Origin of the sequence: Nocardioides sp. GCM10023255, assembly GCF_042653125.1 — a bacterium.
GTDB lineage: Bacteria > Actinomycetota > Actinomycetes > Propionibacteriales > Nocardioidaceae > Nocardioides.
Genome location: NZ_JBHSHU010000013.1, coordinates 163,529 through 217,935, shown reverse-complemented (window position 1 = coordinate 217,935; position 54,407 = coordinate 163,529). Strand labels below are relative to the sequence as shown.

At 72.8% G+C, this 54,407-nt stretch carries 58 protein-coding genes, 1 tRNA gene and 1 riboswitch (2 of these 60 running past the window's edge); of the genes, 35 read left to right on the top strand and 24 right to left on the bottom strand.

Annotation, left to right across the window (positions count from 1 at the left end):
* The 4 genes in view from nirD to ACFO9I_RS22010 are tightly spaced (at most 38 nt apart) and all read left to right on the top strand, a layout consistent with a single transcriptional unit that may run on beyond the window.
* On the top strand, positions 1-158 hold the 3' portion of the coding sequence (nirD, locus tag ACFO9I_RS22025; protein WP_379184852.1) for a nitrite reductase small subunit NirD. It extends 217 nt beyond the left edge of the window; 158 of the gene's 375 nt are visible here — the last part of the coding sequence; its start codon lies off the left edge, out of view; it ends in the stop codon at positions 156-158.
* Positions 155-1,264 (top strand): uroporphyrinogen-III synthase, encoded by a 1,110-nt coding sequence (locus tag ACFO9I_RS22020; protein ID WP_379184850.1) that lies wholly within the window; start codon positions 155-157, stop codon positions 1,262-1,264. Before nirD ends, ACFO9I_RS22020 begins: the two co-directional genes overlap by 4 nt.
* Positions 1,265-1,302: 38 nt before the next feature.
* Positions 1,303-1,974, top strand: coding sequence for a sirohydrochlorin chelatase (locus ACFO9I_RS22015; protein WP_379184848.1), 672 nt, complete (start codon positions 1,303-1,305; stop codon positions 1,972-1,974).
* Positions 1,975-2,008: 34 nt separating this feature from the next.
* Entirely contained in the window at positions 2,009-2,800 is a 792-nt protein-coding gene (locus ACFO9I_RS22010; RefSeq protein WP_379184847.1) for a hypothetical protein, read from the top strand.
* A gap of 109 nt (positions 2,801-2,909) precedes the next feature.
* Here ACFO9I_RS22010 and ispF read toward each other — a convergent pair whose 3' ends face one another.
* On the bottom strand, positions 2,910-3,398 hold the full coding sequence (gene ispF / locus ACFO9I_RS22005) for a 2-C-methyl-D-erythritol 2,4-cyclodiphosphate synthase (protein ID WP_379184845.1): 489 nt from the start codon (positions 3,396-3,398) through the stop codon (positions 2,910-2,912).
* 41 nt (positions 3,399-3,439) lie between these two features.
* Here ispF and ACFO9I_RS22000 point away from each other — a divergent pair, with 41 nt between their 5' ends.
* Together ACFO9I_RS22000 and ACFO9I_RS21995 are read left to right on the top strand one after the other, a co-directional pair.
* On the top strand, positions 3,440-4,969 hold the full coding sequence (locus ACFO9I_RS22000) for a molybdopterin-dependent oxidoreductase (protein ID WP_379185084.1): 1,530 nt from the start codon (positions 3,440-3,442) through the stop codon (positions 4,967-4,969).
* Positions 4,966-5,736, top strand: coding sequence for an SDR family NAD(P)-dependent oxidoreductase (locus tag ACFO9I_RS21995; RefSeq protein ID WP_379184843.1), 771 nt, complete (start codon positions 4,966-4,968; stop codon positions 5,734-5,736). Before ACFO9I_RS22000 ends, ACFO9I_RS21995 begins: the two co-directional genes overlap by 4 nt.
* A 177-nt stretch (positions 5,737-5,913) precedes the next feature.
* Here ACFO9I_RS21995 and ACFO9I_RS21990 read toward each other — a convergent pair whose 3' ends face one another.
* Positions 5,914-7,194, bottom strand: a complete 1,281-nt coding sequence (locus ACFO9I_RS21990; RefSeq protein ID WP_379184841.1) for a peptidase C39 family protein — start codon at positions 7,192-7,194, stop codon at positions 5,914-5,916.
* A gap of 94 nt (positions 7,195-7,288) precedes the next feature.
* On the opposite strand from ACFO9I_RS21990, the gene cysS reads away from it, so the two are divergent.
* The 3 genes from cysS to ACFO9I_RS21975 are packed head-to-tail and all read left to right on the top strand — an operon-like array spanning position 7,289 to position 11,283.
* Positions 7,289-8,713 (top strand): cysteine--tRNA ligase, encoded by a 1,425-nt coding sequence (gene cysS / locus ACFO9I_RS21985; RefSeq protein WP_379184839.1) that lies wholly within the window; start codon positions 7,289-7,291, stop codon positions 8,711-8,713.
* Positions 8,714-8,716: 3 nt separating this feature from the next.
* On the top strand, positions 8,717-9,667 hold the full coding sequence (rlmB, locus tag ACFO9I_RS21980; RefSeq protein WP_379184837.1) for a 23S rRNA (guanosine(2251)-2'-O)-methyltransferase RlmB: 951 nt from the start codon (positions 8,717-8,719) through the stop codon (positions 9,665-9,667).
* 38 nt (positions 9,668-9,705) lie between these two features.
* Positions 9,706-11,283 carry a metallophosphoesterase family protein gene (locus ACFO9I_RS21975; RefSeq protein ID WP_379184835.1) on the top strand — a complete coding sequence of 526 codons (1,578 nt, stop codon included), beginning with the start codon at positions 9,706-9,708 and terminating at the stop codon, positions 11,281-11,283.
* A gap of 32 nt (positions 11,284-11,315) precedes the next feature.
* Here the strand turns inward: ACFO9I_RS21975 and ACFO9I_RS21970 are convergent, their stop codons facing one another.
* From ACFO9I_RS21970 to ACFO9I_RS21955, 4 genes are all read right to left on the bottom strand, one after another.
* A complete protein-coding gene (locus ACFO9I_RS21970) occupies positions 11,316-12,797 on the bottom strand; it encodes an NAD-dependent succinate-semialdehyde dehydrogenase (protein ID WP_379184833.1) in 1,482 nt (493 codons plus the stop codon).
* A gap of 61 nt (positions 12,798-12,858) precedes the next feature.
* Positions 12,859-13,515 carry a GntR family transcriptional regulator gene (locus tag ACFO9I_RS21965; RefSeq protein ID WP_379184831.1) on the bottom strand — a complete coding sequence of 219 codons (657 nt, stop codon included), beginning with the start codon at positions 13,513-13,515 and terminating at the stop codon, positions 12,859-12,861.
* A gap of 44 nt (positions 13,516-13,559) precedes the next feature.
* Positions 13,560-14,063: a flavin reductase family protein gene (locus ACFO9I_RS21960; protein WP_379184829.1), complete on the bottom strand. Its 504-nt coding sequence runs from the start codon at positions 14,061-14,063 to the stop codon at positions 13,560-13,562.
* A 44-nt stretch (positions 14,064-14,107) separates the two neighbouring features.
* A complete protein-coding gene (locus tag ACFO9I_RS21955) occupies positions 14,108-14,536 on the bottom strand; it encodes an ester cyclase (RefSeq protein WP_379184827.1) in 429 nt (142 codons plus the stop codon).
* A gap of 252 nt (positions 14,537-14,788) precedes the next feature.
* Between ACFO9I_RS21955 and ACFO9I_RS21950 the strand changes: the two genes are divergently transcribed.
* The 9 genes from ACFO9I_RS21950 (at position 14,789) to ACFO9I_RS21910 (ending at position 23,315) form a co-directional block, all read left to right on the top strand.
* The gene (locus tag ACFO9I_RS21950; RefSeq protein WP_379184825.1) at positions 14,789-15,409 is read left to right on the top strand and encodes an amino acid synthesis family protein; all 621 of its coding nucleotides are present in this window, start codon (positions 14,789-14,791) and stop codon (positions 15,407-15,409) included.
* Complete coding sequence (locus tag ACFO9I_RS21945) at positions 15,406-15,957, top strand: amino acid synthesis family protein (protein WP_379184823.1); 552 nt, start codon at positions 15,406-15,408, stop codon at positions 15,955-15,957. Before ACFO9I_RS21950 ends, ACFO9I_RS21945 begins: the two co-directional genes overlap by 4 nt.
* A 40-nt stretch (positions 15,958-15,997) precedes the next feature.
* Entirely contained in the window at positions 15,998-16,729 is a 732-nt protein-coding gene (locus ACFO9I_RS21940) for an alpha/beta fold hydrolase (protein WP_379184821.1), read from the top strand.
* Positions 16,722-18,209 carry an aldehyde dehydrogenase gene (locus ACFO9I_RS21935; RefSeq protein WP_379184819.1) on the top strand — a complete coding sequence of 496 codons (1,488 nt, stop codon included), beginning with the start codon at positions 16,722-16,724 and terminating at the stop codon, positions 18,207-18,209. The genes ACFO9I_RS21940 and ACFO9I_RS21935 overlap by 8 nt, the downstream gene beginning before the upstream one ends.
* A 1-nt stretch (position 18,210) precedes the next feature.
* The gene (locus tag ACFO9I_RS21930; RefSeq protein ID WP_379184817.1) at positions 18,211-18,432 is read left to right on the top strand and encodes a tautomerase family protein; all 222 of its coding nucleotides are present in this window, start codon (positions 18,211-18,213) and stop codon (positions 18,430-18,432) included.
* A gap of 2 nt (positions 18,433-18,434) precedes the next feature.
* Positions 18,435-19,478, top strand: coding sequence for an LLM class flavin-dependent oxidoreductase (locus ACFO9I_RS21925; protein ID WP_379184815.1), 1,044 nt, complete (start codon positions 18,435-18,437; stop codon positions 19,476-19,478).
* Between the two features lie 446 nt (positions 19,479-19,924).
* On the top strand, positions 19,925-21,415 hold the full coding sequence (locus ACFO9I_RS21920; protein WP_379184813.1) for a purine-cytosine permease family protein: 1,491 nt from the start codon (positions 19,925-19,927) through the stop codon (positions 21,413-21,415).
* A 91-nt stretch (positions 21,416-21,506) separates the two neighbouring features.
* The gene (locus ACFO9I_RS21915) at positions 21,507-22,112 is read left to right on the top strand and encodes a cysteine hydrolase family protein (RefSeq protein WP_379184811.1); all 606 of its coding nucleotides are present in this window, start codon (positions 21,507-21,509) and stop codon (positions 22,110-22,112) included.
* 54 nt (positions 22,113-22,166) lie between these two features.
* Complete coding sequence (locus ACFO9I_RS21910) at positions 22,167-23,315, top strand: acyl-CoA dehydrogenase family protein (protein ID WP_379184809.1); 1,149 nt, start codon at positions 22,167-22,169, stop codon at positions 23,313-23,315.
* Between the two features lie 34 nt (positions 23,316-23,349).
* On the opposite strand, the gene ACFO9I_RS21905 is transcribed toward ACFO9I_RS21910, so the two are convergent.
* Positions 23,350-23,946 (bottom strand): TIGR03086 family metal-binding protein, encoded by a 597-nt coding sequence (locus ACFO9I_RS21905; RefSeq protein WP_379184807.1) that lies wholly within the window; start codon positions 23,944-23,946, stop codon positions 23,350-23,352.
* Between the two features lie 66 nt (positions 23,947-24,012).
* Between ACFO9I_RS21905 and ACFO9I_RS21900 the strand changes: the two genes are divergently transcribed.
* Both ACFO9I_RS21900 and ACFO9I_RS21895 read left to right on the top strand, forming a co-directional pair.
* The gene (locus ACFO9I_RS21900; protein ID WP_379184805.1) at positions 24,013-24,639 is read left to right on the top strand and encodes a TetR/AcrR family transcriptional regulator; all 627 of its coding nucleotides are present in this window, start codon (positions 24,013-24,015) and stop codon (positions 24,637-24,639) included.
* 34 nt (positions 24,640-24,673) lie between these two features.
* A complete protein-coding gene (locus ACFO9I_RS21895; RefSeq protein WP_379184803.1) occupies positions 24,674-25,189 on the top strand; it encodes a GNAT family N-acetyltransferase in 516 nt (171 codons plus the stop codon).
* 123 nt (positions 25,190-25,312) lie between these two features.
* Here ACFO9I_RS21895 and ACFO9I_RS21890 read toward each other — a convergent pair whose 3' ends face one another.
* A complete protein-coding gene (locus ACFO9I_RS21890; RefSeq protein ID WP_379184801.1) occupies positions 25,313-26,518 on the bottom strand; it encodes a DUF4032 domain-containing protein in 1,206 nt (401 codons plus the stop codon).
* A gap of 9 nt (positions 26,519-26,527) precedes the next feature.
* Positions 26,528-26,968, bottom strand: a complete 441-nt coding sequence (soxR, locus tag ACFO9I_RS21885; protein ID WP_379184799.1) for a redox-sensitive transcriptional activator SoxR — start codon at positions 26,966-26,968, stop codon at positions 26,528-26,530.
* Positions 26,969-27,020: 52 nt separating this feature from the next.
* Here soxR and ACFO9I_RS21880 point away from each other — a divergent pair, with 52 nt between their 5' ends.
* From ACFO9I_RS21880 to ACFO9I_RS21870, 3 genes are all read left to right on the top strand, one after another.
* Entirely contained in the window at positions 27,021-27,686 is a 666-nt protein-coding gene (locus ACFO9I_RS21880) for a thiamine pyrophosphate-dependent enzyme (protein ID WP_379184798.1), read from the top strand.
* Positions 27,683-28,597, top strand: coding sequence for a transketolase family protein (locus ACFO9I_RS21875; RefSeq protein WP_379184796.1), 915 nt, complete (start codon positions 27,683-27,685; stop codon positions 28,595-28,597). Before ACFO9I_RS21880 ends, ACFO9I_RS21875 begins: the two co-directional genes overlap by 4 nt.
* A gap of 94 nt (positions 28,598-28,691) precedes the next feature.
* A tRNA-Thr gene (locus ACFO9I_RS21870) sits at positions 28,692-28,764 on the top strand.
* A 490-nt stretch (positions 28,765-29,254) separates the two neighbouring features.
* Here the strand turns inward: ACFO9I_RS21870 and ACFO9I_RS21865 are convergent.
* The 4 genes from ACFO9I_RS21865 to pdxY all read right to left on the bottom strand — a co-directional run bounded on the left by ACFO9I_RS21865 (position 29,255) and on the right by pdxY (position 32,635).
* Entirely contained in the window at positions 29,255-30,208 is a 954-nt protein-coding gene (locus ACFO9I_RS21865; RefSeq protein ID WP_379184794.1) for an MEDS domain-containing protein, read from the bottom strand.
* Entirely contained in the window at positions 30,205-31,020 is an 816-nt protein-coding gene (locus ACFO9I_RS21860) for an MEDS domain-containing protein (RefSeq protein ID WP_379184792.1), read from the bottom strand. The genes ACFO9I_RS21865 and ACFO9I_RS21860 overlap by 4 nt, the downstream gene beginning before the upstream one ends.
* A gap of 76 nt (positions 31,021-31,096) precedes the next feature.
* Positions 31,097-31,702: a DUF305 domain-containing protein gene (locus ACFO9I_RS21855; protein WP_379184790.1), complete on the bottom strand. Its 606-nt coding sequence runs from the start codon at positions 31,700-31,702 to the stop codon at positions 31,097-31,099.
* Positions 31,703-31,774: 72 nt separating this feature from the next.
* A complete protein-coding gene (gene pdxY, locus ACFO9I_RS21850; protein ID WP_417608181.1) occupies positions 31,775-32,635 on the bottom strand; it encodes a pyridoxal kinase PdxY in 861 nt (286 codons plus the stop codon).
* A 110-nt stretch (positions 32,636-32,745) separates the two neighbouring features.
* Between pdxY and ACFO9I_RS21845 the strand changes: the two genes are divergently transcribed.
* Positions 32,746-33,717 carry an aldo/keto reductase gene (locus ACFO9I_RS21845; protein ID WP_379184787.1) on the top strand — a complete coding sequence of 324 codons (972 nt, stop codon included), beginning with the start codon at positions 32,746-32,748 and terminating at the stop codon, positions 33,715-33,717.
* Here the strand turns inward: ACFO9I_RS21845 and ACFO9I_RS21840 are convergent.
* The 6 genes from ACFO9I_RS21840 to ACFO9I_RS21815 form a co-directional block, all read right to left on the bottom strand.
* The gene (locus tag ACFO9I_RS21840) at positions 33,711-34,724 is read right to left on the bottom strand and encodes a hypothetical protein (RefSeq protein WP_379184785.1); all 1,014 of its coding nucleotides are present in this window, start codon (positions 34,722-34,724) and stop codon (positions 33,711-33,713) included. The two genes, ACFO9I_RS21845 and ACFO9I_RS21840, sit on opposite strands and share 7 nt — an antisense overlap.
* 78 nt (positions 34,725-34,802) lie before the next feature.
* On the bottom strand, positions 34,803-35,564 hold the full coding sequence (locus tag ACFO9I_RS21835) for a dioxygenase (RefSeq protein WP_379184784.1): 762 nt from the start codon (positions 35,562-35,564) through the stop codon (positions 34,803-34,805).
* 76 nt (positions 35,565-35,640) lie between these two features.
* The gene (locus tag ACFO9I_RS21830; protein WP_379184782.1) at positions 35,641-36,633 is read right to left on the bottom strand and encodes a potassium channel family protein; all 993 of its coding nucleotides are present in this window, start codon (positions 36,631-36,633) and stop codon (positions 35,641-35,643) included.
* A 28-nt stretch (positions 36,634-36,661) separates the two neighbouring features.
* A complete protein-coding gene (locus ACFO9I_RS21825) occupies positions 36,662-37,351 on the bottom strand; it encodes a uracil-DNA glycosylase (protein ID WP_379184780.1) in 690 nt (229 codons plus the stop codon).
* 160 nt (positions 37,352-37,511) lie between these two features.
* Positions 37,512-38,804 carry an alpha/beta fold hydrolase gene (locus ACFO9I_RS21820; RefSeq protein WP_379184778.1) on the bottom strand — a complete coding sequence of 431 codons (1,293 nt, stop codon included), beginning with the start codon at positions 38,802-38,804 and terminating at the stop codon, positions 37,512-37,514.
* Positions 38,805-38,943: 139 nt separating this feature from the next.
* Positions 38,944-40,392, bottom strand: coding sequence for an alpha,alpha-trehalose-phosphate synthase (UDP-forming) (locus ACFO9I_RS21815; RefSeq protein WP_379184776.1), 1,449 nt, complete (start codon positions 40,390-40,392; stop codon positions 38,944-38,946).
* Positions 40,393-40,534: 142 nt separating this feature from the next.
* Between ACFO9I_RS21815 and ACFO9I_RS21810 the strand changes: the two genes are divergently transcribed.
* Together ACFO9I_RS21810 and ACFO9I_RS21805 are read left to right on the top strand one after the other, a co-directional pair.
* A complete protein-coding gene (locus ACFO9I_RS21810) occupies positions 40,535-41,866 on the top strand; it encodes a sensor histidine kinase (protein ID WP_379184774.1) in 1,332 nt (443 codons plus the stop codon).
* On the top strand, positions 41,857-42,492 hold the full coding sequence (locus ACFO9I_RS21805; RefSeq protein ID WP_379184772.1) for a LuxR C-terminal-related transcriptional regulator: 636 nt from the start codon (positions 41,857-41,859) through the stop codon (positions 42,490-42,492). The genes ACFO9I_RS21810 and ACFO9I_RS21805 overlap by 10 nt, the downstream gene beginning before the upstream one ends.
* An 8-nt stretch (positions 42,493-42,500) precedes the next feature.
* Here ACFO9I_RS21805 and ACFO9I_RS21800 read toward each other — a convergent pair whose 3' ends face one another.
* Complete coding sequence (locus ACFO9I_RS21800; RefSeq protein ID WP_379184770.1) at positions 42,501-43,550, bottom strand: Gfo/Idh/MocA family protein; 1,050 nt, start codon at positions 43,548-43,550, stop codon at positions 42,501-42,503.
* Between the two features lie 143 nt (positions 43,551-43,693).
* Between ACFO9I_RS21800 and ACFO9I_RS21795 the strand changes: the two genes are divergently transcribed.
* The 5 genes from ACFO9I_RS21795 to ACFO9I_RS21775 all read left to right on the top strand — a co-directional run bounded on the left by ACFO9I_RS21795 (position 43,694) and on the right by ACFO9I_RS21775 (position 47,227).
* On the top strand, positions 43,694-43,990 hold the full coding sequence (locus ACFO9I_RS21795) for a DUF3263 domain-containing protein (protein WP_379184768.1): 297 nt from the start codon (positions 43,694-43,696) through the stop codon (positions 43,988-43,990).
* Position 43,991: 1 nt separating this feature from the next.
* Positions 43,992-44,498, top strand: coding sequence for a LytR C-terminal domain-containing protein (locus ACFO9I_RS21790; protein ID WP_379184766.1), 507 nt, complete (start codon positions 43,992-43,994; stop codon positions 44,496-44,498).
* Positions 44,499-44,556: 58 nt separating this feature from the next.
* Positions 44,557-45,402 carry a trehalose-phosphatase gene (gene otsB, locus ACFO9I_RS21785; RefSeq protein ID WP_379184764.1) on the top strand — a complete coding sequence of 282 codons (846 nt, stop codon included), beginning with the start codon at positions 44,557-44,559 and terminating at the stop codon, positions 45,400-45,402.
* Positions 45,403-45,485: 83 nt separating this feature from the next.
* Positions 45,486-45,629, top strand: a riboswitch (SAM riboswitch).
* A 10-nt stretch (positions 45,630-45,639) separates the two neighbouring features.
* A complete protein-coding gene (gene thrC, locus ACFO9I_RS21780) occupies positions 45,640-46,920 on the top strand; it encodes a threonine synthase (RefSeq protein ID WP_379184762.1) in 1,281 nt (426 codons plus the stop codon).
* A 31-nt stretch (positions 46,921-46,951) separates the two neighbouring features.
* Positions 46,952-47,227: a MoaD/ThiS family protein gene (locus ACFO9I_RS21775; RefSeq protein WP_379184760.1), complete on the top strand. Its 276-nt coding sequence runs from the start codon at positions 46,952-46,954 to the stop codon at positions 47,225-47,227.
* A 12-nt stretch (positions 47,228-47,239) separates the two neighbouring features.
* On the opposite strand, the gene ACFO9I_RS21770 is transcribed toward ACFO9I_RS21775, so the two are convergent.
* Positions 47,240-48,049, bottom strand: coding sequence for a CPBP family intramembrane glutamic endopeptidase (locus tag ACFO9I_RS21770; protein WP_379184758.1), 810 nt, complete (start codon positions 48,047-48,049; stop codon positions 47,240-47,242).
* A gap of 159 nt (positions 48,050-48,208) precedes the next feature.
* Here ACFO9I_RS21770 and ACFO9I_RS21765 point away from each other — a divergent pair, with 159 nt between their 5' ends.
* A complete protein-coding gene (locus ACFO9I_RS21765) occupies positions 48,209-49,699 on the top strand; it encodes an APC family permease (protein ID WP_379184756.1) in 1,491 nt (496 codons plus the stop codon).
* A gap of 78 nt (positions 49,700-49,777) precedes the next feature.
* Here the strand turns inward: ACFO9I_RS21765 and ACFO9I_RS21760 are convergent, their stop codons facing one another.
* A complete protein-coding gene (locus ACFO9I_RS21760; protein ID WP_379184754.1) occupies positions 49,778-51,004 on the bottom strand; it encodes an RNA polymerase sigma factor in 1,227 nt (408 codons plus the stop codon).
* Positions 51,001-51,360, bottom strand: a complete 360-nt coding sequence (locus tag ACFO9I_RS21755) for a YciI family protein (RefSeq protein ID WP_379184752.1) — start codon at positions 51,358-51,360, stop codon at positions 51,001-51,003. The genes ACFO9I_RS21760 and ACFO9I_RS21755 overlap by 4 nt, the downstream gene beginning before the upstream one ends.
* Before the next feature lie 124 nt (positions 51,361-51,484).
* Between ACFO9I_RS21755 and ACFO9I_RS21750 the strand changes: the two genes are divergently transcribed.
* Complete coding sequence (locus tag ACFO9I_RS21750; RefSeq protein WP_379184750.1) at positions 51,485-52,339, top strand: ATP-grasp domain-containing protein; 855 nt, start codon at positions 51,485-51,487, stop codon at positions 52,337-52,339.
* Here ACFO9I_RS21750 and ACFO9I_RS21745 read toward each other — a convergent pair.
* A complete protein-coding gene (locus ACFO9I_RS21745) occupies positions 52,331-53,248 on the bottom strand; it encodes an NAD(P)H-dependent flavin oxidoreductase (protein WP_379184748.1) in 918 nt (305 codons plus the stop codon). The genes ACFO9I_RS21750 and ACFO9I_RS21745 overlap by 9 nt on opposite strands.
* A gap of 93 nt (positions 53,249-53,341) precedes the next feature.
* Between ACFO9I_RS21745 and ACFO9I_RS21740 the strand changes: the two genes are divergently transcribed.
* Together ACFO9I_RS21740 and ACFO9I_RS21735 are read left to right on the top strand one after the other, a co-directional pair.
* The gene (locus tag ACFO9I_RS21740) at positions 53,342-53,851 is read left to right on the top strand and encodes a SigE family RNA polymerase sigma factor (protein ID WP_379184746.1); all 510 of its coding nucleotides are present in this window, start codon (positions 53,342-53,344) and stop codon (positions 53,849-53,851) included.
* A protein-coding gene (locus tag ACFO9I_RS21735) for a hypothetical protein (protein ID WP_379184744.1) crosses the window boundary here: on the top strand, positions 53,848-54,407 show its beginning. It continues 649 nt past the right edge of the window; 560 of the gene's 1,209 nt are visible here — the first part of the coding sequence; the start codon lies at positions 53,848-53,850; its stop codon lies off the right edge, out of view. The genes ACFO9I_RS21740 and ACFO9I_RS21735 overlap by 4 nt, the downstream gene beginning before the upstream one ends.

The following is a 54,407-nucleotide window of genomic DNA, read 5'->3' as shown; positions in this document are numbered from 1 at the left end:
GCGACGTCCCGTTCGTGGCCTCCCCGATGCACAAGCACGCCTTCGACCTGCGCAGCGGCAGGTGCCTCGACGACGAGCACGTCTCGGTGCCGGCGTACGACGTGTGCGTCGTGGAGGGCGTGGTCCTGGTCGGCCACCGGAAGCTGGACGGCGCATGACCGGCGGCCCCCTCGACGGGTTCACGGTGGGGGTGACCGCGTCCCGCAAGGTCGAGGAGCAGGTGGCGCTGCTCGAGCGGCGCGGGGCGCGGGTCGAGTGGGCGCCGGCGCTGTCCCAGGACCCCAACCACGTCGACGACGCCGAGCTGCGCGCGGCGACCCGCGAGGTGCTGGACCGGCCGGTCGACATGTTCCTGGCCACCACCGGGATCGGGATGAAGGCGTGGTTCGACGCGGCCGAGCGCTGGGGGATGCTCGGGGAGCTGTTGGCCGCGATCGGCGCGGCCGAGATCCTCGCCCGGGGGCCCAAGAGCGTGGGGGCGCTGCGCCGCCAGGGGCTGCGCGAGCTGTGGTCCCCCGAATCGGAGTGCTTCGAGGACGTGCTCGCCCACCTGCGCGGCCGCGACCTCACCGGCCGGCGGATCGTCGTGCAGGAGCACGGCCAGTCGCTGTCCATGGTGGCGCACGCCCTGCGCCGCCAGGGTGCGGACGTCACCGTGGTGACGGTCTACCGGGTCGAGGGCGCCGAGGACCCGGCACCGATGTTCCGGATGGTCGACCTGGTGGCCGAGCGCAAGCTCGACGCCGTCACGTTCACCTCCGCGCCGGCCGTGGCGGCCCTGATGTCCGCCGCCGGCGTGACCGGGCGCCGCGACGAGGTGGCCGCCGCGTTCCAGGCCGACGTGGTCGCCACCTGCGTGGGCCCGGTGACCGCGGCCGCGTTCGAGCTGTGGGGCGTGCCCTCGATCCGCCCCGAGCGCTCGCGGCTGGCCGCGATGGTCAAGCTGATGGAGACCGAGCTGCCCGCCCGACGCTGCGGCACCGCCCTCGACGTCGCCGGCCACCAGCTGCTCCTGCACGGCGAGCGGATCCTCCTCGACGGGGTCGACGTGCGGCTCTCCGCGGCACCCCTCGCGGTGCTGCAGGCGCTCGCGGTCAACCCCGGGCACGTCGTCTCCCGGCCCGAGCTGCTCGCGGCGCTGCCCAGCGGCCAGGCCGGCTCCGAGCACGCGGTGGAGATGGCCGTCGCCCGGCTCCGGGCCGCGATCGGCACCCGCCTCGTCCAGACCGTCGTCAAGCGCGGCTACCGCCTGGTGGTCGCGTGACGCCCGACGCCGTCCCCCTCGTCCCGCGGAGGTCACCCATGCCGACCCTGGTCACCGTCGCCCACGGCACCCGCCACGCCCCCGGCAACAAGGTGGCGCGGGCCCTCACCCAGCGCTGCGCCCGGGGGCTCGACGTGCCCGGCGTGGCGTCGTACGTCGAGCTGTGCGCGCCGTCGTTCGCCTCGGTCATCGCCGCGGCCACGGGCCCGACGGTCGTGGTCCCGCTGCTGCTCTCGACCGGCCACCACGTGCGCCACGACCTGCCCGCGGCCCTCGCCGGCGCCCGGCACCCGGTGAGCCTGGCCCCGCCGCTCGGGCCGGACCCGGTGCTGGCCGTCGCACAGGCCACCCGGCTCGTCGAGGCGGGCGCCCGGCCCGGCCAGCCGGTGGTGCTGGTCGCCGCGGGCTCCACCGACCCGGCCGCCGACGCGGACCTCGAGGAGGCCCGGCGGCTGCTGGGCGAGATGTGGGCGGGGCCGGTCGAGGTGGCCACCCTGTCCGGTCGGGGGCGGCGCCCGGCCGACGTCGTGCGGCCGGGCGTCGCGGTCTCGCCGTACCTGCTGTCGCCCGGGTTCTTCGCCCGCAGGGCCCGCGCGGAGGGCCTCGCGGCGGGGGCGGACACGGTGGCCGAGGTCATCGGCGTGCAGGAGTGTGTCGCCGACCTCGTGGCAGAGCGGTTCCTCGGTCGTGTCCGCAGAGTGGCTGCCTGACGCGAGGCACCGCCGCGGGTCGACAATGAGTGGCATGGCCACCGAACTCGGGTGTGTGGGCATGGCCGTCGCCGACCTCGACGAGCTGCTGGACCTGCTCGCCCGGATCGCGGACGACGCGGTCCTGCGCGGCTGCGCCGACGACCTCGAGACCTTCACCTGGACCGACATGTCGGGTGCCAGGCTCACGGTGTCGGGCAGCGACCAGCGAGGGATCGTCGACGTCACCGCGTCGTGCGCCGGCGAGACCGGCGCCCGGCTCGCCGGCGTCACCGCGCTGACCGGCGCCGTCGTGGCGGCCGACCTCGTCGACGAGGACGGCTCGCTGGCCACGCGCGCGGCGTGCGAGCTGCTGCAGGCGAGGTTCCTGACACCGGGCCACGCGTCCGGGCGGGCCGCGATCACCGCGCTCGGGACCGACGTGACCGTGCACGAGGACGCCTGCGCGTTCGCGCGGGCCCCACAGAGCCTGCTGCTGCCGCCCGACGGTGCGGGGCCGGCAGGGGAGTCGACGGCGCGCGTGGGCGCGGAGTCCTTCTTCTCCTACGGCCTGTTCGCCGACGACGCCGGCACGACGGGTCACGGCCGGCTGGCGGGGACGGTCCTGCACTCCGGCACCCGCACCAACACCCTGACCGGGCAGTCCTTCCACGTGGTGCGGGTGCGCTCGGTGGGCATGACGGCGGACCTCTGCCTCGACCTGGCCACCCACCCGCGGTGCCCGCAGCCCGGCAACGTCGTCAGCGGCGTGGTGCTGCTCGTCGCCAGCATGGACCAGCTGTGGCCGGCAGCCACCCGTGGCCGGCGTTGGTGGCGACGACGCTGAGTCGCCGCCACCGCCGCCGAGCGGTCGGGCACGGGGAGCCGCTTGCTCGACCCCGCGCGGACGCCCGACGCGATGATGCCGTGCTCGCGGGCCCGGCGGGGCAGATTGCTCAGACCCGCGCCACCAGCGCGGTCGCGACCGCGGCGACGCCCTCGCCGCGGCCGGTGAGCCCGAGGCCGTCGGAGGTCGTCGCGGACAGCGACACCGGGGCACCCACGACCTCGCTCAGGACCCGCTCCGCCTCGGCCTTGCGGGGACCCAGCCGCGGGCGGTTGCCGATCACCTGCACCGCGACGTTGCCGACCTCGAAGCCGGCCGCGCGCACGCGGCGCACCGTCTCACCGAGCAGGGCGGCTCCCGAGGCGCCCGCCCACTCCGGCTCGGCGGTGCCGAAGTTCGAGCCGAGGTCGCCCAGCCCCGCGGCGGACAGCAGCGCGTCGCAGGCGGCGTGCGCGGCGACGTCCGCGTCGGAGTGCCCCTCCAGGCCCTGGGGCTCGTCGGGCCAGGCGAGGCCGGCGAGGTGCATGGGTACGCCGTCGGCGAGCCGGTGGACGTCGGTGCCGATGCCGACGCGGACGGTAAGAGGGCTGTAAGGCACGCCCGCATCATGCCTGAGCCACAATCGTGTGCGTGAGGACGATGCGTGGTGCCTGGCCGACGGCCGGGGTGGTCGCCGGCTTCGCGGGCCTCGCGACCAGCTACTTCGTCGCGATGGCGATGACGATCCGCGACTCCCCGGTGGTGGCCGTGGCCGAGCTGGTCATCCGGATCACCCCGGGACCGCTGGCGGAGAAGGCGATCTCGGTCGTCGGCACGAAGGACAAGCCGATCCTGGTCGGCGTCGTGCTGGTGCTGTGCGGGCTGCTGTTCGCGTGGGCCGGGGCGCTGGCCCGGCGCTCCTGGTGGGCGCCGCTGCTGGTGCTCGTGCCGCTCGCCGCGGTCGGCGTGGTCGCGGTGTCGGTGCAGCGCGGCGCGACCGCCGTCGACGTGCTGCCGGTGGTGCTCGGCTTCGTGACCTGGCTGCTGTGCCTGTGGCTGCTCACCGCCCCGCTGCGACGGGTCGAGGAGGCGCCCGTGGACGAGCGGACCGGGGGCGCGGTGCGCAGCCGACGCGCCTTCCTGGCCGGGGCCGGACTGATGGCCGCCGCCGCCGTCGCGCTCGCGATGGTCGGCCGGGTCGTGGGCCGTGGGCGCCGGCACGTCGAGGAGACCCGGCGCCTGCTCCGGCTCCCCGGCGTCAGCCAGCCGATCGTGCCCGCGCGGGCCACGCTCGACCTGGACGGCATCTCCCCGTGGATGACCTCCGCCGACGACTTCTACCGGATCCACACCGCGATCGTCGTGCCGGCGATCGAGCCCACCGACTGGCAGCTGCGCATCCACGGCATGGTCGACCGGGAGGTCGTGCTCACCTACGACGACCTGGTCGCGCGCCGGATCACCGAGGGCTGGATCACCCTGAACTGCGTCTCGAACCCCGTCGGCGGCCCGCTGATCGGGAACGCCTGGTGGAGCGGCGTACGCCTCGCGGACCTGCTCGCCGAGGCCGGCGTGCAGGACGGCGCCGACGCGGTGCTGCAGACCTCCGACGACGGCTGGAGCTGCGGGACCCCCCTGGACACGCTGACCGACGGGCGCAAGGCGATGCTGGCCGTCGCGATGAACGGCGAGCCGCTGCCCATCGACCACGGCTTCCCGGTGCGCACGATTGTCCCGGGCCTCTACGGGTACGTCTCTGCCTGCAAATGGGTGGTGGACATGAAGGTGACGAGGTTCGACGAGATCTCGGCGTACTGGACCCGACGTGGCTGGGGGGAGCGCGGCCCGGTGAAGATCTCCTCGCGCATCGACGTGCCCCGCTCCGGTGACGAGGTGGACCCCGGGACGGTGCGCGTCGGCGGGGTCGCGTGGGCGCAGCACATCGGCATCGAGCGGGTGGAGGTCGCCGTCGACGGTGGCGACTGGCAGCCGGCCGAGGTGTCGCGACCGTCCACCAGCGACGCATGGGTGCAGTGGGTGGCGTCGGTGCCGCTCGAGGCGGGCGACCACGTGGTGCGGGTCCGCGCGACCGACCGCGACGGCCTCGTCCAGACCGGCGTGGAGCGCGACGTGCTGCCCGACGGCGCGACCGGCTGGCACTCGGTCGACTTCTCGGTGCGTGGGTCGTGAACGACTTCGCCAGGCGCCCCGGCGCCGCCCTCGTCGTCGGGGGCAGCGGTGGCCTCGGGGTGGCGATCGTGCGCATGCTGGCCCGCCGCGGGTCGCACGTGGCGCTGACCTACCGCACCCGCAAGGAGGCCGGTGAGGCGGCCGCCGCGTCCGCCCGCGAGTGGGGCGTGCGGGCGTCGGCGCACGAGCTCGACCTCGGCCTCGACGAGGCCGCCGGCGACGTGGTCACCGCGGTCGCCGAGGAGTACGGCGGGCTGCACACGCTCGTGCACGCGGCCGGACCGCACGCGCCGATGGCCCACCTCTCGGCGGTGGCGCCTCCGACGATGGCCGCCCAGCTGGCCGCCGACGCCGCGGGCTTCTTCAGCGTGGTGCAGCCGGCGCTGCCGCACCTGCGGCACAGCCAGGGGTCGGTCGTGGCGGTCACGACAGCGGCCACGACCCGCTACCCGGCTCGCGACGGGCTGTCCGCCGCCCCCAAGGCCGCGGTCGAGACGCTGGTCCGGGCGCTCGCCGCGGAGGAGGGCCGGTTCGGCGTCCGGGTGAACGCCGTCGGCCCCGGGATGCTCACCGACGGCACGGCCGCCCGGCTGATCTCCGCGGGGGACCTCTCGCCCGACGCCCTCGAGGCGGCCCGCCGCAGCATCCCGCTCGGCCGCTTCGGCAACGCCACCGACGTCGCCGAGGCGGTCTGCTTCCTCGCCTCGGACCGGGCCGGGTTCATCTCCGGCCAGAAGCTCGACGTCGACGGCGGCTACGGCGTCTGACCGGTCGAGTCGGCGCAAGCTCGGCGCCAGAAGGGGTCGAGTCGGCGCAAGCTCGGCGCCAGAAGGGGTCGAGTCGGCGCAAGCTCGGCGCCAGAAGGGGTCGAGTCGGCGCAAGCTCGGCGCCAGAAGGGGTCGAGTCGGCGCAAGCTCGTCGCTGACCGACTCGCGGCCGGGCTGTCACCAGTTGCTGTGCGTGCCTCCCGGCAGCGGGTGCGCGTCGTCGTGGATGACGTAGACCAGGCCGCCCGAACGGGGGAGCCAGGCGTTCTCGAACTGCCCGCGGTCGTAGGTGCGTCGTACGCCGGCACGGCTGGCCGCGGCCGGGTCGTTGACGACCACGTCGCCGTCCTTGCGGAAGCCGACGATCACGACCAGGTGGCCGTTGGACGACGTGATGGGGGCGCCGCTCAGGTCTCCGCTGCCGAAGGAGATCGACGCCACCAGCGGGATCCCCGCAGCGATGAACGACTCCGCCTCGCGCAGCGACCGCAGCCGGGTCACGAACGCGTGGCCCGCCAGCGGGGCGGCGTACGCGGTGTTGAACGGCCAGTTGCCGGTGCCGTCGTAGGAGGCGTCGTACGTCGCCCGCGCGGCCGCGTCGACCCACGGGTCGACGTGCCCGGCCGGGACCCAGCCGTAGCTGGAGGCCGGGGGCAGCGCGTCGTAGTAGCCCAGCACCATCGAGGTCGACGTCGGCGAGCACCACGCCTCGCCGCCGCCACCCCAGCGCGGGTAGTGGCCGCTGTGCTTCATCTGGGAGGAGCGCGGCACGTCGAGCACGATCCCGCGGCCGGGCCCGGGTGCCGACGTGGTCACGTCACGGCCGTCCGTCGGGACGTCGGAGGCCATCGCCCCGATCGCGTCGAGCGAGGGGCCGGCGGTGGTGGCGCCGACACGCCGCATCAACCTCACCCGCAGCTGGTAGCCCGTGACGTCGGCGCCCGGGTGCACGACCCAGGTGTCCACGTCGACCGAGGCGACGTCGTCGGCCTGGCCGGACACGCTGGTGCGTTGCGTGAACCGGTCCCCGGACGTCCAGCGGCCCACCACGTCCCACGACGACAGGGTGCCGTCCCGGACCTCGCCGCGCACCTGCACCTCGATCCAGCTGTCGCCCGGCGTCGTGGCCGACCACGAGGCGACCAGCTGGGTCGGGTCGAAGCCGGGGGAGCGCCAGGGCGAGACCCAGGTGCCCACGTCGTACTCCCGGCCGGCGTAGCGCCGCTGCGCGGTGGGGGCGTCGAGCACCACCTGCTGCCGCGCCACCCGCACCCCGGAGACGGTGCCGGCGCGCAGCTGCGCGCCGGTGTCCCACGAGGTGTGGTCGACCAGCCGCGGCGGGGCGTGCCCGGCGGCAGGAGCCGCGGGTGTCGCGGTCGCCGGAGCGGAGGCGGTGAGCCCGGACAGGGCCGGCAGCGCCAGGCAGGCGGCCAGCATCGGGAGGAGGGGTGTCCGCACCCGACCACGATAGGTGCGGCAAGTCACTTTCGTCCCAGCAGTCACAGATTCCGGCGATGCGGGTCGAGCACCGCTCAACTCCTAGACTTGCCCGGTGACCTTCAGGCTGTACGACACCGCGACCCGCGAAGTCCGTGACTTCGTCCCCCTCGAGGAGGGGAAGGCGGGTCTCTACGTGTGTGGCCTGACCGTGCAGAGCGAGCCGCACGTCGGCCACGTCCGCTCCGGGGTCAACTTCGACGTGCTGCAGCGCTGGCTGCGCCACCTCGGCTACGACGTGACGTTCATCCGCAACGTCACCGACATCGACGACAAGATCCTCACCAAGGCCGCCGACCAGGGCCGGCCCTGGTACAACCTCGCCTACGCGATGCACCGCGAGCTCGACAAGGCGTACGCCGCGCTGAACGTCGCGCCGCCGACCTACGAGCCCGCCGCGACCGGCCACGTCCCCGAGATGGTCGAGCTGATCTCGACCCTCATCGCCAAGGGACACGCGTACGCCGCGGAGGACGGCTCGGGCGACGTCTACTTCGACGTGCGCTCCTGGCCGCAGTACGGCGAGCTGACCCACCAGCGCATCGACGACATGGAGGCCGCGGAGGACGCCGACCCGCGCGGCAAGCGCGACCCGCGCGACTTCGCGCTGTGGAAGGGCTGGAAGAAGGAGAAGGAACCGGAGACGGCCGCCTGGCCCTCCCCCTGGGGTCCCGGCCGGCCGGGCTGGCACATCGAGTGCTCCGCGATGGCCGGCAAGTACCTCGGCACCGCCTTCGACATCCACGGCGGCGGCGTCGACCTGCGCTTCCCGCACCACGAGAACGAGCAGGCCCAGTCGCGCGCCGCGGGGCACCCGTTCGCGTCGTACTGGATGCACAACGCCTGGATCACCACCGCCGGGGAGAAGATGAGCAAGTCCCTCGGGAACTCCCTGACGATCCCGGCGGTGCTCACGAAGTTCCGCGGCATCGAGCTGCGCTACTACCTCGTCGCCGCGCACTACCGCAGCCACGTGGAGTTCAGCTTCGAGGCGCTCGAGGAGGCAGCCGTCGGCTTCCGGCGGATCGAGGGCTTCCTCCAGCGCGCCGCCGAGACGGTCGGGGAGATCCCCGCCGACGGGATCGCGTGCGCGGAGTTCGTCGCGGCGATGGACGACGACCTCGGCACCCCGGCCGCCGTCGCGGCGATCCACGACGTGGTCCGCGAGGGCAACAAGCTGCTCGCGGCCGGTGACTCGCCCGCACTGCGCGGCAACGCCGCCTCGGTGCTCGCGATGCTCGACGTCCTCGGCCTCTCGCCGTACGACGCCGCGTGGGCCGGTGCGGACTCGGCCCGCGACGGCCGGCTGACCGAGGTCGTCGACGCCCTCGTGGCCGGCCTGCTCGAGCAGCGCGCCGAGGCCCGCGCCAACAAGGACTTCACGACCGCCGACGCGATCCGGGACCGGATCAAGGCGGCCGGCATCGAGATCGAGGACACCCCCACCGGCCCCAAGTGGTCACTGGAAGCAGGCAAGTAACTCATGGCAGGGAACTCCCAGCGCAAGGGCGCGATCAAGAAGACCGGCAAGGGCAACCCCACCGCCGGCTCGGGCGGTCGCGTCCGCCGCGGTCTCGAGGGCAAGGGCCCCACGCCCAAGGCCCAGGACCGGCCCAACCACAAGGTCTACAAGCAGCGCCAGAAGCTCGACAAGGCGGCGCAGGCGCGGCCCAAGCGGCGCACGACCGGCTCCACCGACGCCGAGTGGGTGGCGGGCCGCAACTCGGTCGTCGAGGTGCTCCGCGAGGGCGTGCCCGTCACCGGGCTGTACGTCGCCGAGGGCGCCGAGCGCGACGGCCGGCTGCGCGAGGCGTTCAAGCTCGCCGCCGAGCGCGGTCTCAGCCTGGCCGAGGTCAGCCGCACCGAGATGGACCGGCTGACCGGTGGCGCCGTCCACCAGGGCCTGGCCGCCCGGCTCCCGTCGTACGAGTACGCCCACCCCGACGACCTCCTGGACCGGGCGGCCGAGCTCGGCGAGCCGCCGCTGATCGTGGCCCTCGACTCCGTCACCGACCCGCGCAACCTCGGCGCGATCGTCCGCTCGGCGGCCGGGTTCGGCGCGCACGGCGTGCTGATCCCCGAGCGTCGCGCCGCCGGCATGACCGCCGCGGCCTGGAAGACCAGCGCCGGCGCGGCCGCACGGGTGCCGATCGCGCAGACCGTCAACCTGGTCCGCCAGCTCAAGGCCTACCAGGACGCGGGCTGCATGGTCGTCGGCCTCGCCGCCGACGGCGACGTGGCACTGCCCGACCTCGACCTCGCCGACGGGCCGCTGGTGGTCGTGGTGGGCTCCGAGGGCAAGGGCCTGGGCCGCCTGGTCTCGGAGACCTGCGACCAGCTGGTCTCGATCCCGATGGCCAACCAGCTCGAGTCCCTGAACGCCGGCGTCGCCGCCTCGGTCACGCTCTACGCGATCGCACGGGCGCGCGCCTGACCGTGACGCCCGAGGGGGAAGCGCCCGAGACTCCGCCCGTGGGGCGGGGTCGGGGGCGCGTCCTGCGGCACACCACCCTCGCCTCGAAGGTCCTCGCCTTCGTCGCGGTGTGGGTGGTGCTGGCGTTCGTCGCCGGGACTGTCTTCTTCCTGCTGAGCAGCCGCTCGATCGTGCTGGCCAGCCACGACGCCGTGATCCGGCCCGACCTCGACGGCCACGTGGTGCTGCACACCGGTCCGGTGGTCCCGGACTTCCGGGTCGACTCGGGCAACCGGCTCGGGGTCGACATCCGGCTCGGCAAGACCGACGCGGCCTCGACCGAGGCGCTGGTGCAGCGCTACGCCTACATCGCCAGCCAGCCCGAGGGCCAGATCGCCAAGGTCAAGGACGCGCTGGCGGACATGGCGTACGCCGCCGCGCTGCGGGGCGCGGTCGTGGGGCTGCTGCCGATCCTGGTGTGGCTGCTGCTCGGGGCGCAGCGGCGTCGGCACCTCCTCACCCGGACCCGCAGCCCCCAGGGCGCGCTCTCCTGCCTCCTGGGGGTGCTGCTCGTGCTGCTGGTGTGGCAGCCCTGGGGGAGCGACGACGACAGCATCGACGCGACGCGGTCCTGGATGCCGCTGGCGCAGTTCGTCGGGCCGGAGGTGCACCTGCCCGCCGAGGTGGACGGGGTGGAGGTGCGCGGTGACGTCACCACCACGCAGACCCGGCGGTTGATCGAGAGCGCGATCTCCACCTACGACAAGAGCAAGACGTTCTACACCCGGGCGGCCGAGCAGGCCGCCGACCTGGACCTGCGTCAGCCCGGCGAGGGCGAGACCGTGGTCGCGCTCCTCTCCGACCGGCACGACAACATCGGCATGGACAAGGTCGCCCGGGCGGTGGCCGACACCGGCGGTGCGACCGCGGTCTTCGACGCCGGTGACGACACCTCGACCGGCAACAGCTGGGAGGCCTTCTCGTTGGACTCGGTGACCGCCGCCTTCGAGGACCTCGACCGCTGGGGCATCGCCGGCAACCACGACCACGGCACGTTCGTGAGCCGCTACCTCGACGAGCACGGGTGGACGATGCTCGACGGCACGGTCGTCCCGGGCCCGGCGGGCACGACCCTGCTCGGCCTCGACGACCCGCGGTCGAGCGGTCTCGGTGACTGGCGCGACGAGTCCGGGCTCAGCTTCGACGAGGTCGGCAGCCGTCTCGCCGACGTCGCGTGCGCCGCGCCGGAGCGGGTCACGACCCTGCTGGTGCACGACGCCGACCTCGGCCAGGACGCGCTGGAGCGCGGCTGCGTCGACCTGGTGCTCGCCGGACACCTGCACGTCCAGGTCGGTCCCGTCCGGGTGGTGGGCGAGGGCGGCCAGGTCGGCTACTCCTACACCAACGGCACGACCGGCGGGGCGGCGTACGCCATCGCCGTGGGCAGCAAGCCCCGGCGGGAGGCCGAGCTCACGCTGGTCACCTACCGCGACGGTCGGCCCGTGGGCGTCCAGCCGGTGGTGCTCCAGACCGACGGGGTCTTCCACGTGCGTGACTACGTGCCCCTGCACCTGGCCGAGGACCGGTCCACGCAGCTGGCCGGGAACCGTCCCCCCGCCGGGACGAGCAGCGACTAGGGCTCGGTGCGCCCCGATCCGGGCCCGTCAGGTCAGGGCCGGCTCGGCCAGTCCACCGAGAAGTACTGGGTCTCGGTGTACTCCAGCATGCCCTCGCGGGCGCCTTCCCGACCGAGACCGCTCTGCTTGACCCCTCCGAAGGGTGCGGCCGGGTCCGACACGAGCCCCCGGTGGATGCCGACCATGCCGGCCTCGAGCTCCTCCGCGATGCGCATCGAGCGTCGCAGGTCGCCGGTGTAGACGTAGGCGGCGAGGCCGGCCTCCGAGTCGTTCGCGACCCGGAGGATCTCGTCGTCCGATGCGCAGGCGACGATCGGCGCGACGGGCCCGAAGATCTCCTCGCGGACGAGGGCGGCGTCGGGGTGGACGTCGCGGACGACCAGGGGGGCGACGAAGTGGCCGGTCAGGCCAGCCGCGAGCTGACCGCGGTGGGACACCCTGGCCCCCGCGTCCACCGCATCGGCCACCAGGCGTTCGATGCGCGTGGCTGCGGACTCGGAGATGACCGGGCCGACCTGGGCCAGCGGGTCGCTCGCGGGGGCGGTGCGCAGCCTCTCGACGGCGGACCCGAAACGGGCGGTGAACTCGTCCACGACCGCCCGGTGCACCAGGAACCTGTTGGCGGCCGTGCACGCCTGACCTCCGTTGCGGAACTTGGCCAGCAGGGCTCCGTCGACAGCGGCGTCGAGGTCGGCGTCCTCGGTAACGATGAACGGTGCGTTGCCGCCCAGCTCCATCGAGGCGTTGACCACGCGGTCCGCGGCCTGTCGGAGCAGCAGGCGTCCGACATGGGTGGAGCCGGTGAAGGAGATCTTGCGGACCCGTGGGTCCGAGAGCCAGGTCGAGACGACGGCGGGTGCGTCGGCGGTGGGAACCAGGTTCACGACCCCGGGGGGCGCGCCTGCGTCCTCGAGGAGCCGGGCGATCGCCATCGCGGTCAGGGGAGTCTCCTCCGCCGGCTTGAGCACGACAGTGCAGCCGGCGGCGAGGGCCGGCGCGATCTTGCGGGTCACCATGGCGGCCGGGAAGTTCCAGGGGGTGACGAGGGCCGCCACCCCGACCGGGCGGTGGGTGATGATCGTGCGCGTCCCACCGGCGGGGGACTCGCCGTACCCACCGCCGGCGCGGACCGCCTCCTCGGCGAACCAGCGGAAGAACTCGGCCGCGTAGGCGATCTCGCCGCGGGCGTCCGCCTCGCACTTGCCGTTCTCGGCCATGACGAGCGCGGCCAGGCGGTCGCAGTCCTCCAGCATCCGTTCGTACGCGCCGCGCAGGACGTCCGCGCGCACCCGCGGTGCGGTGGTACGCCACGTCGCCCAGGCCGCGTCCGCGGCGTCCACGGATGAGCGTGCGTCCGCGGCGGATCCGTCGGCGACCGCCGCGATCACGTGCCCGGTGCCCGGGTCCTGGACGTCGAAGGTCGTCGACGCAGGCTTCCAGCTGCCGTCGATGAGCAGCGCTCGGGCGGGTTCGAGGTCGCGGATCGTGTGGTCGAGGGCATGCGTGAGCGGCATGAGGGCGCCTTTCGAGGACCAGGCGGGCAACAGCCTGCCTGGGGCGATGGTCAGCTGGGGTTCAGGACTGAAGGCCGGCGAGCAGCGCTCGCCGGGAGGCGCGGACGTGCTCTCGCATGACCCGCTCGGCACTGTCGCCGTCCTTGGCGATGATGAGCTCGAGCACGTGGTGGTGCTCGCGGTCGGACTGCACCGGTCGACCCGGCTGGTTGAGGGAGGTGGCGACCAGCCGGGAGTAGGCGAGCTGGTTCATCAGGGTCCGATAGTGCGCCTCGAGCTTGCTGTTGTCGGCGCCGAGGATCAGCAGGTCGTGGAACTCCTGCACGAGCTCAGCCACGCGGTCGCGGTCGTCTCGGGCCACGGCACGATCGGCCTGTCTGAGGTTCTCCTCGAGCTGGTCGATCTCCGGCACGCGGCCGCGCTGGGCCAGCAGCCTGGCCGCGGCGCCCTCGAGCAGCTCCTTCATCTCGAAGAGCTCGGTGATCTCGCGGCGCGACGGGCTGGTGACGAACGTGCCGACCCGGGGCCGGATCTCGACGAGGCCCTCGGTCTGCAGCTGCTTGAGCGCCTCGCGCACCGGGGTGCGGCTGACGCCGAACTCGTCGGCGAGCGCCAGCTCGGACAGGTTCACTCCGGGCTCGATCTCGCCCGCGATGATGCGGCGACGCATCTCGCCGATCACCCGACCCTGGATCGAGCCGGGGCCGGCCCCGTTCACGCCCGCCACAGTGTTCCTCCTCATCGCGCCGTCCGAGGTGAGCATCATGCCAGCGGCGCCAGGGCGCCGCCGTCGAAGAACCGCCCGGCGCTGTAGACCATGGGGTGTCGATCGGTGCACGCGGCGTGGACGACGCGGCAGATGAACACCGTGTGGGTGCTCGCCTGGAGGCGCTCCCGGATCTCGACCTCCATCTGGGCGCTGCTGCGCTCGAGCAAGGGGCTCCCGAAGGGTCCGGGCGCCCAGTCGAGGCCGGCGAACTTGTCGGTCGACTTCGACGCGAACCTGGTGACGACGTCGAGCTGGTCGGTCGAGAGGATGTTGATCGCCAGGTGCTGCGCACGGTAGAGGCAGTCGTGGGTGGACGACGTGCGCTGGACGCAGACCATCACCGTCGCCGGGTCGAGCGAGATGCTGGAGAAGGCGTTGACCGCGAGGCCGCGGGCCACGTCGTCGTCCATCGTCGTGACTACCGTGACTCCGGTGACGAACTGCCGGTTGACCTGCTTCATCAGGTCCAGGTCTGGCTGCGTCGGGCTGGTGGCCATCGCTTCGCTCCTTGTCGTGACGGGTGCGCTCGTGCTCATCGTGATCACCGGTCCTGGCCGACGGTGATGATGCCGAGGGCGGTCAGCAGCGCCCGGGGGTCCCAGGTGACGAACTCTTCCACGACCCGGTCGTCCTCGAAGCGCGCGAAGGTCGCCCCGCTGACCGTGACCCGGCGCTTGGTGGCCGGCACGCCCAGGAAGGAGTGCTCGTGGGTGCCGTCGCTGTGCCAGCGGACCGCGGCCCGGTCGCCCTCGACCAGCACCTCGTCGAGCGTGGTCACGAGGTCGGGGAAGGCGGTCCGGGTGGAGACGATCGACGCCTTGAACTCGGCGAGGTCCTGTGGCGTGGGGTCGCTGCTCCAGCGCTGGTAGTCCGCGCTCAGGAGCTCGTCGAGGGCGTCGACCTCACCTCGGTCCCACGCGGCTGCCCAGGCTCGTTCGATCCGGCTCCGGCGCTCGTCCTGCTCGGTCATCAGGCCCTCCTCGGCCTCGCTCCGTTGAACACTCTGTTGCATACAAGAAGACGTTAGGCATGCCACCGGCCGATGTCAATGGGTCCAGGTCGGGTTCTCTGTCCGAGATGGACGCTGACGGCTGGATCTACCCATTCTGCAGCGTGAATGTGGCGATCTGAGGGCGGCGAGAGGACGTGCCTCGGTGGCAGTCAGAACCGATTGTCGGTGATGGGTTGACCGATACAAGAGTGCGGTCTATCGTCCTGTTGCATGCAAGAGACCCAGCATTCAGCCATCGCCGGCCTCCGCAAGCTGGTCGTCTACCGGGAGACCCTGGTGACCGAGGCGGGCGCCCGGCCGGCGCGGCCGGCGCAGCAGGCCAGCGCGGCTGCCGTGGTGCGCAACCCCTGGGTGCGCACCGGCCCGTCGCGTGACCTGTCCGAGGAGGTGGCCCGGATCGCCCCCGCGCTCGCCAGGCTGCTCACCGACCGGCTCATCCACGCGCTCGGAGGCGTCGCGCAGATCGAGGCCTTCGGCAAGGCGGCCATTGTCGGCAATGCCGGAGAGATCGAGCACGGCGGCGCGCTGATCCACACGCCGTACTTCGGCAACCTGATGCGCGAGTTCCTCGAGGGCGAGTCGATCATCTGCTTCGCGGACGCCCGCGCGGAGGCCGGGCAGCCGCTCGTCGTCCCGCTGTGGCACAAGACGCACGCCGCCACCCGCAGCCACTACCAGACCGTCAGCACCCGCGTCCCGGACGCTCCGCGCGCCGACGAGATCGTGGTCGTGGCGGCCGCCTCCACCGGGCCGAGGCCCCATCCGCGGATCGGGGACCGCGCCACCGATCCGGTCATCACCGTCAAGAGCTTGGAGAGTGTTCTGTCATGAAGGTGCGCAAGATCGTCACCGTCGTCGAGGAGATCCGCACCGAGGGGGGCCGGGAGGTCTGGCCGCCGGCCCGGATCGCCGTGGTCGCCGCGGTGATCGAGAACCCGTGGGCCGGGCAGGGGTTCGTCGAGGACCTCGGTCCCGGTATCGACGAGACCGCGTCCGACCTGGGCGCGATGCTCGCACCCCAGGTGCTGGCCGCGCTGGAGCAGCCGGCCGAGGCCTACGGGAAGGCGGCCATCGTGGGGCTGGACGGCGAGGTCGAGCACGGCTCGGCGCTGATCCACACGCTCAAGTTCGGTGACCACTTCCGCAAGGCTGCGGACGCCACCACCCTGCTGCCCGCCGTCGAGAAGCGTGGTCCGGCCGGCGTGGTCTTCGACATCCCGCTCAAGCACATCACCGACCCCACGATCCGCTCGCACCACCAGACCGTCGAGGTCCGGATCGCGGATGCGCCGCACCAGGACGAGATCGTCGTGGCGCTCGCCGCCGCGGCGCAGGGCCGTCCGCAGCAGCGACTGGCCGCCTTGTCCACCGAGCAGTGACCAGTCTTCCCGACCCGGACGAGCGACGTGTGAGGCAGCCATGAACAAGCCGACGGTGGTCCTGCTGCACGGGGTGGGTCTCGACCACACCACGTGGGCAGCGGTCGCCTCCCTGCTGCGCGACGACTACGACGTGGTGGCGCCGGACCTTCCCGGCCACGGGTCGCGTCCCCCCGTGGACGCCACGGTCAGCCTGGCCGACCTGGCGGAGGGGGTCGCGGACGACGTGCCGCCCGGGTCCCACCTCGTGGGCTTCTCCCTGGGCGCGCTGGTCGCCCAGCACCTGGCCGTCCATCGTCCCGAGCTGGTCGCCACCCTGACGTCGGTCAGCTCGGTGTGCCGGCGTACGCCCGCCGAACGCGAGGCCGTGCTGCAGCGCCTCGCGGTCGCCGAGCGGGACTTCGCGGCGAGTGCCGCCGCGTCGGTCCGACGGTGGTACGACGGGACCACCGTCAGCTCCTCGGACGTGGGACGGACCGAGCGGACCCTCCTCGGCAACGACCCCGCCAGCTTCCTCAGCTGCTATCGGGTGTTCGCCACGGGGGACGCCGACCTCGCCCCCCGGCTGGCCGACATCACCGCGCCCTCCCTGGCCGTGACCGGGGAGGAGGACCCCGGCTCGACCCCGGAGATGACCCGCCGGCTGGCGGCGGCGATCCCCGACTGCCGTGCGGTGGTCGTCCCGGGCGCACGCCACATGCTCCCCGTCGAGCGCCCCCGTGAGCTCGTCGACTGCCTGACAACCTTCATCGGAGGAGAGGTCCATGCCTGAAACCCAGCAGCTCCAGCACTTCATCGGGGGCGAGCGGGTCGAGCCCGCCGCCGGCGCGCACTTCGAGAGCACCAACCCGGCGACGCGCGCGGTCAACTACCTAGCCGCCCGAGGCGACGCGACCGACGTCGGGCGCGCCGTGGACTCCGCGCGCGAGGCCTTCGAGGATCCCCGATGGCGAGACCTCAGCGCCACCCGGCGCGGACACCTGCTGCGTCGCCTCGGCGACCTCATCGGCGAGAACGCCGAGGAGCTCGCGCGCATGGAGACGCAGGACAACGGCAAGCTGCTGCGCGAGATGCGGGGCCAGCTCGCGACCCTCCCTGAGTACTGGTACTACTACGCCGGCCTCGCCGACAAGATCCACGGGGACTTCATCCCCACCTCCGACCGGCGGGTCCTCAACTACACCTCGAGGGAACCCCTCGGGGTGGTGGGTGCCATCACCCCGTGGAACTCGCCCCTGACGCTGACGACCAGCAAGCTGGCCCCCGCCCTCTGCGCAGGGAACACGGTCGTCGTGAAGCCGTCGGAGCACACCTCGGCCACGATCCTCCGGCTTGCCGAGCTCGCGGTCGAGGCCGGCTTCCCGCCGGGAGCGGTCAACGTCGTCACCGGGTTCGGCGCCGAGGCGGGCCAGGCACTGGTGGACCACCGCGGGCTGGCCAAGATCTCCTTCACCGGCAGCACCGCGACCGGGTCGCGGATCGCGTCCAGCACCGCCAGCCGTTTCATCGGCTCGACCCTGGAGCTGGGAGGCAAGTCCCCGAACATCGTGTTCGAGGACGCCGACGTCGCCAACGCCGCGATGGGTGTGGTGGCCGGGATCTTCGCGGCCGCCGGGCAGACCTGCATCGCCGGCAGCCGGGTCTTCGTCCACCGGTCGGTCCACGACGAGCTGCTCGAGCGCGTCGCCGAGCGCGCCCGCACGATCCGGATCGGTGACCCGCTCGACGACGCCACCGAGCTCGGCCCGCTGGCGTTCGAGGACCAACGGGACAAGGTGGCCGGGTACGTCGACCTCGGCCGGTCCGAGGGCGCCCGCGTCCTCACCGGTGGCCGGTCGACCGACGGTGGGCTCGGCGGCTTCTTCTATGAGCCGACCGTGCTGGTCGACGTCGACAACTCCATGCGCGTCGTGCGCGAGGAGATCTTCGGCCCGGTGGCGGCAGTGATGCCGTTCGACACCGAGGACGAGGTGGTCGGGCTGGCCAACGACACCGAGTACGGGCTGGCGGCCGGAGTGTGGACCCGCAACCTCTCGCGTGCGCACCGGATGGCTGCCCGCCTCGACGCCGGCACGATCTGGGTGAACACCTACCGCGCGATGTCGCCCATGTCGCCGCGTCAGGGCTTCAAGAGCAGCGGGGTCGGCGTCGAGCACGGCACGGAGACCATCAAGGAGTACACCCGCCTCAAGAGCGTGTGGATCAACACCAGCGAGGACCCCGTCGCCGATCCGTTCGTGATGCGGAGCTGACATGCCGCTCGTCGAAGTCACCCTCGCGGAGGGCCGCACCTCGCAGCAGGTGAGGGACCTGATCCACGAGGTGCACGAAGCCGTGCTGCGGACCGCGGGAACCAGGTCCGAGCACGTCAGGGTCATCGTCCGCGAGGTACCGCGGTCGCACTGGGCCACCAGCGACGTCACGCTCAGCGAGATGGACGCCGTCCGAGCCACTCAGAGAGAGAACCAGGAGTAGTCGTGAGATTTTCACTGTTCGTGCACATGGAGCGCTGGGACGAGGAGGTCAGCCACCGCCAGCTCTTCGAGAACCTGGCCGAGCTCACACTGACGGCCGAGGCCGGCGGCTTCAGCACGGTGTGGATCGGCGAGCACCACGCCATGGAGTACACGATCTCCCCGAGCCCCATGCCGCTGCTCGCCTACCTGGCGGGGCAGACCTCGACCATCCGCCTGGGTGCCGGCACGATCATCGCGCCGTTCTGGAACCCGATCCGGGTCGCGGGCGAGACCGCCCTGCTCGACGTGATCAGCAACGGCCGGGCGGAGGTGGGCCTGGCCCGGGGCGCCTACCAGTTCGAGTTCGACCGGCTCGCCGGCGGGCTACCTGCGACCGACGGGGGCAAGCACCTGCGCGAGCTCGTCCCGGCCGTGCGACAGCTCTGGCAGGGCGACTACGCCCACGACGGTGAGATCTGGCAGTTCCCCACCTCGACCAGCGTGCCCAAGCCCGTGCAGCAGCCGACGCCGCCCATGTGGATCGCCGCCCGTGACCCCGACTCCCACGACTTCGCCGTCCGCGAGGGCTGCAACGTCATGGTCACGCCGCTGATGAAGGGCGACGAGGAGGTCGAGGACCTGAAGCGGAAGTTCGAGACGGCCGTCGGCAACCATCCCGAGGTCCCGCGCCCCGAGCTGATGGTGCTCCGCCACACCCACGTGCACTCCGCGGACGATCCCGAGGGATGGCGCCCGGCGGCCGAGGCGATCTCGCGCTTCTACCGCACCTTCGACGCCTGGTTCGGGAACAAGACCACGCCGGTCAACGGGTTCCTCGAGCCGAGTCCGGAGTCGAAGTTCGCGGAGCGGCCCGAGTTCGAGCTCGAGTCCCTGCACCGGACAGCGATGATCGGCACCCCCGACGAGGTGATCGAGCGACTGCGTCACTACGAGGAGCTCGGTGTCGACGAGTTCAGCTTCTGGTGCGACAACAGCCTCCCCCACGAGGAGAAGAGGAAGTCCCTCGAGCTCTTCATCAAGGAGGTCGTGCCCGCCTTCCAGTAGGGCGACACAGCCTCTTCGGTGCGCTGCGGCGTGCCTCCGGCGATGGCCGGTCACGGACGAGGTCCGTGGCCGGCCATCGCTCATTGCGGGGCTCTCGCTCGGCATTCACACACCGGTGTGATCCATCACGATCCCGGGCTCGCGCGCCACCGAACCTGCTGTTGTATGCAACAGGCACTCGAGCAGGTCAGGGTGATCGGGAGTGATTCTTGGTGCCGAACTGCCGTGCGGAGACGGTTGGGTGGCCTGATGAGCGGGCTAGAGGAAGAAATCGGCGACAAACTTGTCCCGGGCTATTGACCTCTGTGGCATGCAAGATCTAGCGTCTGTGGCATGCAAGAAGGGCGTGACTACAGTCACAGGCAGGCGCAGTCTGCTGGGAGCCCCCGGAGCGCTGCGTCGGCCCAGGTGGCCCGATGCCGCGGAACTAGCAGAAAGGCAGCGATGTGAACCTGGACGTCTCTCACGCCCCCACGGGCGAGCTGGCTGCGGACCTCCATTACCGAGACAAGGTCGCGGCGGTCGAGCCCTACGGCGTCGACGCGATCCCGGACTCCGAGCGGCACGGCAAGCCCGTGTCCCAGTTCTTCATCTGGTTCGCGGCCGGGATGAACTTCCCGATCATGGTCCTCGGCTTCGTCGGCGTCAGCTTCGGGCTGTCGCTCACGGCCGCCGTCACCGCCATCGTCGCCGGTAGCTTCGTCGGCTCCGTGGTCATGGGTGTCCTCTCGCGCATGGGAGGTCGTCTCGGCGTCGCCCAGCAGATCCAGGCGCGCGGACCGCTCGGCTTCTTCGGCAACTTCGTGCCGGTGGCCTACGTCAACGTCTTCGCCGGCATCGGTTGGGCCGCGGTCACCGTGATCCTCGGCGCCCAGGCACTCACGACGCTGGCGCCCGCGATCCCGTTCTGGGTGGGTGCGCTCGGCCTGGTCTCCCTGCAGCTGGTGGTGGCCGTCTACGGCTACAACATGATCCACTACCTCGAGCGGATCCTGGCTGTCGTGCTGTTCTTCGGCTTCCTGATGATCACCGTGGTGTCGGTCAGCCGCGGCTGGGAGGGTGGCTTCGGCACGAATCCTCAGGCGGCGTACTGGATCGGCGGGGTCGGCGGTTGGATCACCTTCTCGGGCTACTTCCTCTCCTTCCTGATCGCCTGGTGGCCCTTCGCCTCCGACTACTCGCGCTACCTGCCGGACGAGGACCACGTCAACCGCGCGACGGGCTTCTGGACCTTCGCCGGCAACTTCGTCTCGCTGGCGTGGCTCGGCATCGCAGGTGCGCTGCTCGGCAGCTCCGCGGCGGCCGGGGAGAGCCCGATCGCCGCTCTGGAACGGCTCACCGGCCCCTTCCACGTGGTCGCGCTGCTCATCGTCCTGATCTCGTCGTTCTCCCAGAACTTCCTCAACGTCTACGGCGGCGCCATCTCGGTCCAGACGCTGCGCATCCCGGTCAGCCGGCGCACGGCCGTCGTCATCATCTGCGCCGCCGCCTACGTCATCAGCCTGTGGGCCGACGAGAGCTTCGAGGCCAAGTTCAAGAACTTCCTGTTCATGGGCGCCTACCTCATCGCCCCGTTCGGCGCGATCCTGCTGCTCGACTACGTGCTGGGGCATCGCCACGACCGGGAGCGCATCGCGGAGCTCTACGACGCCCGACGCGTCCTGGAGTGGGGGTTCGTCGCGTGGGTCGTGGGGGCCGTCGCGTCCCTGCCGTTCTGGAACCTGTCCTTCTTCGTGGGTCCGGTCGCCGAGGCGCACCCCGAGTGGGGTGACCTGTCCTACTTCGTCGGCTTCGCGGCCGGTGCCATCGCGTTCGTGGCCACCTACAAGCTGCCGCCGCTGTGGCACCGGAAGGCGCGGGCGCACGAGCACTCGCACGCCCTCGCCGGCTCGGAGGTGCTGCCCCAGCCCAGCCCCGAGGTGCAGTCGTCCCTGTAGCAGGAGGTCCACCGCGGTCCCCGTCGCCGGCCGTCAGGCCAGCGTCGGGGACCACGTCCGTCCCGTGACAGCCGCAACGATGGAGGAGCGCATGGACCAGGAAGTCGTCGCGACGACCGGGCGGGCGCCGTGGCTGGTGGTCATCGACATGCAGCGGGCGTTCTCGGACCCGGCGAGCGGCTGGGCCGCCGAGGGCTACCGCCGGGCCGAGCAGAACGTGGAGCAACTCGTCGAGCGCTTCTCCGGCGCGGTCGTGCTCACGCGCTTCGTCCGGGACCCCGAGGAGCCGGGCGCTTGGCAGCGCTACTACGAGAGGTGGTCGCAGTTCCGGGTGGCCGCCGACAGCGCCTGGTGGGAGATCACGGTCGACGCGCCGCCCGGCACGCCGGTGGTCGACGAGCCGACGTTCGGCAAGTGGGGGGACCGGCTGCAGGGCGTCGTGGGCGATGCGCCGCTCGTGCTGTGCGGGGTGGCGACCGAGTGCTGCGTCCTGGCCACGGCCTTCGCCGCGGCCGACGCCGGACGCGAGGTGCAGGTCGTCTCGGACGCGTGCGCCGGAGCCGGTCCGGAGCTCCACGAGGCGGCCCTGCGGATCATGGATGCGAACAGTCCCCTCATCAGTGTCGTCACCATGCGCGACCTCATCGGCCCCGGCGGGCAGGCGCCGGGGACGGGGGCGGCGGCGAGGCACGTCTGACGAGCTCCGCTCCGGCCTGACCTGTCCGGAGGAGCGCGATCTAGGATCGGGAGCGTGCCCACCACAGTCGACCGCCTGCTGCCCACCGACGAGGCCGAGGCCCTCCTCGAGCTGACCCGCGAGATCGCCACCAAGGAGCTTGCGCCCCAGGTCGCGGAGGCCGAGGAGAAAAGCGTGTTCCCGGCCGAGGCGTACCGGCTGCTGGGCAAGTCCGGCCTGCTCAGCCTGCCCTTCGCCGAGGAGCACGGTGGGGGAGCGCAGCCCTACGAGGTCTACCTGCAGGTGGTCGAGGAGATCGCCACCGCCTGGCCGAGCGTCGGGGTCGGCACCAGCGTCCACTCGCTGACCGCCTCCGTGGTCGCGGGCAACGGCAGCCCGGAGGTCGTCGACCGCTGGCTGCCGCAGATGCTCTCCGGCGACTGGCTGGGCGCCTACTGCCTCTCCGAGCCCCAGGCCGGCTCGGACGTGTCGGGGATCCGCACCAAGGCCGTGCGCGACGGAGACGACTACGTCGTGACCGGCACGAAGCAGTGGATCAGCAACGGCTCCTGCGCCGACTACTACATCCTCTTCGCGCGCACGTCCGAGGACGCCAAGCGCGGCCTCTCGGCGTTCGTGGTCCCGGCCGACACCGGCGGGATGAGCTTCGGCGCCCCCGAGAAGAAGATGGGCCTGGCCTGCGACGTCACGACCCAGGTGATCTTCGAGGGAGCCCGGATCCCGGCCGCCCAGCTCATCGGCGAGGAAGGGGCCGGCATGCGGGTCGCCCTCTCGGCGCTCGACGCCGGCCGGCTCGGCATCGCCGCGGTCGCCACCGGCATCGCGCAGGCAGCGCTCGCGCACGCGGTGGCGTACGCCGGGGAGCGCGAGCAGTTCGGCAAGCCGATCGGCCACCAGCAGGGTCTGCAGTTCCTGCTCGCCGACATGGCGGCCGAGGTCGAGCGGGCGCGCGCGACGTACCTCCACGCGGCCCGGCTCAAGGACGCCGGCCGCCCGTTCTCGCGGCAGGCCTCGATCGCCAAGCTGACCGCGACCGACGCGGCGATGCGGGTGACCACCGACGCGGTCCAGGTGCTCGGCGGCAACGGCTACACCCGCGACTACCCCGTGGAGCGGCTCTTCCGCGACGCCAAGGTGACCCAGATCTTCGAGGGCACCAACCAGATCCAGCGGATGGTCATCGGGCGCGACCTGCTCCGCTGAGCAGCGAGACGGCCGGGCCGGCGGGCCCTGACCATCACACGGTCGCCGGCGCGGTCGAGACGGTGCGGCCCAGGAACGCCAGCAGCCGCTCGTGCGGGCGAGCGTCGGCGGGTGCCGCGACCTCGGGACCGAACATGCCCGGCTGGCGGTAGGCGTCGACGCCACCCATCGCGTGCATCGTGGCCAGGAGTCGTTCGCACGACGCCTCGTCGAGGAGGTGCTGCTGACCGGTCGCCACAGCCAGGTCGACCCCGTGCACGAGAACCTCGGTGAGGTGGATGACCGCGGCCATGGGAGCCGGGAGGGTCCCCATCCCCAGGGTGACGGTTCCGCCCAGGGCGCCGGGTCGGCGCCAGGCTGTCGCATCGGCGTGGGCCGCCTCGGCGAAGGCGGTCCGGGGGTCCGACCCGAGCCAGTCCGCCTCGTGGTCGGCGCCGGGCGGCAGGCCCTCGAGCTCGGCGGCGAAGATCCGCATCCCGCCCACGGTGTGGTTGAGGACGGTCCGGACGGTCCAGCCCTCGCACGGGGTCCCGAGGACCCACTGGTCCTCGCCGATCCCGGCGACGACAGCGCCGGTCGTCGCCAGGCTTCGCGCGATCTCGTCGACGACGTCGGTCGTGGCGTGGGCCATGGTTCCTCCAAGTTACCTAACGACTGTTAGGTGAATTGTGTCGCCTAACGCCTGTAAGGTCAAGGGGTGACCAGTCAGGTGCGGCGTACCCGCAACAGGCGCGGTGAGGGGGCGCGGCTGCGGGACGAGATCGTCGAGGCCGCCTCGGCCCTGCTGGAGGAGACGGGAAGTGAGGATGCGGTCACGCTGCGAGGGGTGGCGCGGAGGCTCGGCATCGCCGCGCCGTCCATATACCCGCACTTCGACGACGTCGACGCGATCCTGGCCGCCGTGGTCGCCGAGGCGTTCGCCGAGCTCGACGCCGCGCTGGACGCTGTTCCGGTGTCGGCCGGTGCCGAGGTCTCGCTTCGTTCGCTGTGCGAGGCGTACGTCGGGTTCGCACGCGCCCGTCCCCAGCGTTACCGAGTCATGTTCGGGCGGCACCGGGTGGACGCGGACGCGGCCATGAGTGCGCCGCGGAGCGTCGAGGAGCTGCTCGGTGGGAGCGCGTTCGGCCGCCTGCTGGACGCGGTGAACCGGCAGTCCTCGGGGCCGGAGGGTCGAGCGATCGTCGACGCGACGGCCCTCTGGGTCAGCCTGCACGGCTACGTGTCCTTGCGCGCGGCGGTCCCGGCCTTCCCCTGGCCGGAGGGAGACGGCCTGGTCGACCACCTGGTCGCGAGGCTAGCCCCGCCGCAGGGGGATGCGCCGTGAGGCGTCCTGGGGTCGGGTCGGAGCGGGGCTGCTCGTGACCGGGACCATCCGGCTGCGTCGTCTCACGGTCCGCGATGCGGCTGCCGTCCAGGCGATCGTCGAGGCCGATCCGGGCTACTCCGAGCGCGTCAGCGGGCGGCCGGCCGGCCCCCGTGAAGGTCGCGCGCTCTTGCTCGGGAGGCCGCCGGGCTTCCCGGCGGATCGCAAGATCGTGCTCGGCGCCTACGCCGAGGAGCAGCCCGACGAGCTGGTCGCGGTGGTCGACCTGCTGGTCGGCTGGCCGAAGCCGACCTGCGCCCACGTGGGCCTCCTCCAGGTCCGGGCGGCGAGCCACGGCCGCGGCGTCGGGCGGCGCGTCCACGAGCAGCTGCTCGCGGAGGTCGGGCGATGGCCCGAGGTCGACACCCTGCGCGCGGCGATCGTCGAGACCAACGCCGAGGTGGCCGAGCCCTTCTGGCAGGCGATGGGCTACCGGCCCACCGGGCCGCCCCGGCCGTACCGGAACGGGACGGTCGACACCACTCTCCGCATCTGGACCCGGCCGGTCTGACCCCTCTGAGACGTACGTCGCGCCGGCGCGGGCTCGACGAGGATGCGCCGACTCGAGCTGTTTTCGCGTCGAGCTTGCGCCGACTCGAGCTGTTTTCGCGTCGAGCTTGCGCCGACTCGACCGTCAGTCCGCGGCGACCGCCTCGTCGGGCTTCTTGGTGAGCACGTTGGCGATGTAGTCGCGGGCGGTGTCGAAGATGTCGACCTCGTGGCCGGCCCGCTCCGAGAGGTACCACCGGTGCACGAGGATCTCGTGGTAGATCTCGGCCGGCTCGAGCTTCCCGCGGGCGTCGGGCGGCACCAGCTTGATGATCGGGTCGTAGAACTCGCTGAGCCAGCGGGAGGCGACCAGTGTGCGGTCCTCGCGGCCCAGGTCGGCGTGCGCGGTGAACGACGCGATGTCGTTGAGCAGGCGGCGGGCCTGGGCGTCCTCGACGTTCAGACCGGTCAGCGCCTGGAGCTCGCGCCGGTGGTGCCCGGCCTCGACGACCTTGGGCTGGATGCGCACCAGGTCGCCGTCGAAGTCGGTGACGATGTCGAGCTCGTCGACGTCGAAGCCGAGGTCGTTGAGCCGCTCGATGCGCTGCTCGATCCGCCACATCTCGTCGGCCGAGAACTGCTCCTCGGCGGTCAGCTCGGTCCACAGCGCCTGGTAGCGGGTCTCGAGCAGCTCCACGATCTCCGCCGCGTGCACCTCGTGGTCGAGCGAGTCGCTGGCCTCGAGGTCGAGCAGCTCGGCGAACACGTTCTCGGTGGCGACGGTGAGGTCGTACTCCCGCATCTGCCGGGACAGGCTCGACTTGAGCTCGCCGGTCTCGGCATCGACGAGGTACGCCGCGAAGCCCCCGGCCGCGCGCCGGAACAGGACGTTCGAGAGCGACACGTCGCCCCAGAAGAAGTCGGCGAGGTGCAGCCGGACCAGCAGCACCACGAGGGCGTCGACGAGCGACGGCAGGTTGTCGGCGGTCAGGCCGTGGGAGAACAGGCTCCGGTAGGGGAGCGAGAACTCGAGGTGCTGGGTGAGCAGGGCCGCCGGCAGCTCCTCGCCGTCCGGGTCGACGCGACCGGTGACCACGCCCTGCGGCACCACCGCCGGCAGGCCCATCCGCTGCAGGTCGCGCAGCAGGCGGTACTCCCGGAAGGCCATCTCCTCGACCGTCTCCTTGACGGCGTACGTCCGGTCGCGCAGCCGCACGATCCGGACCACGTGCCGGGAGAGGCCTCGCGGCAGCGGCACGACGAACTCGTCGGTCCAGTCCTCCAGCGGGGTCGACCAGGGCAGCCGCACGACGGACGGGTCCGGCCTGCTGGTGACGATCCGCAGCGCCATGCCTGCAGCCTAGGACCTGGCCGGCTCGAGGAACACCGGCCCGGGCCCGCGGGGTGCCACCTCGTCGTCGGGGTTGTTGAGCGCGCAGGTGCGCAGGCTCAGGCAGCCGCAGCCGATGCAGCCGTCCAGCTTGTCGCGCAGCCGCTCGAGCCGCTCGATCTGCTCGTCCAGGCGGGGCCGCCAGGCCCGGCTCAGCCGGGACCAGTCCGCCTTGGTCGGGGTCCGGTTGTCGGGGAGGGTGCCGAGCGCGTCGGCCACCTCCTCCAGGCTCAGGCCCACCCGCTGGGCGGTCCGGATGAAGGCGATCCGGCGCAGCGTGGCCTGCTCGAAGCGTCGCTGGTTGCCGGTCGTGCGCACCGAACTGATGAGTCCACGCGACTCGTAGAAGCGGATCGCCGAGGTGGCCACGCCGGCGCGCTCGGCGAGCTGCCCGATCGTCAGCTGGGTCATGCCCGAGATCATCGCTTGACTTCAAGCGAACTTCAACTATGACGATCGTCCCGTGAACGAGATCGAGCGACTGATGAGCCTGATGACGGGGGACGAGAAGCACTCGGCCGCCGCCACGTCGACCCTGGACGTGATCCGGGTGCTCTACGAGCGGGTGCTGGACTTGAGCCCGGAGACGGCCGGCGACGAGCGCCGGGACCGCTTCCTGCTGTCCAAGGGCCACGGCCCGATGGCCTACTACGCCGTCCTCTGCGCGCAGGGGTTCCTGCCCGAGGAGTGGCTGACCGGCTGGGCGTCCTTCGACTCGCCCCTCGGCCACCACCCGGACCGGAACCTGGTGCCGGGGGTCGAGATCGCGTCCGGCTCGCTCGGTCACGGGCTGCCGCTGGCCGTCGGCACCGCCCTGGGCCTCCGGGCACAGGGGATCCGGTCGCGGGTCGTGGTTCTCGTCGGCGACGCCGAGCTCGACGAGGGCAGCAACCACGAGGCGCTCGAGCTGGCAGCCGCCCTCGACCTCGACGCGCTCACCGTCGTGGTGGTCGACAACCGGTCCTCGTCGTACGCCGTGCCCGGCCGGATCGAGCAGCGGTTCGCCGTCGAGGGGTGGCACGCCGTCACCGTCGACGGTCGCGACCACGACGTGCTGGAGAAGGCCCTGTCCCACCGTGAGATCGGACGGCCCAACGCGGTCGTCGCCGTCGTGGAGGAGAAGCGATGACCACCTCGAGCCGGGTCACCTCGAACCGGACACAGTTCGCCCGCACCGCCGCGGACCTCGTCGAGAGCGACCTGTCGGTCGCCCTGGTGTACGCCGAGATCTCCGGGCAGTTCTTCGGCGAGGTCGAGCGCCGCAACCCCGACCGGGTCGTGAACGTCGGCATCCGCGAGCAGCTGCTGGTCAACGTGGGCGCCGGGATGGCGCTGACCGGGATGCGACCGATCGTGCACACCTTCGGGTCGTTCCTCGTGGAGCGGGCCTTCGAGCAGGTGAAGCTCGGCTTCGGGCACCAGGACGTCGGCGGTGTGCTGGTGGGGTCCGGCGGGTCGTTCGACATCGCGGGCGGTGGCCGGACCCACCAGGCGCCGGGCGACGTCGCGCTGCTGGACACGCTGCCGGGGGTCGCGATCCACGCGCCCTCGACCGCCACCGAGGTCGACGCGGTGCTCCGCAGCACGGTCGCCGGCTCGGGGCTGCACTACGTGCGGGTCGTGGAGCAGACCAACGCGCGGTCCTTCCCGCACGCGCCCGGCCGGTTCCACGTCGTACGCCGTGGGGCGGGGCCGACCGTCGTCGCGCTCGGGCCGGTGCTCGACGCCGTGCTGGCCGCCACCGCGGGACTGGACGCCACGGTGCTGTACGCCGCCACCGTGCGGCCGTTCGACGCCCGTGGCCTGCGCTCGGTGATCGGCTCGCCCGAGGTGGTGCTGGTCGAGCCGTGGCTGGCCGGCACCTCGGCCCACGTGGTCGCCGACGCGCTGCGCGACGTGCCCCACCGGCTGCTCGCGCTGGGCGTCGGCCGGTCCGAGCTGCGGCGCTACGGCACCGCCGAGGACCACGTCCGCGCGCACGGCCTGGACGCCGCGGGGATCCGGCGCTCGCTCGACGGGTTCCTGGCCGCGGCCGCCTGAGCCGGAAAGCGCTGCCCCGATGACCGTGGCGGCCGAGCCGCACGCTGTCACCGCGACAGGGCTGTCTAGGATTGCCTCGCGCCGTGAGGTGCAGGCCGCGTTAGCTCAGTTGGCAGAGCGTCGCCCTTGTAATGCGAATGTCGAGAGTTCGATTCTCTCACGCGGCTCTGTCGGTGGCCGGTCCTACGGTCGGGCACATGTTCGAGTGTCGCGGGTGTGGCGTCGTGATGCCGGGCCGACGTGCCCGTGTCTGCTGCAGCAACGCCTGCCAGCGATAGAGCGAGCGCACCCTCCTGGTGGCCGCATGGCTCGCCACCGGTGTCGCGAACCCGGGCAGTCAGCCGGGGCACTACGTGCGTCGTCACCTGACGGAAGAGCAATCGGGGCGATGTGCGATCTGCCATGGGCCCCCGGTCTGGAACGACGCGCCACTGACGCTGGTCCTGGACCACATCGTCGGAGACTCGACGAACAACCGACGTGAGAACCTGAGACTCGTCTGCCCGAGCTGCGACTCCCAGCTGCCCACCTCCAAGAGCCGCAACAAGGGGAGAGGTCGGCACTGGCGGCGCCAGCGCTACGCCGATGGAAGGTCCTACTGATGCCTCGCCGGCCCAGCTCCCGGCTGTGCGACCCTTCCCCGGCGGCACGACCCGGTCAGAGCGGCTGGTCCGTGACGGTCATGAGGACCCGGCAACCACCGGTGGGCGAGCTCTCGATCAACAGGTCGTCCACCATCTGACGAGCCGCCCACAGGCCCATGGCGTCCGGTCCTGTGGGACGCCGGTAGCCGGTCATCGGGTCGAGGTGCCCGGGGCCGGCGTCCTCGACGAGGCAGGTCAGCCTCGCCACCTCGGTCCACAGGCAGACGCGCACCGGAGGCCGGCCGTGCAGGAGGCCGTTCGAGACGACCTCGGTGACCGCGACCCGGAGCTGCTCGATGACCTGGGCGGACACGGCGCTGTGCTCGTAGGCCGCGGACTTCACCAGGTCCCGCGCGGCCGCCAGGTGCTCGAGGTCGTGGATCACCGTGGTCGAGGACGGCGGGGCTGCCGGTGCCTCGAGCCGCCGCGCGAGCGGGTCGTCGAGGAACGCCGCCGGCGCGACGTACTCCGGGTTCTCCCGCTCGACGAGGTCGACGTTGACCGTGCGGTGGGTGGCGAGCGCGCCCGCGATGACCGCGTCGGGACGGGTGCGGGTGTCGTAGGTGCACAGCGCGGCGAACGGGAAGGCGCCCAACGCCTCGTCCACCGCCGACTCGTACCGGAGCCAGGCGGCCTGCCGGGTGGCGTCGAGGCCGAGCGGGACCGTCCCGGCCACCCACAGCTGGGTGGGCGTGGGCCGCTCGGCGAGCGTGCGCTGATAGCTGAACAGGGTGGGCACGGGCGACTGGTAGAGGTCCTCGTCGAAGCCGTAGGCGAGCCTGGGGTGGGTGCCGAGCGCCTCACGGAGCAGGGCGACCCGGTCCCGGGATCCGTGCACCAGCACGTCCCCTCCCGACGTGAGGCCGAGGTCGACGAACGCACGGGTGCCCTCGACGAGCTGCTCGTCGGTGTCGTGGACCAGCAGGCCGTGACGGTACGCCGGGTGGGTGTCGCCGGGGCTCGTCATCGTGTCTCCTCCACGTCGACTCCTTCTGCCTGGTCGAGTCCGAGCAGGCGGACGAGGTGCGCCACATGGGGTTGTGGCGCGTGCAGCCGCACCCGGCCCCCGCCGCTGCGGTGGTCGAGGGTGCCGACGAGCAACGCCCGCGCTCCCGGCAGGTCGAGGAAGTCGACCCGGCTGAGGTCCAGCACGAAGGGGTCGTGCCCGGCCCCGGCGGTGGCCGAGATCAGCAGGATCCGCAGGAGCTCGTAGTTGGTGGCGTCCAGCTCGCCGGCCACGGCCAGCCCGCCCTCCACCGGCACCGCCTGGAAGCGTTGCTCACGCAACCCCGCACCGTGTGCGCGGCTCAGGAAGCCCAGGGCGTCCCGGGACTCGCGGGCGGGGTACTGGCAGAGCACCGAGAGCGGCCGGGTCGCGCACAGCTGGTCGGTCGCCTGCTCGAGGGTCTCGTGCTCGTCGGGGGACATCACCCCCAGGGCGGTGGAGGCGTCGCCGGACCATCGCACGGACGGGTACCCCTCGGTGAGAGCCCCGTCGACGACGGTCTCGATGAAGCCCGGGTCGTACGTCGACGAGTCGGCCGGGACGACCTGGATCTGCCCGCGAGCGAGCGCCTCGAGGGCGTCCGCGTAGCCCTGGAGCAGCGCCGGGAGCCCCTCGTCGGCGGGGTCGTCAGGCGGCTGGGTGTAGAGGATCTTGGAGCCCAGCTCCAGGCCGCGGCGCACCCACGAGGTGACGCCGGCGCGCCGCTGCGGCTCCTCGTCGTAGAGCAGCACCAGATGCCCGTCCCACCCAGGGCGCCAGCCGGGGGATCTCACCCTTCCAACGGTACTCCGGTGCGTCGTGGTGGCGACCCTGCTCGAGGGCGCATCCCGGCGGCACGACCCGCCGGGGTCAGCCGGCCAGCATCCGACGCATCTGGTCGATCTCGGCCTGCTGGCTCTCCTCGATGTGCCGGGCCAACGCGATCGCGTCGGGGAACTCGCCGTGCGCCACCTCGTCCCTCGACATGGCGATCGCGCCCCGGTGGTGCCGGATCATCATCCGCAGCCACATGTCCTCGAAGGTGCGGCCGGGCGCCCCGCCGAGACGGTGCCAGTCGCGGCCGTGCATCGAGAGCCGGCCGCCGGCCCCGCCCATCATCGACCCGTTCCAGTCCCCACCCATCATCTGGTCGTCGCCGTGCATGTGTCCGGTGATGCCGTCGTCCGACTGGAAGCCCCAGTCGTCGAGCCAGCCCTGCATGGTGCGGATCTCCGGGGCCTGGGCCGCGCGGATCTGCCGGGTCAGCCGCCGGAAGTCGGGGCTGACGTCCCGGCCCCGGGTCATGGCCACCATGCGCAGCGCCTGCTCGTGGTGGGGCACCATCTCGGCTGCGAACTCCACGTCGGCGTCGTCGTGGCCGGCGCCGCTGCCCGAGCTGTCGGAGCTGCAACCGCCGAGGGCCAGGACGAGGGTCGCCAGCAGGGCTGCGGCCGCGGGCGCTGTTCGCCTTCTCACGCCTTCACGCTACGCGCGGGCGGGCGGCCGTCCCCGGGCCGAACGACCCGGCCCGGGGGTGCGTCGGGCCTCTCAGCGCAGCCGGCGCAGCTCGAACCTGGCGGGCGGGTCGGCCAGCGCCTCCTGGGCGGCCACCAGCTGGATCTCCCGGGTGCCGGCGGCGATCGTCGCCTCGAGCACCGCGAACACCGAGGAGGCGGTGGCGGCGAGCGCCTGCTCCGGTGAGCGCGTCGTCCGCAGATGGGCGAGGTAGAGCGCCGCGGTGACGTCGCCACAGCCGTTCGGGGTGATCGGCAGCAGAGGGGTGGTGACGGCCCAGGCGCCCTCGTCGGAGACGGCCACCAGGTCCAGCGACCCCTCCGGCACGGCGTCGTGCAGCACGCTGGTGACCAGGACGTCGCGGGGGCCGCTGGCGCGCACGGCGTCGACGGCCTCGAGCACCTCGTCGAGGGTGCGGGTGGTCCGGCCGGCGAGGAAGTCGAGCTCGAAGTGGTTGGGCGTGACGATGTCGGCCCGGGGGACCACCGTGTCGCGCATGTACTCCGGGATCCCCGGTCGCACGAACATGCCGCGCCCGACGTCGCCCATCACCGGGTCGCAGCAGTAGACGGCGTCGGGGTTCAGCTCCTTGACCCGCGCCACCGCGTCCAGGATCACCGCGCCGACCGCGGGGTCGCCCTGGTAGCCCGACAGCACCGCGTCGGCCTCCCCGAGCACGCCACGGTCGCCGATGCCGGCGATCACCTCACGCACGTCGTCGGGCGCGAGCAGCGGGCCGCGCCACTCGCCGTACCCGGTGTGGTTGGAGAAGTGCACGGTCAGCACCGGCCACACCTCGTGGCCGAGCCGCTGCAGGGGGAACACGGCGGCGGAGTTGCCGACGTGCCCGTAGGCCACCGAGGACTGGATGGACAGGATCTTCACCCGCCGCATCCTCCTCGTGGCGGCCGGCGCGGGCAAACCGCCGACCGGTCGCCGACCGGTCGCCGGCCGCGCGGCGTACGACGCCGACCCGCCTCTCATCCACCTCGTAGGTTGGCGCCATGAGCGAGATGACCTACCGCCCGCTGGGCGACTCGGGCCTGATGGTGAGCGCGGTCGGGATCGGCTGCAACGCGTTCAGCCGACGGGTGGACCTCGACGGGGTGCGCGGCATCCTCGCCGCGGCCCGCGACACCGGTGTCACGCTGCTCGACACCGCCGACGTGTACGGCAACCCGCCGGGCTCGAGCGAGGACCTGCTCGGGGAGGCGCTCCTGGGCCAGCGCGACGACTTCGTGGTCGCCACGAAGTTCGGCATGGACATGCGCGGCGACAACGGCCAGGACCACGGCGTGCGCGGTTCGCGGCACTACGTGCGTCGGGCGGTCGAGGCGTCGCTGCGTCGGTTGCGCACCGACCACATCGACCTCTACCAGCTGCACGTGCCGGACGAGGTGACGCCGGTCGAGGAGACGCTCTCGGTGCTCACCGACCTGGTGCGTGAGGGCAAGGTCCGCTACCTGGGCTGCTCGAACTTCGCGGGCTGGCAGGTGGCCGACGCCGACTGGACCGCGCGCTCGGCCGGGCTGGAGCGGTTCGTGAGCGTGCAGAACCGCTACTCGCTGCTCGAGCGGTCGATCGAGGAGGAGGTCGTGCCGGCGTGCGAGGCCTTCGGGCTCGGGGTGCTGCCGTACTTCCCGCTGGAGCACGGCCTGCTCACCGGCAAGTACCGGCGCGGCCAGGGCGCCCCCGCCGGCTCGCGTGCCGACCTGGACCCGACCCGCGCGCAGTGGTTGCACGACGCGGACTGGGACCGGATCGAGGCCGTCGAGCGGTACGCCGCGAACCGCGACCTGTCCGTGACCGACGTCGCCATCGCCGGCCTCGCGGCCCAGCCGGCCGTGGCGTCGGTGATCGCGGGGGCCACCTCGGGGGAGCAGGTGCGCACCAACGCCGCCGCGCTGCGCTGGGAGCCGTCGGCCGAGGACCTGGTGGAGCTGGACGAGACCACCGGGTCCGGGCCGGGTCAGTAGGGGAAGTCGCCCGTGGTGAACACCGGCAGCGTGCCCTCCTCCGCCGGCACCGGGCTGCTCGCCGGGCGACAGCGCAGGGCGGACGCCGAGCAGACCAGCACCCGCGCGGTGCCCCTGGCCTCGTCGACGCCGAGGCCGTAGAACCGGTCGGCGTCCAGCCAGCCGGCAAGGACGAACTGCCGCCCCCCGACCGGGATGCTCGCCGGCTCGCGCTCCCCGGCCGTGTGCACGACCAGCCGTCCCACCAGCGTGTACGCCAGCCGGCTCCCGTCGGGTGACCGGCGGCCGGCATAGGCTCCGACGCCCGCACCGGGGGTCTCGCGCGGCACGCCGTGGACGAGATCGAAGTCGACGAGCGGGCCGCCCGGCCGGTTCTCGGTGACCGGGTACGCCAGGTCGCCCAGGTCGCTGCGCTTCCCGGTGTCCAGGTCCCACCGCGAGATCGCGCCACCCTTGGCGGTCTGGGCGTAGACCGCGTCGTCGTCGAAGCCCAGGACGGTCGGGGTGGACTCGCTGTACAGGTCCGAGAGGTCCTCGGTGCTGGTCCGGTCCCCGTTCCCGGTCGCGTCGCGCACCAGCTCCCGGCCGGTGCTCGTGTCGAACACGACCGTCTGCGCGATCCGGCTGCCGTGCGCGTTCCTCGGCCCGTGCTCGTAGTCCACGAACGCCAGGTAGCGACCGTCGGCCGTGGTCGAGAGCCAGCCGATCCCGCCGATGTCCGCGATCCTCGCGGAACGGTCCCGTCCCCACCGGTAGAGCACCCCCTCGGCCAGGTAGTACAGGCCGCCGGCGGTGCTCACCATCGTCTGCGGCGCGGGCCGGATCGGGTACGTCCGCGACCCGACGTGCAGCTCCTCGCCGGTGGCGAACACGACCTCCGCGGGCGACGCGACCGGTGGCCCGGTCGGCAGGTCCCAGGACGTCGAGCCCGTCAGCCTGACCATCGCCGTCCCGAGGAGCAGGACGGCCACGGCGACCGCGCCGAGCAGGGGCTTGGTCCAGCGCACGGCACGTCTCCAGGTCTCGAGGGTCAGGGTCCCGTCGTACCAGAGACGCCGTGAGGGCCGGGAAGGTTGTCCCGGGCCCTAGGCCACCTGCAGCGACCGCTTCGAGAGCCCCAGCCAGAACCCGTCGATCACCTGGATGCCCGGCTCCTCGGGGTCGGTCGCGGCGCCGAGCGTGACGAACAGCGGGGTGTAGTGCTCCACGGTGGGGTGGGCGTACGGCATCCCGGGGGCGTGGGCGCGGTAGTTCGCGAGCTCGTCGACGTCGCCCCTGGCCAGCGCGTCCGCGGCCCAGGCGTCGAAGTCGCTCGACCAGCCGGGCGCCTCGGCGTCGAGCCGCCAGGACGTGAGGAACGGCAGGCCGTGGGTGAGGAAGCCCGAGCCGATGATCAGCACGCCCTCGTCGCGCAGCGGGCGCAGGCGCTCGCCGAGCTTCATCAGCCGCACCGGGTCGTGGGTGGGCAGCGACATCTGCAGCACCGGCACGTCACCGGCCGGGTACATGATCTTCAGCGGCACCCACGCGCCGTGGTCGAGCCCGCGGCTGGCGTGCTGGTGCACCGGCTCGGACGCCGGCATCAGCTTCGCGATCCGCTCCGCGAGCGCGGTGGCGTCCGGCGTCTCGTAGGTCATCCGGTAGTACTTCGCGTCGAAGCCCCCGAAGTCGTAGACCAGCGGGGCGCCGCTCGCGCTCAGGCTCACCGGCGCGGACTCCCAGTGGGCGCTGACGATGAGGATCGCCTTCGGATGGGGGAGGTCGGCCGCCCAGGCGGCGAGCTCGCCGGACCACGTGGGGTCGTCGAGGAGCGGAGGGGCGCCGTGGCCGATGTACAGGGCGGGCATGCGATCGTTCACGTCTACTCCAATGGTTGAATCTTGAACTTTATTCCATCGGAGGTACGCCGTCCAGCCCACGCGGTCACCGGGCCAGGTCGGCCAGGGCGTCCAGCTCGGCCTGGGTGCCGAGCGCGATCAGCACCGCGCCCGCCGGGACCACCAGGTCGTCGGGCGGGTTGGGCACGAGCACGTCGTCGGCCGAGCGGCGTACGGCGAGGAGCAGCGCACCGGTCCGCTCGCGCAGTCGCAGCGCGCCGATCGTCCGACCGGCCGTGGCGGAGCCGGCCGCGACCGGCACCTGCTCGACCCGCCAGTCGACGCTCTCGTCGTGCATCACCACGTCGAAGAACTCGGCGACGTCGGGCTGCAGCGCGAACACCGCGAGCCGCCGCCCGCCGATCCGTTGCGGGTTCACCGCCCGGGTCGCGCCGGCGAGCTGCAGCTTGGTCTTGGAGCCCGTGGTCCGGGCCCGCGCCACGATGACCACGTCGGGCCGCATCGCCCGGGCGGAGAGCGTGGCGTAGACGGTGTCGGCGTCGGTGTCGAGCGCGACCACGACCGCGCGGGCGTGCTCGATCCCCGCTTCCCGGAGCGTCCTGTCCTCGGTGACGTCGCCGACGAGGTGGGCCACCCCCTCGGGCAGGTCCGCGAGGCGGGCAGGGTCGGTGTCCACCACCACGACCTCGTGCCCGGCGGAGGTGAGGAAGTCGGTCGCCGCGCGACCGACGCGGCCGTAGCCGCAGATGATCACGTGCCCGCGCAGGGCTGCGATGCGTGCGTCCATGCGTCGCCTTTCCAGGTGCTGGCGGAGCTGGCCCTCGGTGACGGTCTCGAGCAGCACGCCGAGGTTGTAGAGGACCGTGCCGACGCCCACGACGATCAGCACGATCGTGAAGACCATCCCGGCCGTCGTGAGCGGCCGGACCTCCCGGAAGCCGACCGTGGCGACCGTGGTGACGGTCTGGTAGACCGCCTCGAGCAGCGTGAAGCCCAGGAACAGGTAGCCGACCGTGCCGAAGACGGTGACCGCCACCAGCGCGGTCAGCGCGACGACGATGCGGCGGACGCTGCTCACGCCGTGACCGTAGCGCCCGCGCGGACCCTCAGGCGGGAAGTCGCCAGTCCACCGGGCTGCCGCCCTGGTCGACGAGCAGCTGGTTGACCCGGCTGAACGGGCGCGAGCCGAAGAACCCACGGCTCGCCGAGAGCGGCGATGGGTGCGCGGACTCGACCGAGGGCACGGCGCCGAGCATCGGCCGGAGCCCCTGCGCGTCGCGGCCCCACAGGATCGCGGCCAGCGCTCCACCGCGTCGCACGAGCGCGTGGATGGCGCACTCGGTGACCTCCTCCCAGCCGCGGCCACGGTGGCTCGCTGCCTCGCCGGGGCGGACCGTGAGGGCGCGGTTGAGCAGCATCACCCCCTGGTCGGCCCAGGCGGTGAGGTCGCCGTGCGCGGGCGTCTCGAGCCCGAGGTCGGAGCGCAGCTCGGTGTAGATGTTGGTGAGGCTGCGCGGGACCGGCCGGACGTGGGCGTCGACGGCGAAGCTCAGCCCGATCGGGTGCCCGGGCGTCGGGTAGGGGTCCTGCCCGACGACGAGCACGCGCACGTCGGCCAGCGGGCGCTGGAACGCGCGGAAGATGCGGTCGCCGTCCGGCAGGTAGCCGCGCCCCGCCGCGACCTCGTCGCGCAGGAACCGGCCCATCGCCGCGATCCGCTCGTCGACCGGCGCCAGCGCCTCGGCCCAGTCGGGGGCCATCAGTCCGCGGTCGACCAGGCCTGCCAGCGCGCTCATGGTGGTCACGGTATAGGTGCAGGAGTCACCGGCTGGCCGGTGATTCCGTTGCTTGTCGACCGTTGCTTCGGCCGACAAGTACAGGAGTCACCGGCCGACCGGTGACTCCTGCATGAGCGAGCACCCCCGCCACCGCCGCGACGTACGCCGCGGGAGCAGGTCAGCGGGAGAGGGCGCGTGAGCCGCCGGAGCCGTAGCGCCGCGACGGGTTCGAGCCGATCGCGTCCGGTGACGCCTTCTTCGTGGCGGCCTTCTTCTTCGCGGGCTTGCCGGCGGCCGCCGCCTTGCCGGAGGTGCCCTTGGCGGACGCGGACTTGCCGGCCGCAGTCTTCGTGGCCGCCTTCCGCGCCGCCTTCTTCGCCGTCGGGGTCGCGACGCCCCCGGCGTCGCTGGACCACTGGTCGACCCACTCGTCGAGCACCTGCCAGGTGGTGGTGCGCGCCCGCCGCCCGGTCAGCATGCCGAGGTGGCCGCCCGGGACGATCTCGAAGCGCACGTCCTTCGCGCCGGTCAGCAGGGGCACGACCGCCTTGACGGAGGGAGCGGGGGCGATGCCGTCGGTGGAGCCACCGAAGACCAGCACCGGGGCGGTGATGTCGGCCAGCGAGATGGTCCGGTCGCCGAGCTCCATCGACCCGGTGACCAGCGCGTTGCCCTTCACGAAGCGGTGGTAGAGCTGGCCGAAGGTCCGTCCGGGGTAGGCGATCATGTTGTCGGTGAACCGGTCCACGGCCTCGAGCTGGGCCAGGAAGTCGGTGTCGTCGAGGTGCGTGGCGACCGCCACCGGCTTGGTGACGAGCTTCTGAAACGACGAGAGCTGGAAGGCCCAGCGGACCAGCGGCTTGGGTGCGCCCCCCAGCGCCTGGTAGGTGCGGGTGATGCCGCCCCGGCCGTCGGTCAGGTTCAACAGCGGCCGCAGCGGCGCCACCAGCGGCACCTGCTTGATGTCGACGGGGGAGCCGACCACCGTCAGCGACGCGATCGGCAGCTGCGGCTGGTCGGCGGCGCTGAGCATCGCGAAGATGCCGCCCAGGCTCCAGCCGACGACGTGCACCGGGCGGTTGCCGGCGTGCGTGGAGACCTCACGGATCGCGGTCGGGACGACCTCGTCGACCCAGTGCTCCATGCCCAGGCCCCGGTCGCGGAAGGAGACCTGGCCGTACTCCACGAGGTACGTCGGCCGGCCGGCGCCGACCAGGTGCTCGACCAGCGAGCAGCCGCGACGCAGGTCGTAGCAGATCGCGGGGGCGGCCAGTGGGGTCACCAGCAGCACCGGGTCGCCCTGCTCCTTGACCTTGCCGGAGGGGCGGTAGTGGTAGACCTCGCGCAGCGTGCCGTCGTCGATGAGCGTGCGCGGCATGGGACGGAGATCGGCCAGGCCGCCGTACAACACCTTGTGGGCGACGTTGCTGGCAGCAGAGACGACCTGATCGGGCTTCGGGATCAGATCCATGGGCGAAAAGTACCCGACCGCCCCCGCGCCGGGGCAGGGTCGAGCGGCGTCGTCTCGGCCACACCGTCGGCCCGCGGGCCGGGGCGGAGGCCCAGGTCGCCCGGCCCTCGAGGGCGCGCAGGCCCCGTGGCCGATCGGCTCAGGACCGCTTGGCCGGGCGCACGGTCTTGCCGTGGTCGGGGCGCACCGACGCCAGCTCGCCGAGGAAGCTGTCGGCCCAGGCGGCCACGTCGTGGGTGGTCACCGTCTTGCGCATCGCCTTCATCCGCCGCGACCGCTCCTTGTCGTCGGCCTCGTAGGCCTCGAGCAGCGCCGACTTCATGCCGTTGATGTCGTAGGGGTTGATCAGCCAGGCCTGGCGCAGCTCGTCGGCGGCGCCCGCGAACTCCGAGAGCACCAGCGCGCCGTCGTTGTCGTAGCGGCAGGCGACGTACTCCTTGGCGACGAGGTTCATGCCGTCGCGGAACGGCGTGACGACCATGATGTCGGCGACCCGGTAGAAGGCCGCCATCTCCTCGCGCGGGTAGGAGGCGTGCAGGTAGTGGATCGCGGGGCGCCCGATCCGGCCGAGGTCGCCGTTGATGTGGCCGACCAGCCGGTCGATCTCGTCGCGCAGGATGCGGTACTGCTCCACCTGCTCCCGCGACGGCGTCGCGACCTGCACGAAGACCGCGTCCTCGACGTCGAAGTGGCCGTCGATGATGAGCTCGCTGAAGGCGCGCAGCCGCGCGTAGATGCCCTTGGTGTAGTCGAGCCGGTCGACACCGAGGAAGACCCGGCGCGGGTTGCCGAGGACCTCGCGGATCTCGGCGGCGCGCTTCTCGACCTCCTCGGAGCGGGCCAGCTCCTCGTAGGCCTCGGTGTCGATCGAGATCGGGAACGCCGCGGCACGCACCGTGCGCCCGTCGGGGAGGTAGACGAGGTCGCGGTGGGTCTTGTGCCCGACGCGCTGGCGCACCAGGCGCACGAAGTTCTGTGCGCCGCCGCTGAGCTGGAAGCCGATCAGGTCGGCGCCGAGCAGCCCCTCGAGGAGCTGGCGCCGCCACGGCAACTGCTGGAACAGCTCGGCCGGGGGGAACGGGATGTGCAGGTAGAAGCCGATCCGCAGGTCGGGACGCAGCTCGCGAAGCATCTGCGGGACCAGCTGCATCTGGTAGTCGTGCACCCAGACCGTCGCCCCCTGCGAGGCCACCTCGGCGGCCTTCTCGGCGAAGCGCCGGTTCACCGCCACGTAGGCGTCCCACCACTCGCGGTGGAAGCTCGGCTTGGCGACGAGGTCGTGGTAGAGCGGCCACAGGGTGGCGTTGGAGAAGCCCTCGTAGAAGTACTCCACCTCCTGGGCCGTGAGCGTCATCGGCACCAGGTGCAGGCCGTTGGTCTCGAAGGGCTCGTGCTCCTCGTCGGCGCCGCCCGGCCAGCCGATCCAGGTGCCGTCGTTGGCGCGCATCACGGGCTCCAGCGCGCTCACCAGGCCGCCGGGCGAGGTCCGCCAGTCGGAGGTGCCGTCCGGGAGGGTCACCCTGTCGACGGGCAGCCGGTTGGCGACGATCACGAGGTCTGCGGAGCCGGAGGTTGCCACGCCCCACACCCTAGGGTGTCGGGCCCAGTCGCGGTTCCTCCCCGCGACGTCGTCGGGCCGGTCGCGACGACGCTGGTGTCGGGCTGGCCCGACGACGACTGTCGGGCTGGCAGGATTCTGCGCGGGCGGCGCCGTTCCTAGCGTTGCCGACATGACCCAGACCCACCTCCTCACGCAGCCGGAACCCGCCATGAGCCCCCTGAGCGCCCTGCCCGTCGCAGCTCCCGGTGCGACGCGCCCCAGCGGCGTACGACGGGTGCTGCTGGACAGCGGCTACGCCCTCTCGGCGTTCTTCCTGGCGCTGCCGGCGTTCGTGCTCGCGGTGACCCTGCTCGCGACCGGGCTCGGTCTGCTCGTGATAGTCGGCGGCGTGCTGCTGCTGACCCTGGCGGTGCTCGTGGCCCGCGGGTTCGCCCGGGTCGAGCGGCTGCGGCTCCGCGCCATGCTGGGCAGGCCCGCCGCCACGCCGGACTACCTGTGCCCGCAGGCGGGTGACGGCTTCTGGCGCCGGATGCTGACGCCGCTGCGCGACCCGCAGTCGTGGCTGGACGTCGTGTGGTCGCTGGTCGGACTCGTGACCGGCACGGTGGCGTTCGCGGTGACCCTGACCTGGTGGGCGCTGGCGGCCGGCGGGCTGACCTACTGGATCTGGGAGCGCTTCATCCCGTTCGGCGAGGACAACGTGACCCTGGCCGAGCTGCTCGGCCTGGGCGAGGGACGTACGCCCGAGATCTGGCTCAACCTGGCGATCGGGGCGGCCGCGCTGATCACCCTGCCCCTGGTGGTCCGGCTCGTGGCGGTCGTCCACGGGAGCCTCGCGTCGGTGCTGCTCAGCAGCCGCGCCGACCTCCAGCACGAGGTGCGCCGGGTCGAGACCGGCCGCCACGCCGCGCGGGTGGCCGAGGCGGAGTCGCTGCGTCGGCTCGAGCGGGACATCCACGACGGCCCGCAGCAGCGGCTGGTGCGGCTGACGATGGACCTCGGCCGCGCCCGGCACGCGCTGGAGCAGGACCCGGAGCGGGCGGCGGGCGCGCTGGACTCGGCGCTGGCGCAGGCCCGGGAGACCGTCGACGAGCTGCGGGCGCTGTCGCGCGGCATCGCGCCCCCGGTCCTGGTCGACCGGGGCCTCGAGGCGGCGCTCGGTGAGCTCGTCGCCCGCTCGGAGGTGCCGGTGGAGGCGTCCGTGGACGTGCCGGCCGGCCTCGAGCCGCACCTGGAGACCGCGGTCTACTTCGTGGTCTCCGAGGCGCTCACCAACGTCGCGAAGCACAGCAACGCCACCGCGGCCCGCGTCACCGTGGTGGTGTCGGGAGGCCGGCTCCTCGTCGAGGTCGAGGACGACGGGTCCGGTGGCGCCCACCTCAGCAAGGGCCACGGCCTCGCCGGCCTGGAGCAGCGGGTCCGTGCCGCAGATGGCACGCTCACGGTGTCGAGCCCCGCAGGCGGGCCCACCAGGATCAGGGCGGAGATGGAGTGCGGATAGTCCTTGCCGACGACTCGGTGCTGCTGCGCGAGGGCCTGCAGCTGCTGCTGACCGAGGCCGGCCACGAGGTGGTCGCCGCCGTCGGTGACGGACCCGCCTTCGTCGCAGCGGCGCTACGCGAGCGCCCCGACGTGTGCGTGGTCGACGTGCGGATGCCCCCGTCGCACACCGACGAGGGCCTGCGCGCGGCGGTCGAGGTGCGCCGCGCGTGGCCGCGCGCCCGGACCATGGTGCTCTCGCAGTACGTCGAGGTGTCGTACGCCGACGAGCTGCTCGCCTCCGGGGAGGGCGGCGTCGGCTACCTGCTCAAGGACCGGGTCAGCGACGTCGCCGACTTCCTGCGGGCCCTGGAGGTCGTGGCCGAGGGCGGCACCTCGCTCGACCCGCAGGTGGTCCGCCAGCTGATGCGCCGCGACCCGCTCGCGGACCTCACGCCGCGCGAGCGCGAGGTGCTCGCACTGATGGCCGAGGGACGGTCGAACACCTCGATCGCCGCGGCCATGTCGGTCTCCGAGGGCGGGGTCGAGAAGCACACGCAGCGGATCTTCGCCAAGCTCGGGCTGCACGCGGACGACGCCGGGCACCGGCGGGTGCAGGCGGTGCTGCGGCACCTCCGCCAGGGGTGAGCCGGGGCTCAGCCCCCGTCCGCGTCGTACCGGACGCCGACCTGTCGGCGGACCTCGTCGAGCTGTCGCATCAGGGTGAGCGTCTGGGTGTGGGGCACCATCGGGCTCTCGCGCAGCCCCTCCCGCAGGCAGCGGCCCACCTCGGCGATCTCGTGGGCGTAGCCACGCCCGAGCACCGGCTCGTGCCCCTCGATGCGCACCGGATCGCTGCGCCCGTCGACGTCGTTCGAGCCGCCGGCGGCGTACGGCGTGAAGGTCGCCCGCGTCGGGTGGTGGAAGTCGTCGAGGTCGATGCGTCCCTCGTCGGTGGCCAGGGCCGCCGCGCGGGAGGACCACGAGGTCATCGAGGCCGTCATGGTGGCCAGCGCACCGCCGGGGTAGCGGCCGGTGAGTGCGACGTCGAGGTCGATGCCGTCGGGGGAGAGGTGGGCGACGGCGGCGAGCGCCTCGGCCTCCCCGAGCAGCAGGTGGGCCATCGTGAGCGGGTAGATGCCCATGTCCAGCAGTGCGCCGGCGCCGAGGGCCGGGTTGAGCATCCGGTCCTCCGGCGGCGCCTCGACCCGGAAGCCGAGCTCGGCGTGCAGGTGCCGCGGGGTCCCGAACCGGCCCGCGCGCACGTCGTCGGCGAGCCGCCGGACGACCGGGTGGCAGGCGGTCCACATCGCCTCCATGAGGAACCGGTCGTGCCGGCGGGCGAGCGCGACCATCTCCTCGGCCTCGGCCACGCTGAGGGTCAACGGCTTCTCGCAGAGCACGTGCTTGCCCGCCTCGAACGCCAGCCGGGCGTTGTCGAGGTGGAAGGCGTGCGGGGTGGCGATGTAGACGACGTCGACGGCAGGGTCCGCCACCAGCTCCTCGTAGGAGCCGTGGGCCGCGGCCGCGTCGTACCTGTCGGCGAAGGCCCGCGCGCTCTCGGGCCGTCGCGACCCGACCGCGGCGAGCCGGGCGCCGGGGACCAGGGCGAGGTCCTCGGCGAAGCTGTGCGCGATCTTGCCGGTGGCCAGGATGCCCCAGCCGATCTCGGAGCCCATCTCGGTGCCGCTCTCGGTGTCGTCCACGGCCACGACCCTAGTGGGGTCCCGCGGCGCCGCCGAGGGCCCGGACCGGGTGCCGCGACTCGCCCCCGGGGTCGAATGACATCGTTGTGGTTCGTCACCTAGACTGATGCTCCACCACCAGAGCACCCCCGGGGAGACAGCGCATGGATGCCGCGAACGCCCTGCACGGCCACGAGGCCGACGCGACGCCGAGCCTGAGCGAGCGCGACCGGGAGATCCTCGAGTTCGAGCGCCAGTGGTGGAAGTACGCCGGCGCCAAGGAGACCGCGGTCCGGGACAAGTTCGACATGTCCTCGACGCGCTACTACCAGGTGCTCAACGCGCTCATCGACCGTCCCGAGGCGCTCGAGGCCGACCCGCTGCTCGTGCGCCGGCTGCGCCGGCTGCGGGCCGCCCGCCAGCGCCAGCGCTCCGCGCGCCGTCTCGGCTTCGAGGTCTGAGATGCGCGTGCGCGACCAGCGTGGCGTGGTCTTCCCCTCGCCGGTGGTGATGCTCAGCATCATCGCCGTCGCCATGGCCGGCATCGCCTACGTCGCCACCCGCGGCGGTGAGCCGACCGAGCGCGAGGTCACCACCGTGTCGCGTGCCGAGAAGCCCGCGGCCGAGCCGAGCGCGAAGCCGAGCCTGGCGCCGGAGAAGCCCCGGACCATCAAGCCCGAGCCGCCGGCGGTCGTGCGCAGCAAGGTCTACGTCGAGGTCTACAACAACTCCGGCATCACCGGGCTGGCCGGCAGCGTCGCCTCCCGCGCGTCGGGCGCCGGCTGGCAGGTCGTGGGCTCCGACAACTGGTACGGCACCATCCCGGCCACCACCGTCTACTACCCCCAGCGGCTCAAGGCCGCCGCGAAGGTGCTCGCGCTCGACCTCGGCGTCGACCGGACCGCCCCGGCCGTCGACCCGATGCGCCTCGACCGGCTCACCGTCATCCTGACCGGCCCCCTGGGCTGAGCGACGCCCGGCCGCCCCCGGGCCCACGGCGGCCGCCGTTCGTGGTTGGGTGTCTCCCATGGAGTTCACCTCTCCCGAGGGCGAGCAGCGGTACGCCGCGCTGGTGCGTGCCGCCCCCTCCTGCGTGGTCGGCCTCGACTTCGACGGGACCCTGTCCCCGATCGTCGACGACCCGGCGCAGGCGCACATCCACCCCGACGCCTCCGAGGTGCTCGTCGACCTCGCCGGTCAGGTGCTGGCCGTAGCCGTGGTCACCGGCCGGCCGGCCCGCCAGGCGCTGGCGCTCGGTGGCCTCGAGGAGGTCGGGAACGCCGTCGGTGACGCCGGCAAGGAGCTCTACCTGTTCGGGCAGTACGGCAACGAGCGCTGGTCCTCCACCAACCGGCGGGTGGTCTCGCCGCGCCCGCCGCAGGGCCTGGCCACGTTCCTGCGCGAGCTGCCGAGGATCCTGCGGCGCGCGGACGCCGCCGACGCGCACCTGGAGGACAAGGGCCTCGCGGTCGCCGTGCACACCCGGCGGCTGCCCGACCCGCAGGGCGCGTTCGACCGGCTCCTGCCGCTGGTGCAGGAGCTGGCCCGCAGCCACGACCTGGCCGTCGAGCCGGGCCGCAACGTCATCGAGGTGCGCTCGCCGGGCATGCACAAGGGCGTGGTCGTCGAGACCCTGGTCAGCGACCTCGAGGCCGGCGCCTTCCTGTTCGCCGGTGACGACCTCGGCGACGTCGAGGCGTTCGAGGCGGTCGCCGAGCTGCGGCGCGGCGGGATGCCGACGCTGCTGGTCTGCTCGGCCTCCGACGAGGAGAGCTCCCTGGTGTCGCTCGCCGACGTCGTGGTGAAGGGGCCCGAGGGGGTCCTCGACCTGCTGCGCCAGCTCACCTCCGACGCCCGCGACCTGCGCGCCTGACCCGGCTGCGCGCCGGCCCGCCGGGGGACCAGCATGCGGACGTGATGTGCACATGCTGAGACCGCTCTCCTACAGTTGGCCCCAGCTCATCGAGAGGGACTGAGGGAACGGCCCTGTGAAGTCCCGGCAACCGCCGCGAGCCCCCACGCCCCGTCCAGTCGGGACGCGGTCGCGGAAACGGTGCCAATTCCGGCCCGGTGCGAGAGACGCCCCGGGGAAGATGAGGAGGAGGACTTCATGAGCGCCGTCGTCGCAGAGCAGGCATCCACCACGTCCCAGGGGCTCCGCCCGGGGGCCTTCGGCAACGCCCGGGCGCTCGCGTGCCGCGAGTGCGGGCACCAGGTCGACCTCGGCCCGCACTACGCGTGCCCGGAGTGCTTCGGCCCGCTGGAGATCGCCTACGACTTCCCGGCCGTGACCCGCGAGGAGATCGAGGCCGGCCCCCGCAACATCTGGCGGTACAAGGCCCTGCTGCCGGTGCCGACCGACATCGAGCAGAGCCCGAACACCGAGCCCGGCTTCACCCGGCTGCTGAGGGCCGACAACCTCGGCCGCGAGCTCGGCATCGACAACCTGTGGGTGAAGGACGACTCCACCAACCCCACCAACTCCTTCAAGGACCGCGTGGTCGCCTGCGCGCTCAGCGCCGCGCGCGAGCTCGGCTCGAAGGTCTTCGCCTGCCCCTCGACGGGCAACCTGGCCAACGCGGTGGCCGCCGCCGGCGCCCGGGCCGGCATCAAGACCGTGGTGTTCATCCCGAGCAACCTCGAGCAGCCCAAGCAGGTCAACTCCGCGGTCTTCACCGAGTCCCTCGTCGCCGTGAACGGCAACTACGACGACGTGAACCGGCTCGCCTCCGAGATCGCCGGCGAGGAGGACGGGTGGGCGTTCGTCAACGTCAACGTCCGCCCCTTCTACGCCGAGGGCTCCAAGACGCTGGGCTACGAGATCGCCGAGCAGCTCGGGTGGCGGCTGCCGGACCAGATCGTGATCCCGGTCGCGAGCGGCTCGCAGCTGACCAAGGTGCACAAGGCCTTCCAGGAGCTGATCAGGCTCGGCCTGGTCGAGGACAAGCCCTACAAGGTGTACGGCGCGCAGGCTGCCGGCTGCTCCCCGGTCTCGGTGGCCTACAAGACCGGCGTGGACGCGATCCGCCCGGTCCGGCCGGACACCATCGCCAAGAGCCTGGCCATCGGCAACCCCGCCGACGGCATCTACGTGCTCGACATCTGCCGGGAGACCGGCGGTGCCGTCGAGGACATCACCGACGACGAGGTCCGTGAGGGGATCGTGCTGCTCGCCCGGACCGAGGGGATCTTCACCGAGACGGCCGGCGGCACCACGGTCGGCGTGCTGAAGAAGCTGGTCGAGACCGGCCAGCTCGACCCGACGCTCGACACCGTCGTCATCAACACCGGCCACGGCCTGAAGACCCTCGACGCCGTCTCCGGCGCCGTGGGTCCCGCGGCCACCATCGACCCGTCGTACGCCGCGTTCGCCGCCACCGGCATCGCCTGACCGGCGCCCGTCTCCCGAGGAGGATGCACCCATGAGCGTTTCCGTCCGGATCCCGACGATCCTGCGCACCTACACCGGCGGTGAGTCCGAGGTGACCGCCGAGGGCGGCACCCTGGCCGAGGTGCTGGAGCACCTCGACGCGAACTACTCGGGGATCAAGGGCCGCATCCTCGACGAGGGCGGCGACCTGCGCCGGTTCGTGAACGTCTACGTCGGCAACGACGACGTGCGCTTCCTCGAGAACCTCGACACCGCCACCCCCGACGGCACCCAGATCTCGGTCATCCCCGCGGTCGCCGGGGGCTGAGCGGCGCGGCACCTAGGGCGCGGTGCCGACCACCAGGTCCCGGTCGCGCACGAGGATCTCGACGAGGGCGACCAGGCCGGCCAGGGCCACGAGCGCGAGGCCCACGAAGCCGATCGTGTCGCTGAGGGCGTTCTCGAGCGCGTGGTCCTGGGCGAGGAAGAGCGAGGCGTCCCAGGCGCCGTGCGCCACCATGCCGGCCACCAGGAGGCCGGACCAGCGACGGAACAGGTAGAGCGTCGCGCCCGCGATCGTGGCCATGACCACCTGGAAGGCGACCGCCCCGACCGACTGGCCGAACAGCAGGTTGCCGGTGTGGAAGCCACCGAACACCAGGCAGCTCCACAGCACCGCGCGGGACTCGGGCCGGCCTCCGGTGCGCAGGCAGCGCAGCACGATGCCGCGGAAGAGGGTCTCCTCGCAGAACCCGACCAGGATCCCGCCCAGGAGGATCGGCCACAGCAGGTCGGCAGGCACGTCACCCCAGTCGACCCCGGCGAAGCGCAGGACCAGGACGGCCGCGAAGAGAAGCGGAGCGGTCCGCAGCGCCCACGTCATCGGGAGCCGTGCGGGGTCGCGCCAGACGGTGTCCCAGCCGGACCACAGCACGAACGCGATCAGGAGGACCGCCCCGGCAGCCAGCGGCAGCACCACGGCGCGCCAGGCGTTGCCGGGGCTGTCCACGTAGTCGGCGTAGTCGACGCCGGCCACGACCTGCAGGCCGTTGAAGACGACCATGTAGGCGACGACCATCGCCAGGCCGACGCCGATCGAGGGCTCGACCCGGCGGCGTCGTACGGCGGGTGCGGCGGATCGTGTGGTCATCGGAACTCCCGGGTCCGTCGGGGTGGTGCCTGTTTCAACCACCCTGCGAGGCGGGCCGGGCAGCGCCTAGGGACCATGGTCCGGTCCGCGTGGTCCTGTGGCCGTCCGCTCGTCGACCGCCGGTCACCCCCGGGCCCGCCGGTTCACTAGGGTCTGCGCATGTCTTTCCGGGAAACGGTCCTGCGGACCAAGTCCGTCCAGACGGTCATCCACCAGAACGACCCCACCGCCGACGGGGACGGGTCGGGGCTGAGCAAGCGGCTCTCCGCGCGGGACCTCACGGGGTTCGGCATCGGGATCGTGATCGGCACCGGCATCTTCACGCTGACCGGGATCGAGGCGAAGAACCACGCCGGCCCGGCCATCGTGATCTCGTTCCTCATCGCGGGTGTCGTCAGCATGCTCGCCGCCCTGTGCTACGCCGAGCTCGCCGCGGCGGTGCCCACGGCCGGCAGCTCCTACACCTACGCCTACACGACGATCGGCGAGATCTTCGCCTGGATCATCGCCTGGGACCTGATCCTCGAGTTCGCGCTCGGGGCGGCGGTGGTCGCCCGCGGCTGGTCGGCGTACCTCCAGGACGCGCTGGCGCTGCCCACCGGCCTGTTCGGGGAGTCCGCGCCGGTGAACGTCGGGGCGGTCCTGATCGCCGCCGTCCTCGGCCTGGTCGCCGCGGTCGGCATCCGCGAGTCGAAGTGGGTGACCAACGCCCTGGTCGTCACCAAGGTGTCGGTCTGCGTCTTCGTCATCGCCGCCGGGCTGTTCTTCCTGAAGTCCGCCAACCTGCTGCCGTTCGTCCCGCCGTCCGAGCCCTCCACCGACGACACGACCGGGCTCGCGCAGCCGCTGTGGCAGTGGGCCACCGGCATCGACCCCACCGCGTTCGGCATCGCGGGCGTCCTGGTGGCGGCGGCCGTCGTCTTCTTCGCCTACAGCGGCTTCGAGGCGGTGGCGAACCTCGGTGAGGAGACCGAGAACCCCGGCAAGGACATGCCGCGCGGCCTGATCGGCACGCTCGTCATCTGCACCGCGCTCTACCTGCTGGTCTGCCTCGTCCTGACCGGCATGGTCAACTACGCCGACCTGTCCGAGGGGGCCCCGATCTCCGACGCCTTCCACCAGGTCGGGCTCGGCTGGGCCGGCTTCCTGATCGGGCTGGCCGCGGTCGCCGGGCTGAGCTCGGTGATCCTCGTCGACATCGTGGCGATGGGCCGGATCGGCTTCGCGCTGTGCCGCGACGGGCTGCTGCCCCCGGCGATCGGCAAGGTCCACCCGAAGTACCGCACCCCGACCCGGATCACCCTGGTGACCACGATCGCCGTCTGCCTGCTCGGGGCGTTCGTCCCGCTCGACACGCTGGCCGAGATGGTCTCCATCGGCACCCTGTTCGCGTTCGTCGTGGTGTCGATCGCGGTCGCCGTGCTGCGGCGTACGGAGCCGAGGATGGAGCGCCCGTTCCGCACCCCCCAGGTGCCGCTGCTGCCGATCGTCTCCGCGCTCTCGTGCGTGGCGCTGATGGCGAGCCTGGCCGTCGACACGTGGATCCGGTTCCTGGTCTGGCTGGTCCTCGGGCTCGCGGTCTACTTCTTCTACGGTCGCCGCAACTCGGTGCTGGCCCGGTCCGCCGCCGAGGCCGAGGTGCAGGCCTGAACGCGTAGCCACGGATAGTCCGGCACGTTTCGTCGGCCTCCCGGCGAGGAGTACGACGAAACGTGCCGGACTATCGCGTCAGAGCCGGGCGCGGCGCTCGATGAGGTGTGCCCGCTCGGCGAGGTTCGGGCACCGCCCGACGGCCTCGTCGTACGACGTCCGCGCCTCGTCGAGCCGCCCGGCCCGGGCCAGCAGCTCGGCCCGGGCCGCGGGGAGCCGGTGGCCGGGGAGGGCCCGGGCGTCGAGCGTGTCCAGCAGCGACAGCCCGGCCAGCGGCCCGTCCGCCTCGGCCACCGCGACCGCCCGGTTGAGCCGCACCACGGGGGACCCGGTCAGCTCCTCGAGCTCCGCGTAGCGCGCCGCGATCCGCGGCCAGTCGGTCGCCTCGGGGGTGGGGGCGATCGCGTGCTCGGCGGCGATCAGGGCCTGGAGGAGGTACGGCGCGGCCGGCGCCGTGGTGAGGGGCGTCAGCAGGTCCAGGGCCTCGGCCGCCTCGTCGTGGTGCCACCGGCCACGGTCCTGGTCGGGCAGCAGCACCAGCCGCCCGTCGCGCACCCGGGCGTCGCGCCGCGAGTGCTGGACCAGCATGAGCGCGAGCAGGGCGTCGAGCTCGGGGGCGCCCGCGAACGACGGCGGCAGCAGCGAGCGCAGCACCCGCACCAGGCGGATGGCCTCGGCGCCGATGTCGGCGCGCAGCACGTCCGGCCCCGAGCCGGGGGCGTAGCCGGTCGTGAACGCCAGGTAGGCCACGTCGGCGACCACGCCGACCCGGGACTCCAGCTCCGCGCCTGAGGGCACGACGAAGCGCTCCCCGGCCAGCCTCTTGCGGGCCCGGGTGAGGCGGGCTGCCATCGTCGGCGCGCTCACCAGGAACAGCCGGGCCACGTCCTCGGTCGGCACGCCCAGCACCATCCGGAGGGTGAGGGCGGCTGCGGAGGCCGTCGGGAGGGACGGGTGCGCGCAGAGCAGCACCAGCCGCAGCCGCTCGTCGCGCACCTGCTCGCCCGCATCGGCCATCACGCGCTGCGCCTCCTCCTGCAGGTCTGCCTCGACCACCAGCAGCGGCAGCTTGCGGGCGGCCACCGTCTCGCTGCGCAGCCGGTCGACGATGCGCCGCCGGGCCGTGGTCAGCAGCCATGCGGGCGGGTTGTCCGGGACCCCCGTCGACGACCAGGTCCGGGCCGCCGCCTCGAACGCGTCGGCCAGCCCGTCCTCGGCGAGGTCCAGGCGCCGGTACTGCGCGACGAGCAGGGCCAGCAGGCGGCCCCACTCCTCGCGCAGCGCGGCGGAGAGGGGGTCGGTCACGCGGTCCCGGAGTGGTCCACGGTGCCGCGGACCTCGACGGCTCCGTCGCCGGCGAGCAGGCCGCAGATCTGGAGCAGGTCGTCGAGGTCGTCGGTGTCGACGAGGTAGTAGCCGGTCAGCTGCTCCACCGTCTCGGCGTACGGACCCTCGGTGACGGTCACCGCGTCGAGGTCGCCGCGCACGACCCTCGCCTCGCGGGAGTGGGTGAGCTCGTTGCCGCCGACCACCTTGTGGCCGCGCTCGGCCAGCAGGCGGGCGAACTCACCGTGCCGGGCGTACATCTGCGCCTTCTGCTCCTCGGTGGCGGCCTCCCAGGCGCTCTCGTTGCCCGTCAGCAGCACGACGTACTCGGTCATGGTGTGTCCTCTCGATGGTTCGTGGATGAGTCTGACACCGAGATGACGGGCGAGGAGCGGACGGATCGACAGCCCCGGCGATATCCGTTGGTCGGACATGGGGCCGGCGGCCTAGCCTCGCGGGGTGACCCGGGTGCTGCTGACGACCTTCTGCCTGCTTCCCGACGGCGAGCCGGGCGGGCAGCTGCTCGACGACGCGCTGGCGGCCCGCGGCGTCGACGCCGCGTGGGTGTGCTGGGACGACGACTCCGTACGCTGGCAGGACGCCGACCTCGTCGCCGTCCGCGCCACGTGGGACTATCACCGCCGCTGCGCCGACTTCCTCGACTGGGCGGCCACGGTGGAGAAGCAGACCGCGCTCCTCAACGGCGCCGACGTCTTCACCTGGAACGCCGACAAGGCCTACCTGACCGGTCTCGCCGACCGCGTCCCCACCGTCCCGTCGCTGCTGGTCGGCGACTCCGACCTGCGCGGCGGCCTCCGGGCGGCCCTGGACCGCTGGGGCAGCGTCGTCATCAAGGCACGGACCGGCGCCAGCGGCGTCGGCGTCGTGGTCGCCGAGGCGACCGACGACCACCGCCTGTCCGGGCTCACCGCCGGCCCCTGGATCGCGCAGCCGCTCGTGGAGTCCGTGCGGACCGCCGGCGAGACATCGGTCTTCGTGCTCGGCGGCCGGCCGGTGTCCCAGGTCGACAAGCTGCCGGCCGCGGGGGAGATCCGGGTGCACGAGGAGTACGGCGGGGAGTCCCGTGCCGTGCCGCTGGCCGAGCGCCCTGCGGCCGTCGCCCTGCGGGCCGTCGAGGCGGCCGAGTCCCTGCTCGGGCGGACGCTCGACTACGCCCGCGTCGACCTGATGGAGCTCGACGGCGACCTCGTGGTCGGCGAGCTCGAGCTCATCGAGCCGGGCCTCTACCTCGACGTGCACCCCGGCAACGCCGAGGCCTTCGCCGACCTCGTGGTGACGCGGCTGTCACGCTGACGGCAGGGCGCGGGCCAGCTCGGCCACCACGTCGGCGGCGGTCGTCTCGCCGGTGAGCGCGGCGACGCCCTGGCCGGCGTACACGTGGGCGACCGAGAAGTCCTCCGCGGCCACCGCGGTCCGGAAGCGGGAGCGGGCGTCGTCGTCGATCCGGTCCTCGCGGCCGACCCATTCGTCGAAGAACGCGTTGGCCACCGCCCGGCCACCGAACTCGTCCGGCCAGGCGGCGCGCTGCACCCGGTCGAAGACCCGGCCGTAGCCGGTCCGCCCGGCGGCGAACAGCGCGGCCTTCGCGGCCGGCGTCCCGGCCGCCTCCACGCACCCGAGGAAGGCGGTGCCGACCCAGGCGCCGGCCGCACCGGCGGCGAGGACGGCCGCGACCCCGCGGTGGTTGAGGATCCCGCCCGCGGCGTAGACCGGGAGGGAGGTCTGCTCCAGCGCCAGCTGCAGCAGCGGGAGCGTGGCCATCGCGTCACGCCCGTGGCCACCGCCCTCGGCGCCACGCACCACCACGACGTCGACACCCGCAGCCGTGGCCTCCTCGAGGTCGGCGAGCGAGCCGACCTGGGTGGCGGTCAGGATCCCGGCGCTCCGCAGCCGCCGCACCGGCTCGGCGTACGGGCCGAAGCTGACCGAGACCAGCGCAGGCCGCAGCTCGAGCACGGCCTCCAGCTGCCCGGGGGCTTCCCCGAGTGCCCAGGCCAGCAGGCCCACGCCGTACGCCGTGCCGCCGGCGCCGGCGACCGCAGCCTCGCGGCGCACCCAGTCGTCGTCCGCGGTCGGCGGCACGCCCAGCATCCCGAGGGCGCCGGCGCGGCTCACGGCGTGCGCGAGGCGGCCGCCCCCGGGGCCGGCCATGGGGGCGCTGATGACCGGGACACGGGTGCGGAGCGCTGCGGGAGGCTGCATGTGCGACACGCTAGACCGGAACTGCGGCCCCGGCCTCCAACCTGTCGGGTCGCCGCTGCGTTGATGAGGGCATGAGCAGCACGAGGGGGACGCGTGGCCGGGAGTGACCGCGAGGGCTTCACGCGCTGGGCCCGTGACCGGCAGCTCGCGCTGCTGCGCACCGCCGTCCTGGTGACCGGCGACCACCAGCGCGCGGAGGACCTGGTCCAGGAGGCGCTCACCCAGGTGGCGCTGCGCTGGCGGCAGCTGCACGACGGCCACCCGGACGCCTACGCCCGCCAGGTCATCGTGCGCACCAACATCTCGTGGTGGCGGCGCCGGCGCCGCGAGGTGGTCTCCGACGACGCCGTGCAGCGGGGCGCGGCGTACTCCCACGAGCACCGCTCCGACAGCCGGCTCGCACTCGATCGCGCGCTGGCCGCGCTCACGCCCCGGCAGCGCTCGGTGATCGTGCTGCGCTACTACGAGGACCTCAGCGAGCGGGACACCGCCGAGACGCTCGGGGTCTCGACCGGCACCGTCAAGAGCCAGACCCACCTCGCCCTGCGCCGCCTGCGCGAGAGCTCGCCCCACCTCGCCGTGATGCTGGAGGACTACCGATGACCGACCAGGAGCTGCGGGACCTGCTCCACGAGCGGGTCGCCGACGTGACCGGGCGCGACCTCTCCGACGCCGCGTGGGGCCGGGCCACGCGGATCCGGCGCCGGCGTACCGCCGGGGTCGTGGCCGGGGCCGTGGCCGCCGTGGCGGTCGTCGCGGTGGCGGTCTCCGGGGGTCCTGGAGCCGACCGCTCCACGGGTCCGGGGCCGGCGACCCAGCGTCCCTCGCCGACCGCGAGCGTGCCCGCCTGGCCGGACGGCCCGGCCGGGACGAAGCCGGACGGCCACTACCGGGGCTGGCCGGTCTACTGGGGCCCGCTGGTGTCGCAGGAGGAGACGCTGCCCCGGGTCGACTCGCCGTTCCCGGAGGAGGTCGACCTCTCCGCCCCCGCTCCCGACCTCGCGGACGAGCCGATCACCTCGGCGCTGGCGGCGTACGCCCTGCTCGACGACGACGGCGGGACCCGGCTCCTGCTGCTGGCCCCGGACGGATCGCTGCGCAGCGTCGACACCTCGCGGGTGGCGCCGTACGACGACGGCGCCGGTGAGGACATCTCGGT

Coding starts and splice junctions, on each gene's coding strand:
- ACFO9I_RS22020 (WP_379184850.1), top strand. CDS start 155: ATGACCGGCGGCCCCCTCGACGGGTTCACGGTGGGGGTGACCGCGTCC.
- ACFO9I_RS22015 (WP_379184848.1), top strand. CDS start 1,303: ATGCCGACCCTGGTCACCGTCGCCCACGGCACCCGCCACGCCCCCGGC.
- ACFO9I_RS22010 (WP_379184847.1), top strand. CDS start 2,009: ATGGCCACCGAACTCGGGTGTGTGGGCATGGCCGTCGCCGACCTCGAC.
- ACFO9I_RS22000 (WP_379185084.1), top strand. CDS start 3,440: ATGCGTGGTGCCTGGCCGACGGCCGGGGTGGTCGCCGGCTTCGCGGGC.
- rlmB (WP_379184837.1), top strand. CDS start 8,717: ATGGCAGGGAACTCCCAGCGCAAGGGCGCGATCAAGAAGACCGGCAAG.
- ACFO9I_RS21970 (WP_379184833.1), bottom strand. CDS start 12,797: ATGCCGCTCACGCATGCCCTCGACCACACGATCCGCGACCTCGAACCC.
- ACFO9I_RS21960 (WP_379184829.1), bottom strand. CDS start 14,063: ATGGCCACCAGCCCGACGCAGCCAGACCTGGACCTGATGAAGCAGGTC.
- ACFO9I_RS21955 (WP_379184827.1), bottom strand. CDS start 14,536: ATGACCGAGCAGGACGAGCGCCGGAGCCGGATCGAACGAGCCTGGGCA.
- ACFO9I_RS21950 (WP_379184825.1), top strand. CDS start 14,789: ATGCAAGAGACCCAGCATTCAGCCATCGCCGGCCTCCGCAAGCTGGTC.
- ACFO9I_RS21945 (WP_379184823.1), top strand. CDS start 15,406: ATGAAGGTGCGCAAGATCGTCACCGTCGTCGAGGAGATCCGCACCGAG.
- ACFO9I_RS21940 (WP_379184821.1), top strand. CDS start 15,998: ATGAACAAGCCGACGGTGGTCCTGCTGCACGGGGTGGGTCTCGACCAC.
- ACFO9I_RS21935 (WP_379184819.1), top strand. CDS start 16,722: ATGCCTGAAACCCAGCAGCTCCAGCACTTCATCGGGGGCGAGCGGGTC.
- ACFO9I_RS21930 (WP_379184817.1), top strand. CDS start 18,211: ATGCCGCTCGTCGAAGTCACCCTCGCGGAGGGCCGCACCTCGCAGCAG.
- ACFO9I_RS21915 (WP_379184811.1), top strand. CDS start 21,507: ATGGACCAGGAAGTCGTCGCGACGACCGGGCGGGCGCCGTGGCTGGTG.
- ACFO9I_RS21905 (WP_379184807.1), bottom strand. CDS start 23,946: ATGGCCCACGCCACGACCGACGTCGTCGACGAGATCGCGCGAAGCCTG.
- ACFO9I_RS21890 (WP_379184801.1), bottom strand. CDS start 26,518: ATGGCGCTGCGGATCGTCACCAGCAGGCCGGACCCGTCCGTCGTGCGG.
- soxR (WP_379184799.1), bottom strand. CDS start 26,968: ATGACCCAGCTGACGATCGGGCAGCTCGCCGAGCGCGCCGGCGTGGCC.
- ACFO9I_RS21875 (WP_379184796.1), top strand. CDS start 27,683: ATGACCACCTCGAGCCGGGTCACCTCGAACCGGACACAGTTCGCCCGC.
- ACFO9I_RS21865 (WP_379184794.1), bottom strand. CDS start 30,208: ATGACGAGCCCCGGCGACACCCACCCGGCGTACCGTCACGGCCTGCTG.
- pdxY (WP_417608181.1), bottom strand. CDS start 32,635: ATGCGGCGGGTGAAGATCCTGTCCATCCAGTCCTCGGTGGCCTACGGG.
- ACFO9I_RS21845 (WP_379184787.1), top strand. CDS start 32,746: ATGAGCGAGATGACCTACCGCCCGCTGGGCGACTCGGGCCTGATGGTG.
- ACFO9I_RS21835 (WP_379184784.1), bottom strand. CDS start 35,564: ATGCCCGCCCTGTACATCGGCCACGGCGCCCCTCCGCTCCTCGACGAC.
- ACFO9I_RS21825 (WP_379184780.1), bottom strand. CDS start 37,351: ATGAGCGCGCTGGCAGGCCTGGTCGACCGCGGACTGATGGCCCCCGAC.
- ACFO9I_RS21820 (WP_379184778.1), bottom strand. CDS start 38,804: ATGGATCTGATCCCGAAGCCCGATCAGGTCGTCTCTGCTGCCAGCAAC.
- ACFO9I_RS21810 (WP_379184774.1), top strand. CDS start 40,535: ATGACCCAGACCCACCTCCTCACGCAGCCGGAACCCGCCATGAGCCCC.
- ACFO9I_RS21795 (WP_379184768.1), top strand. CDS start 43,694: ATGGATGCCGCGAACGCCCTGCACGGCCACGAGGCCGACGCGACGCCG.
- ACFO9I_RS21790 (WP_379184766.1), top strand. CDS start 43,992: ATGCGCGTGCGCGACCAGCGTGGCGTGGTCTTCCCCTCGCCGGTGGTG.
- otsB (WP_379184764.1), top strand. CDS start 44,557: ATGGAGTTCACCTCTCCCGAGGGCGAGCAGCGGTACGCCGCGCTGGTG.
- thrC (WP_379184762.1), top strand. CDS start 45,640: ATGAGCGCCGTCGTCGCAGAGCAGGCATCCACCACGTCCCAGGGGCTC.
- ACFO9I_RS21775 (WP_379184760.1), top strand. CDS start 46,952: ATGAGCGTTTCCGTCCGGATCCCGACGATCCTGCGCACCTACACCGGC.
- ACFO9I_RS21770 (WP_379184758.1), bottom strand. CDS start 48,049: ATGACCACACGATCCGCCGCACCCGCCGTACGACGCCGCCGGGTCGAG.
- ACFO9I_RS21765 (WP_379184756.1), top strand. CDS start 48,209: ATGTCTTTCCGGGAAACGGTCCTGCGGACCAAGTCCGTCCAGACGGTC.
- ACFO9I_RS21755 (WP_379184752.1), bottom strand. CDS start 51,360: ATGACCGAGTACGTCGTGCTGCTGACGGGCAACGAGAGCGCCTGGGAG.
- ACFO9I_RS21745 (WP_379184748.1), bottom strand. CDS start 53,248: ATGCAGCCTCCCGCAGCGCTCCGCACCCGTGTCCCGGTCATCAGCGCC.